45 protein-coding genes, 2 tRNA genes and 2 pseudogenes (1 of these 49 cut by a window edge) are annotated in these 57,671 nt (G+C 67.3%); 17 read left to right on the top strand and 32 right to left on the bottom strand.

Features of this window, described 5'->3' with window-relative positions; genetic code table 11:
* From sufU to G9E11_RS14110, 9 genes are all read right to left on the bottom strand, one after another.
* Positions 1-158: the 5' portion of a Fe-S cluster assembly sulfur transfer protein SufU gene (gene sufU, locus G9E11_RS14150; RefSeq protein ID WP_111904511.1), read on the bottom strand. It extends 292 nt beyond the left edge of the window; only the first 158 of its 450 coding nucleotides appear in the window; its start codon is at positions 156-158; its stop codon lies off the left edge, out of view.
* A 43-nt stretch (positions 159-201) separates the two neighbouring features.
* Positions 202-1,527: a SufS family cysteine desulfurase gene (locus tag G9E11_RS14145; protein ID WP_190606725.1), complete on the bottom strand. Its 1,326-nt coding sequence runs from the start codon at positions 1,525-1,527 to the stop codon at positions 202-204.
* A gap of 517 nt (positions 1,528-2,044) precedes the next feature.
* Entirely contained in the window at positions 2,045-4,810 is a 2,766-nt protein-coding gene (locus tag G9E11_RS14140; protein ID WP_190606723.1) for a LuxR C-terminal-related transcriptional regulator, read from the bottom strand.
* Complete coding sequence (locus G9E11_RS14135) at positions 4,788-7,526, bottom strand: helix-turn-helix transcriptional regulator (RefSeq protein ID WP_190606721.1); 2,739 nt, start codon at positions 7,524-7,526, stop codon at positions 4,788-4,790. The genes G9E11_RS14140 and G9E11_RS14135 overlap by 23 nt, the downstream gene beginning before the upstream one ends.
* 173 nt (positions 7,527-7,699) lie before the next feature.
* Positions 7,700-8,284 (bottom strand): aminoacyl-tRNA hydrolase, encoded by a 585-nt coding sequence (gene pth, locus G9E11_RS14130; protein WP_190606719.1) that lies wholly within the window; start codon positions 8,282-8,284, stop codon positions 7,700-7,702.
* Positions 8,285-8,403: 119 nt separating this feature from the next.
* On the bottom strand, positions 8,404-9,012 hold the full coding sequence (locus G9E11_RS14125; protein ID WP_190606717.1) for a 50S ribosomal protein L25/general stress protein Ctc: 609 nt from the start codon (positions 9,010-9,012) through the stop codon (positions 8,404-8,406).
* 279 nt (positions 9,013-9,291) lie between these two features.
* Entirely contained in the window at positions 9,292-10,272 is a 981-nt protein-coding gene (locus G9E11_RS14120) for a ribose-phosphate diphosphokinase (protein WP_190606714.1), read from the bottom strand.
* A 5-nt stretch (positions 10,273-10,277) separates the two neighbouring features.
* Positions 10,278-11,768, bottom strand: coding sequence for a bifunctional UDP-N-acetylglucosamine diphosphorylase/glucosamine-1-phosphate N-acetyltransferase GlmU (glmU, locus tag G9E11_RS14115; RefSeq protein ID WP_190606712.1), 1,491 nt, complete (start codon positions 11,766-11,768; stop codon positions 10,278-10,280).
* Positions 11,769-11,890: 122 nt separating this feature from the next.
* A tRNA-Gln gene (locus tag G9E11_RS14110) sits at positions 11,891-11,962 on the bottom strand.
* Between the two features lie 244 nt (positions 11,963-12,206).
* Here G9E11_RS14110 and G9E11_RS14105 point away from each other — a divergent pair.
* Positions 12,207-12,806 carry a TetR/AcrR family transcriptional regulator gene (locus tag G9E11_RS14105; RefSeq protein ID WP_111904503.1) on the top strand — a complete coding sequence of 200 codons (600 nt, stop codon included), beginning with the start codon at positions 12,207-12,209 and terminating at the stop codon, positions 12,804-12,806.
* 91 nt (positions 12,807-12,897) lie between these two features.
* Here G9E11_RS14105 and G9E11_RS14100 read toward each other — a convergent pair whose 3' ends face one another.
* From G9E11_RS14100 to G9E11_RS14080, 5 genes are all read right to left on the bottom strand, one after another.
* Entirely contained in the window at positions 12,898-14,745 is a 1,848-nt protein-coding gene (locus tag G9E11_RS14100) for an ABC-F family ATP-binding cassette domain-containing protein (protein WP_190606709.1), read from the bottom strand.
* 35 nt (positions 14,746-14,780) lie between these two features.
* Positions 14,781-15,749 (bottom strand): 4-(cytidine 5'-diphospho)-2-C-methyl-D-erythritol kinase, encoded by a 969-nt coding sequence (locus tag G9E11_RS14095; RefSeq protein WP_190606707.1) that lies wholly within the window; start codon positions 15,747-15,749, stop codon positions 14,781-14,783.
* Complete coding sequence (rsmA, locus tag G9E11_RS14090) at positions 15,749-16,636, bottom strand: 16S rRNA (adenine(1518)-N(6)/adenine(1519)-N(6))-dimethyltransferase RsmA (protein ID WP_190606704.1); 888 nt, start codon at positions 16,634-16,636, stop codon at positions 15,749-15,751. Before rsmA ends, G9E11_RS14095 begins: the two co-directional genes overlap by 1 nt.
* Positions 16,637-16,822: 186 nt before the next feature.
* Positions 16,823-18,025, bottom strand: coding sequence for a resuscitation-promoting factor (locus tag G9E11_RS14085; protein ID WP_194718165.1), 1,203 nt, complete (start codon positions 18,023-18,025; stop codon positions 16,823-16,825).
* A 269-nt stretch (positions 18,026-18,294) separates the two neighbouring features.
* Positions 18,295-19,182: a TatD family hydrolase gene (locus G9E11_RS14080; RefSeq protein ID WP_190606702.1), complete on the bottom strand. Its 888-nt coding sequence runs from the start codon at positions 19,180-19,182 to the stop codon at positions 18,295-18,297.
* A gap of 212 nt (positions 19,183-19,394) precedes the next feature.
* On the opposite strand from G9E11_RS14080, the gene G9E11_RS14075 reads away from it, so the two are divergent.
* The 3 genes from G9E11_RS14075 to G9E11_RS14065 are packed head-to-tail and all read left to right on the top strand — an operon-like array spanning position 19,395 to position 24,516.
* Positions 19,395-20,504 (top strand): AAA family ATPase, encoded by a 1,110-nt coding sequence (locus tag G9E11_RS14075; RefSeq protein WP_190606700.1) that lies wholly within the window; start codon positions 19,395-19,397, stop codon positions 20,502-20,504.
* Positions 20,505-20,518: 14 nt separating this feature from the next.
* The gene (locus tag G9E11_RS14070) at positions 20,519-21,943 is read left to right on the top strand and encodes a DUF58 domain-containing protein (protein ID WP_190606698.1); all 1,425 of its coding nucleotides are present in this window, start codon (positions 20,519-20,521) and stop codon (positions 21,941-21,943) included.
* Positions 21,940-24,516 carry a transglutaminase TgpA family protein gene (locus G9E11_RS14065; protein WP_190606696.1) on the top strand — a complete coding sequence of 859 codons (2,577 nt, stop codon included), beginning with the start codon at positions 21,940-21,942 and terminating at the stop codon, positions 24,514-24,516. Before G9E11_RS14070 ends, G9E11_RS14065 begins: the two co-directional genes overlap by 4 nt.
* Before the next feature lie 275 nt (positions 24,517-24,791).
* Here the strand turns inward: G9E11_RS14065 and G9E11_RS14060 are convergent, their stop codons facing one another.
* Entirely contained in the window at positions 24,792-24,950 is a 159-nt protein-coding gene (locus G9E11_RS14060) for a hypothetical protein (RefSeq protein ID WP_190606694.1), read from the bottom strand.
* Positions 24,951-24,964: 14 nt separating this feature from the next.
* Here G9E11_RS14060 and G9E11_RS14055 point away from each other — a divergent pair, with 14 nt between their 5' ends.
* Positions 24,965-25,270: a hypothetical protein gene (locus tag G9E11_RS14055; protein ID WP_190606692.1), complete on the top strand. Its 306-nt coding sequence runs from the start codon at positions 24,965-24,967 to the stop codon at positions 25,268-25,270.
* Between the two features lie 114 nt (positions 25,271-25,384).
* On the opposite strand, the gene G9E11_RS14050 is transcribed toward G9E11_RS14055, so the two are convergent.
* Positions 25,385-26,884: an NAD-dependent succinate-semialdehyde dehydrogenase gene (locus G9E11_RS14050; protein ID WP_190606690.1), complete on the bottom strand. Its 1,500-nt coding sequence runs from the start codon at positions 26,882-26,884 to the stop codon at positions 25,385-25,387.
* Positions 26,885-27,148: 264 nt separating this feature from the next.
* A complete protein-coding gene (rsmI, locus tag G9E11_RS14045) occupies positions 27,149-27,970 on the bottom strand; it encodes a 16S rRNA (cytidine(1402)-2'-O)-methyltransferase (RefSeq protein ID WP_190607095.1) in 822 nt (273 codons plus the stop codon).
* A 194-nt stretch (positions 27,971-28,164) separates the two neighbouring features.
* On the opposite strand from rsmI, the gene G9E11_RS14040 reads away from it, so the two are divergent.
* Complete coding sequence (locus G9E11_RS14040; RefSeq protein ID WP_190606687.1) at positions 28,165-29,871, top strand: dolichyl-phosphate-mannose--protein mannosyltransferase; 1,707 nt, start codon at positions 28,165-28,167, stop codon at positions 29,869-29,871.
* A 55-nt stretch (positions 29,872-29,926) separates the two neighbouring features.
* Positions 29,927-31,756: an AMP-dependent synthetase/ligase gene (locus G9E11_RS14035; protein WP_190606685.1), complete on the top strand. Its 1,830-nt coding sequence runs from the start codon at positions 29,927-29,929 to the stop codon at positions 31,754-31,756.
* 24 nt (positions 31,757-31,780) lie between these two features.
* On the opposite strand, the gene G9E11_RS14030 is transcribed toward G9E11_RS14035, so the two are convergent.
* Together G9E11_RS14030 and G9E11_RS14025 are read right to left on the bottom strand one after the other, a co-directional pair.
* Positions 31,781-33,016 carry a TIGR01906 family membrane protein gene (locus G9E11_RS14030; RefSeq protein ID WP_190606683.1) on the bottom strand — a complete coding sequence of 412 codons (1,236 nt, stop codon included), beginning with the start codon at positions 33,014-33,016 and terminating at the stop codon, positions 31,781-31,783.
* Positions 33,017-33,171: 155 nt separating this feature from the next.
* Positions 33,172-34,164, bottom strand: coding sequence for a stage II sporulation protein M (locus tag G9E11_RS14025; protein WP_190606681.1), 993 nt, complete (start codon positions 34,162-34,164; stop codon positions 33,172-33,174).
* Between the two features lie 70 nt (positions 34,165-34,234).
* On the opposite strand from G9E11_RS14025, the gene G9E11_RS14020 reads away from it, so the two are divergent.
* Positions 34,235-35,047 carry an RDD family protein gene (locus tag G9E11_RS14020; RefSeq protein ID WP_190606679.1) on the top strand — a complete coding sequence of 271 codons (813 nt, stop codon included), beginning with the start codon at positions 34,235-34,237 and terminating at the stop codon, positions 35,045-35,047.
* 18 nt (positions 35,048-35,065) lie between these two features.
* Here the strand turns inward: G9E11_RS14020 and G9E11_RS14015 are convergent, their stop codons facing one another.
* From G9E11_RS14015 to G9E11_RS14000, 4 genes are all read right to left on the bottom strand, one after another.
* Entirely contained in the window at positions 35,066-36,298 is a 1,233-nt protein-coding gene (locus tag G9E11_RS14015; RefSeq protein WP_190606677.1) for a L,D-transpeptidase, read from the bottom strand.
* A gap of 185 nt (positions 36,299-36,483) precedes the next feature.
* Positions 36,484-37,965, bottom strand: a complete 1,482-nt coding sequence (ahcY, locus tag G9E11_RS14010) for an adenosylhomocysteinase (protein WP_190606674.1) — start codon at positions 37,963-37,965, stop codon at positions 36,484-36,486.
* 52 nt (positions 37,966-38,017) lie between these two features.
* On the bottom strand, positions 38,018-38,257 hold the full coding sequence (locus G9E11_RS14005; protein WP_190606672.1) for a Trm112 family protein: 240 nt from the start codon (positions 38,255-38,257) through the stop codon (positions 38,018-38,020).
* 92 nt (positions 38,258-38,349) lie between these two features.
* On the bottom strand, positions 38,350-38,733 hold the full coding sequence (locus G9E11_RS14000) for a DUF3499 domain-containing protein (protein ID WP_102970687.1): 384 nt from the start codon (positions 38,731-38,733) through the stop codon (positions 38,350-38,352).
* Between the two features lie 122 nt (positions 38,734-38,855).
* Between G9E11_RS14000 and G9E11_RS13995 the strand changes: the two genes are divergently transcribed.
* Positions 38,856-39,368 carry a metallopeptidase family protein gene (locus G9E11_RS13995; RefSeq protein WP_190606670.1) on the top strand — a complete coding sequence of 171 codons (513 nt, stop codon included), beginning with the start codon at positions 38,856-38,858 and terminating at the stop codon, positions 39,366-39,368.
* A 60-nt stretch (positions 39,369-39,428) separates the two neighbouring features.
* On the opposite strand, the gene G9E11_RS13990 is transcribed toward G9E11_RS13995, so the two are convergent.
* From G9E11_RS13990 to G9E11_RS13970, 5 genes and pseudogenes are all read right to left on the bottom strand, one after another.
* Positions 39,429-41,171, bottom strand: a complete 1,743-nt coding sequence (locus G9E11_RS13990; protein WP_190606667.1) for a DUF5719 family protein — start codon at positions 41,169-41,171, stop codon at positions 39,429-39,431.
* A pseudogene (locus G9E11_RS13985) lies at positions 41,164-42,147 on the bottom strand (glycosyltransferase family 2 protein); the annotation flags it as partial. The pseudogene G9E11_RS13985 and the gene G9E11_RS13990, both read right to left, overlap by 8 nt.
* Before the next feature lie 328 nt (positions 42,148-42,475).
* Positions 42,476-43,387, bottom strand: coding sequence for an NUDIX hydrolase (locus G9E11_RS13980; RefSeq protein WP_190606665.1), 912 nt, complete (start codon positions 43,385-43,387; stop codon positions 42,476-42,478).
* Between the two features lie 16 nt (positions 43,388-43,403).
* Positions 43,404-43,937: a RidA family protein gene (locus G9E11_RS13975; protein ID WP_190606664.1), complete on the bottom strand. Its 534-nt coding sequence runs from the start codon at positions 43,935-43,937 to the stop codon at positions 43,404-43,406.
* Between the two features lies 1 nt (position 43,938).
* A complete protein-coding gene (locus G9E11_RS13970) occupies positions 43,939-44,094 on the bottom strand; it encodes a Sp36 family protein (protein WP_003797879.1) in 156 nt (51 codons plus the stop codon).
* A gap of 37 nt (positions 44,095-44,131) precedes the next feature.
* Between G9E11_RS13970 and G9E11_RS13965 the strand changes: the two genes are divergently transcribed.
* The 5 genes from G9E11_RS13965 (at position 44,132) to G9E11_RS13945 (ending at position 51,371) form a co-directional block, all read left to right on the top strand.
* The gene (locus G9E11_RS13965) at positions 44,132-46,477 is read left to right on the top strand and encodes a transglycosylase domain-containing protein (protein WP_190606661.1); all 2,346 of its coding nucleotides are present in this window, start codon (positions 44,132-44,134) and stop codon (positions 46,475-46,477) included.
* A gap of 2 nt (positions 46,478-46,479) precedes the next feature.
* Positions 46,480-47,427 (top strand): metallophosphoesterase, encoded by a 948-nt coding sequence (locus G9E11_RS13960; protein WP_190606658.1) that lies wholly within the window; start codon positions 46,480-46,482, stop codon positions 47,425-47,427.
* 94 nt (positions 47,428-47,521) lie between these two features.
* A complete protein-coding gene (locus G9E11_RS13955; protein WP_190606656.1) occupies positions 47,522-49,339 on the top strand; it encodes an ABC transporter ATP-binding protein in 1,818 nt (605 codons plus the stop codon).
* Positions 49,336-51,210 (top strand): ABC transporter ATP-binding protein, encoded by a 1,875-nt coding sequence (locus G9E11_RS13950; RefSeq protein WP_190606654.1) that lies wholly within the window; start codon positions 49,336-49,338, stop codon positions 51,208-51,210. Before G9E11_RS13955 ends, G9E11_RS13950 begins: the two co-directional genes overlap by 4 nt.
* An 84-nt stretch (positions 51,211-51,294) precedes the next feature.
* Positions 51,295-51,371 (top strand) — tRNA-Pro (locus G9E11_RS13945).
* 142 nt (positions 51,372-51,513) lie between these two features.
* Here G9E11_RS13945 and G9E11_RS13940 read toward each other — a convergent pair.
* Together G9E11_RS13940 and G9E11_RS13935 are read right to left on the bottom strand one after the other, a co-directional pair.
* Positions 51,514-51,867 carry a hypothetical protein gene (locus G9E11_RS13940; protein ID WP_190606652.1) on the bottom strand — a complete coding sequence of 118 codons (354 nt, stop codon included), beginning with the start codon at positions 51,865-51,867 and terminating at the stop codon, positions 51,514-51,516.
* 115 nt (positions 51,868-51,982) lie between these two features.
* On the bottom strand, positions 51,983-52,216 hold the full coding sequence (locus G9E11_RS13935; RefSeq protein WP_111902091.1) for a hypothetical protein: 234 nt from the start codon (positions 52,214-52,216) through the stop codon (positions 51,983-51,985).
* 133 nt (positions 52,217-52,349) lie between these two features.
* Between G9E11_RS13935 and G9E11_RS13930 the strand changes: the two genes are divergently transcribed.
* Together G9E11_RS13930 and G9E11_RS13925 are read left to right on the top strand one after the other, a co-directional pair.
* Positions 52,350-53,612: a helix-turn-helix domain-containing protein gene (locus G9E11_RS13930; RefSeq protein ID WP_190606650.1), complete on the top strand. Its 1,263-nt coding sequence runs from the start codon at positions 52,350-52,352 to the stop codon at positions 53,610-53,612.
* Positions 53,613-53,722: 110 nt separating this feature from the next.
* Positions 53,723-54,691, top strand: coding sequence for an IS481 family transposase (locus tag G9E11_RS13925; protein ID WP_190606648.1), 969 nt, complete (start codon positions 53,723-53,725; stop codon positions 54,689-54,691).
* A gap of 68 nt (positions 54,692-54,759) precedes the next feature.
* Here the strand turns inward: G9E11_RS13925 and G9E11_RS13920 are convergent, their stop codons facing one another.
* The gene (locus G9E11_RS13920) at positions 54,760-55,698 is read right to left on the bottom strand and encodes a phosphoribosylaminoimidazolesuccinocarboxamide synthase (RefSeq protein ID WP_190606646.1); all 939 of its coding nucleotides are present in this window, start codon (positions 55,696-55,698) and stop codon (positions 54,760-54,762) included.
* A gap of 3 nt (positions 55,699-55,701) precedes the next feature.
* Positions 55,702-57,033 carry a phosphoribosylamine--glycine ligase gene (purD, locus tag G9E11_RS13915; protein ID WP_190607092.1) on the bottom strand — a complete coding sequence of 444 codons (1,332 nt, stop codon included), beginning with the start codon at positions 57,031-57,033 and terminating at the stop codon, positions 55,702-55,704.
* 105 nt (positions 57,034-57,138) lie between these two features.
* Between purD and G9E11_RS20785 the strand changes: the two are divergent.
* Positions 57,139-57,671, top strand: a pseudogene (locus tag G9E11_RS20785) (molybdopterin-dependent oxidoreductase); the annotation flags it as partial.

Genomic DNA, 57,671 nt, shown 5'->3' with positions numbered 1-57,671 from the left:
GCCACGCGCAGGGTGACCTCGTCGCCGCACACGGGATTGAGTTGGTGTGACTGGCCGGTGGACGCGCCGTCCGGCGCAGCCGTGGCGGCCAATCCGCTGCCGTGCCGGGCCTTGGAGTGGTCCAGGATGATCTGCTGGTAAAGCTGGTCGAGGCTCATGCTCAGGTACCTGTCGTCGGGGATCGGGGCTAGTCTTTTGGGGCTAGGCCCGGAAGTAGGCGCGGACTCCGGACACTGCGTCCAGGAATTCGTCCACGTCGTCGGTGGTGTTGTACAAGTAGGCGCTGGCCCGGGTGGTGGCCGTCAGGCCCAGCCGCCGGTGCAGCGGCTGCGCGCAATGGTGGCCCACGCGGACCGCGATGCCCCGCGCGTCAAGGAACTGGCCGACGTCGTGCGCGTGGACACCGGCAACGTCAAAGGCCGCCAGGCCGATACGGTCCTGGCCGGCGGCCGGACCCAGCACGCGGACGCCGTCGATGGCTTCCAGGCCTGCCACCATCCGTTGGCCGAGCTCGGACTCCCAGCGGTGCACCCGGTCGATGCCGGTTTCGGTCAGATAGTTGACCGCGGCGGCAAGGGCCACCGCCTGCGAAATTTTCTGGGTGCCGGCTTCGAACCGCTGCGGCGCGGGGAGGTACTCGGCGCGTTCCATGGTCACGGTGGTGATCATGGAACCACCGGTCAGGACCGGCGGCAGCACGTCCAGGAGCTCCTGCTTGCCGTACAGCACGCCGACGCCGGTTGGCCCCAGCATCTTGTGGCCGGAAAAAACGGCGAAGTCGACGTCCAGCTGCTTGACGTCCAGGGCAAGGTGCGGTGCCGACTGGCACGCATCCAGCACCACCAGGGCGCCTGCCCGCCGGGCAAGGGCCACCAGGTCGCTGACCGGGTTGATGGTGCCCAGCACGTTCGAGGCGTGGGTGAACGCCAGCAGTTTGGTTCGCTCGCCCACGATTTCCGCGGCCTCATCCATCCGCAGCACCCCGGCGTCGTCCAGCGGGATGTGGCGCAGCGTGGCACCCGTCCGGTAAGCCAGTTCCTGCCAGGGAATCAGGTTTGCGTGGTGCTCCATTTCGGTGACCACGATTTCATCGCCGGGCCCCAGTGCCAGATCCCGCAGCCGGGAGTCGCCGCGTCCCTGGGCTACCCACAGCGAGGCGTTGGACAGCGCATAGCTGATGACGTTCAGGCCCTCGGTGGCGTTGGAGGTCCAGACGATCTCCTCATAGGCCGCACCAACAAAGTCGGCCACGGTCTGCCGGGCGTCCTCGAACACCTCCGTGGCCTCCACGGCAAGGTGGTGGGCACCGCGGTGCACGGCAGCGTTCCGCTGCTCGTAGAATTCCTGCTCGGCCTCGATCACGCTCAGCGGATTCTGCGAGGTGGCGCCGGAGTCCAGGTAGATGAGCGGGCGGCCGTTGACCGTCTGGTTCAGCACCGGAAAGTCGTTGCGGATCCGCAGGACCTCGGCATTGTCCATCGCAGAAAGGGCACGCGTCAGCGTGGTTGGCGTTGATACTACGGCCAATGGGACTCCTTGGGTGCCTTGAGGTACCTCTCAATTGTCCCACAGCACCATTGGCAGCAGCATGGGCCGCAGCATGGGCTCCAGCATCCGCAGCAGCATGGCAGGAGCGGCCTGCCGGACCCGGCACAGGCTAAGGGCGGCCCCCGTCGCTGCGGGCCGCCCTTTTCATGCCGTCGGATATTGCTTGTTCTGGACTTACTACTTGAAAGGGCCGGCGACGGCTGGGGGGAGAGCCTCGGTCTCAGAAGGCTCTGACGTCGCCGGCCCCGCCTTACCCGGACCCTGGGGCCGGAAATCTGGTGCGAGACCTGGAGAATCTGGTGGCAGCTTCGGAGGGGAGATCAGCCCGGCTTCCGCTGCCACTATTAGTTAATCGCGTACTGGCGCCCGCGGCACCAGTATCAGGTACTCGTTTTTCTGAGTACTTAACTACTGGTTCCCGCAGGTAGCGATGTCCGGCGCGCAAGCGCGCGGAATTTGCCCTCAGGGGGCCAGAAAAAAATCAGCCTGGGGAGCGCTACTTCTTCGGCAGGGCGAGCGCGAGCTCGTCGCGCCGGCGGACTCCGAGTTTGACGTAGCTGCGGTACAGGTGCCCCTCGACGGTCCGAACGGACACCATCAGGTGCTGGGCGATCTCGCGGTCGGAGAGGCCCTGAACCGCCAGCTCCACGATGTCCCGCTCGCGGCGGGTCAGGTGGACGCTGGGGACGGAGGCGACAAACGGGCTTTCCCGGAACCGCTCGCCGAGCTCCTGGTCGCATTTTTCCCGGTGCGCGATTGCCTGGCGGGCGCGGCGCCGCTCCCCCGCGGCATCCAGCAGCGCGCCGGCCCGGGCGTATGCCTCGCGCGCCAGGTTCAGCAGGCCCGCTTCCTCCAGGGCGGCGGCTGTGTCCGTGAGGACGTCGGCGTCCTCCGAGGCCCAGGCCTGGGCCAGCTGCCGCCAGCCGGCTGCCCACCGGCCCTCGACGGTGGCGGCCAGCGCGGCAAGCTCCTCCGTCAGCGACCGCTCGCCAAGATCCGAGCAAAGGATGAGGCACTCCATCCTGGTCCCGGGATGGTCCGTAACGGACTCGGACGCCGCGAGCTCACGGAGCCGGTCCAGGCCGCTGCCCTTCCGGTCGAGGTGTTCAGCCGCGGCGGCCGCGTAGGCCTCCGCGACGGCGTCGCAGCCGGGTCCGCTGGCATGCCTGGCCGAGATGAAGTCCTGTTCGAGCCGCTTCGCCTGGGCGGCATCGCCCAGCCGTGCTGCGGCGTAGAAGGCAAGCGACGAGCCGAATCTGAACTCCTGCAGCGGGTCGTTGACCCGAAGCGCCTCAACCGCAGGAAGGAGGACCTGGTAGGCGCGTTCCAGCTGCCCCTGCCGCAGCAGACCCAGGCCGCGCAGTGCCTGGATCCCGCCGCCGAAGGTCGACGCACCCTCCGTCCGCTCCGCCGGATACCCGGACAGCTCATGTTCAGCCGACTCCCAGTTGCCGGCAGCAAGGGTGCTGATTGCCAGCCGGGTCAGGACAAACTCGTTGAAGAAATACAGGCCGCCGCTGAGCGCGGGCAGGAAAGGGCCGGCGGCCGCCGCGGCGGCGTGGGCCTGGTGTGACTTGCCGGCGGCGACCAGCGTCTGTGCAAAAAGGGCCTGCGCCACGGCGTGCTGCGTCGCCTCGACGCCGGACGCCGTGTCCGGATCCGTGGTCCCCAGAGCCGTGATGACAGCGCTAATGCCTTCGTGATCCCCGGCGGCCGCCATCTCCAGCAGTCCGTGGATCCTGTCCTGCCAGGCATCGTCCGGGGCTATCCCGGCCGCCTCCAGTTGGTGGCGTGATTCAGCCCTGAGCGACGGCACGGACTTGCCCAGCGCCATGTGGGATGACGCCCTGAGCATGAGGACCTGCGGAGCTTCCGGGTCCCCCGCCAGATCGAGCCAGCAGCCGTCAAGGAGTTCGGCAGCCTCGCGGTACTTGCCTTCGTTGAAGTTGGCCCGGGCGGTGATTGAGAGCGCACGGGCCTGCAGCTCCGGTGCCTGCACATGACCGGCCATGAGCCGGGCGCCGGCATTGTTGAACGTCGTCGCAGCCAGCAGCCCGGCGTCCAGCAGGTCCCGGTCGGGCACCTCCATGCCGCATTCCAGCGACCATTCGACCAGCCGCAGCCTGCCTTCCGCACTGGCGGCGGCGGGATCCAGATAGGCATCAAGCTTCTGCCGCAGCTGCAGGCTCCGCGAGACGGACACCTGGCGCCGCGTTGATTCCCCCAGGATGGCATGGGTGAGCCGCAGCTCGGTATGCATCGCGGCCGATTCGCTCACCACCTGGTTGTCCAGCAGGGCACGCACGACGCCGGCACCGCAGACGTCCTCTACCAGGCCCCTGGGTACCGGCTCGGCCAAGGCGATTACCTTGAGCGCATCCTGCTCTTCCGGCGTTCTGCGGAGGAGATCCTTCACCACGAGATCCGAAAGCCTGGGTCCGTCGGCGGGCAACGGTCCGAGCAGCACCCAGATTCCGTTCCGCTGGACCAGGGTTCCGGCGGCTGTTGCGTCACTCAGCAGGCAGCCGAGGAGCTGCGGGTTGCCGCCCGAAGCAGACCACAGCGACTGGACGGTGCTGACGGGAACAGTCCCCTGGAGGGTGTGTTCCACTACCTCCCTGACCTGCTCGCCGTTGAGCGGCCTGAGATCGATGCGTTCGGCGAGGCCGTCGTACCAGAGCTGGTTCAGGGCCTGGGGCAGCCCCGGCCGCGGCCGCCCGGCTGCCAGCACGGTCGCCCAGCCGGCCGAGGTCATGTCCACCACCATGCTGGCAGTGGCGTCATCGAGGTGGTGGGCGTCGTCCACCACCAGGAGTACCGGGGCGTCGGTGCCGCCGTTGGGGTCGCTGATTCCCTTCAGCTCCTGGAAGTGGGCCCAGACGGCCCGTAGCACCGCTACCGGGGAGTCGGCTTCCTCGGGGGCGAGGCCGGAGGTGTACGGTGCCAGCACACCGTAAGGGACCTTGGCCAGCGAGGAGCTGCCGTGGATGCGGAGCACGGTCATCTCTGCGGCCAATTTCTCCCGCACGGCGTCAGTCACGGACGTCTTTCCGACGCCGGGGCCCGCCATCAGGTAGACCGCCTGGCTGGCCCGGCTGCGGATGACGGTGCAGACATGCTCTATCGCCTCACGGCGGCCGGTCAGCTGCCGGAGTTCGGATTCCGGTTTGGCGCCGCGGCCATTGGACGCGACGCCGTGGGACGAAGAGTTGGACGAAGCGCTGTGTGCTGAAGAGCTGCTAAACGAGGCCAGGCAGATCACCCCTGGATGTCACGCCGAGCTTGGTGAAGACCTGGTAGAGGTGGCCCTCCACCGTTCGGACTGATACGCCCATCTCCAGGGCGATGTCCCGGTTGGAGACGCCCCTTCCGGCCAGCCGGGAGATCTGGCGTTCGCGCGCGGTAAGGAGCGGGCTTCCGCTGCTGGGAACGATCGGGAGGCTGGGCACCGTGGCGGTGAGGGTGTCCAGACGGGCCTGGGCAACACGGGCGGAGGCGGAATCGCCGGAGTGGCGGGCAAAGTCGACGGCCAGCGCAACGCACCGGGCCTCGACGGCGTCGAGTTCCAGTTCCGCGCACAGGTGGGCGCCTTCCAACAGGACCTTGGCGTCCTTGGTGCGGGTGCCCACGGCGATGAGGCGTGAGATCTCGGCGAGGGTCCCTTGGCGGTGGCCCGCCACCTCCTCCATCAGGCGGAAGTCCTCATCGGTCCCGTTCACGGTCGCGCCGAGCAGGCTGATGCCCGCCAGCGTGTACCGGCCGGCATCAATATCGCGGTGTGCTGCCTCGAGCAGGCGCTTCACGGCCTCGTTGTCCCCCAGCCAACGTCCGGCCATGTCCGCGCAGAACTCGGTGATGAACACGGTGCCGAAGTTGCAGTGCCCGCGCACTCCGCGGAGCTTGTCGAGGTACTTGTGCGCCTGCCCGGCGTTGCCGATCTGGGCGTAGGCGAAGGCCGTGGCGGCGTAGGCGGCCTGCAGCATGTTCAACACGGGGCGGAGCTCAAGCTGGGCGACGGCGGACAGCAGCGAATCCAGGGCCACCGCACCGCGGCCGGAGAAAACGTAGGCGATGCCGGCGGCCAGTTCCGTGGCAGACGTCCGGTAGGCCAGCCGGCGCTCCTCCTGTCCCTTGGGCGGGCCAACGAGTTCCAGGCACCGCTTCCACTGGCCGGCCTGCAGCAGCACGTTGAACGCCGTCATCGCGAACCGCTCCCGCAGTCCAGTCAGCGGCTCCGCGTCCGAGAGCTGTCCTCCCACGCGACGCATCAGTTGGAGGGCGTCCATTTCCCGGCCCACCGCCGACAAGGCTTGCATCAGGATCAGCGCCGCTTGGATCCTCAGGCCCGGATCCTTGTTGACCGCGGAGTCGGCAGCCTCCTCCAGCTCCCCAACCATGGAGGCGTAGTCGCCAATGAACGATTTGTATTCGAATTCGGCGAGGGTTATGACGTTGGCTGCCGTGCCAAGCGGATCGGGCCAGCTCGACGCCACACCAGTGGCAACGTTCAGCCGCTTGCGGGCAGCTGCCAGCTCATCCGGCACCTTGTCACACAGCTCCGGCAGCCAGACCATGACCCGGATCTTGGCTGCCACCACGCGGGCAAAGGCCTGCTCGTCGAGCGCGTCCAGCTGTACCCGGGAAATGTCCTCCAGCGCGGCCATGGCCTGCAGCGGCAGGTCAAGCAGCAGGTAGGCGGTTGCCTTGTACAGCTGTGCTTCCACCCAGACAGAGTCGGTCTTCTTGATGCCTTCAACGCAGGAGATCGCGAACCGGGGGTCAAACAGCTGCACCGCCGCCTCCGCCGCCGCCACCGCCATGGCAGGGCTGAGTTCGGCCTGGCATTCCCTGGTCCAGGCGGCGAACTCTATCCGCTCCTCCATGCTGAGCGCGGACACCTCGGGCTCGTGGCTGCCCAGCAACAGGGTCCGGAGTTCACGGCGGCGGGAGATGCTCAGCCAGGAGCGCACCACGTCCCCAAGGTACTGCTCCCGCAGGGAGACCCAGCGGTCCCCAGTAACGCCGACCGTGAGCAGCCCTGCGTCCTCCATGTCGGCCACGGTGGCGGTGCCGTAAACTTCGGTCAGCCTTGCCAGAGGGACACGCCGCGCACAGGCAAGCATCTCGATGACCTCGCGGGTTTCCGGCTCTTCCCGGGACCAGCGGGACCGGACGATGTCATCCAGCCCGGTGGCGCCGTCGAGCACCACCTTGTCCCGCAGGGTCCAGACGGAATCCGACAGGACGAGGTTTCCCGACTGCCGCTGCTCGGTGACGAGCGCCTTGAGCAGGAGCGGATTGCCGCCCACGATGGCGTGGTAGGTGCTCACGAGCGAGGCCGAGACCCGGTGGCCCAGCAGCGTCAGCAGCACCTGCCGGGTCTGCAGTTCATTGAGGTTGTCCAGCCGCACTTCGGTCAGCCGCCGGTCGGTGAGCAGCCAGTGGAAGTCCGCCGGAAGGTCGCTGGTGCTGGGGGCGATGGCAATGACGCGGGCAGTGTGCGTCAGCATGATGTTCAGGATGACGCCGGCGCTCATGTCATCGATCGGGCCGGTTGTGTCCAGGGTGATGACGCAATCCCGGCCGGCGGCGTCGGACCGGATCAGGGAGGTGATGCCCTGGAGGATGGCGGTAGGGGAAGCCAGCGCCGACTGCGGAAGCCTGGCCAGGAGGAAGGCGAGGCAGCCGTACGAGGTTTGTGAGCCGGTCAGGGGGCTGCGCAGCTGAAGCGCCCAGGCGTCGGGACCAAGCTCGGCCACGGCGGTGCGCGCGAGCGAGGACTTCCCCACACCGCGGGCACCGGTGATAACAACGCCCAGGGACTCGGGATCTGTCAGGGCAGTGCGGATGGCTTCAAGGTCTGCGCTGCGCGCCGGAACCGACCATCGTTGGAGGTCCGTTCCGCCCGCGACGCCCGCCGGTCCGGCAAGCACGCCCGCCGAAGACCCACGTCCCCAGCTCAGTGGCTCAATTGACATGAACTTTTCCTTACACCCGCCCGGCAGGATAAAGGCCCCATCGCCTCCCCCGCTTAGAAAGTAGACTACCCCGTTACTTTGCGGGGATACAGGGCACTGCGTGCACATTTCGCAGACCTTGATGCGACCTTGAGGGTTTGTGCGGTGCGGAGGAAAAACCGATGCGGAGGCCGCTAGACCTTGGCGGTGTGGAACTGCTGCTGCGCGGCCGTCAGGCCCTCCCTGATCAGGAGCTCGACGGCGTCGGCGGCGTCATCGAGCAGGAAGGGCAGTTCCTTCCTTTCCGCAGTGCCGAAATCCCGGAGCACGTAGTCGGCGGTGTCCATCCGGCCCGGCGGCCGGCCGACTCCCACCCGGACGCGGAGGTAGTCCTTGGTGGCGAGGGCCTTGGAGATGTCGCGGAGACCGTTGTGCCCTCCCTCGCCGCCGCCGATCTTCAGCTTCACAGTATTGAAGGGGATGTCGATCTCGTCATGGACGGCCACCACCCGGGACGGCTCGACGTCGTAAAACCTGGCAAGCGCTGACACCGGGCCGCCGGAGACGTTCATGTACGTGCCAGGCTTCGCCAGCACCACCCGGGGACCGCCGATACCCAGCCGGCCTTCCAGGACGAGGGCCCTGGCCTTGTGCGCCTTGAACTTCCCGCCAATGCGCCCGGCCAGCCCGTCCAGCACCATCTGGCCGACGTTGTGCCGGTTGCCGCTGTACTCGGGTCCGGGGTTGCCGAGGCCTACGATCAGCCAGGTGTCAGTCATGAATCAATCCTAAGGCGGGGGTTTCGCGCACAAGCGGCGCAGGGACGGCAGTGGCCGGGCCCGAAAAGGACCCGGCCACCGGTCCGCGCCCTGTGTGGCGCGGGAAGGTTGTGCTCGAATTACTCGGCGGCAGCGGCTTCGGCCGGAGCCGCTTCTGCGGCGGCTTCCTCGGCTTCGCCCTCTTCAGCCGTTGCAGCGGCCTCGGAGATGTTGACCACCAGGGCCTCGGCATCGGTCAGCAGGACGGCACCCTTGGGGAGCACGAGGTCGGAGGCGTGGATGTGCTCGCCGGCGGCGCGGCCTTCGATGTTGACCTCGACGGACTCGGGCAGGTGGGTTGCCTCGGCCTCGAGGGAAACGACGGTGAGTTCCAGGTTGTGCACGGTGCCCGGAGCGGTTTCGCCCACAGCGTGCACGGCGACGTCAACGGTGACCTTCTCGCCCTGCCGGACGGTCAGGAGGTCGATGTGCTCGATGATCTGCTTGATGGGGTCGCGCTGGATGTCCTTGACCAGGGCCAGGTGACCTTCGCCGTTGAGGTCGAGGGACAGCAGGGCGTTCGCGGTGCGCACAGCCAGGGTGGTGGCCTTGGCGGGGAGTGTGATGTGGATGGGCTCTGCGCCGTGGCCGTAGATCACGGCGGGGATCTGACCGGCCATGCGGGCGCGGCGGGCGAAGCCCTTGCCGAATTCGGTGCGGGCTTCTGCTGCGAGCTTCTGCTCAGACATATGAATCTCCTGGTAGGAATTATTGTTTCAGCAAGGGCGGAGGTCTGGAGTGACCTTCAACGCCGGGCGGCCCGAAGGCGGCCCTACCAGAAGGGTGATTCAGACCCAGTCGATAACGGAGACCAGCAGACCGGTGCTCCGCGCATGCGGATTTCCGGTGCTCTCCCTCGCCAAGGTATCGGGAAAATCTTACCAGTGCCCGGCCCGTTTACTGAAAACGCGCCGGGCACCGCTGGTTGAGCTTGTCGAAACCACCGGCAAGCTCAAGCAATAAACTGCTTAGGCGTTGCCGTCGAACAGGCTGGTGACCGAACCGTCGTCGAACACTTCCCGGATGGCCCGGGCGATGAGCGGCGCGATGGACAGGACGGTGAGCTCCGGGAAGCGCTTGTCGGAGGGGATGGGCAGCGTGTTCGTGACCACCACTTCGCGGGCACCGGACTCGGAGAGGCGCCGGGCGGCGGGGTCGGAGAACACCGCGTGCGTGGCCGCGATGATAACGTCCTTGGCCCCGGCGTTCTTGAGCACCTGCACGGCGCCGGAGATGGTTCCGCCGGTGTCGATCATGTCGTCGATCAGCACGCAGGTGCGGCCCTCGATCTGGCCCACCACGGTCTTGGACACGGCCTGGTTGGGCACGGTCAGGTCGCGGCTCTTGTGGACGAACGCCAGCGGAGCGCCGCCGAGGCGCTCCGCCCACTGCTCGGCCACGCGCACGCGCCCGGTGTCCGGCGAGACCACGGTGATGTTGTCGGCGCTGACGCGCGTGCGGATGTAGTCCGCCAGCAGCGGGATGGCCATGAGGTGGTCCACCGGGCCGTCGAAGAAGCCTTGGATCTGCGAGGTGTGCAGGTCCACGCTCATGATCCGGTCGGCGCCGGCCGTCTTGTACATGTCGGCCACGAGGCGGGCGGAGATCGGCTCGCGGCCACGGCCCTTCTTGTCCTGGCGTGAGTACGGGTAGAACGGCGAAACGACAGTAATCCGCTTGGCGGAGGCACGCTTCAGCGAATCAATCATGATCAGCTGTTCCATGAGCCAGTTGTTCAGCGGCGCAGGGTGCGCCTGGATGACGAAGGCATCGGTTCCGCGGACGCTCTCCCCGGCGCGGACGTAGATCTCGCCGTTGGCGAAGTCGTAGGCGTCCACAGGCAGCAGTTCCGTGCCCAGCTCCTTGGCGATCTCCCGGGCAAGCTCCGGGTGTGCACGCCCTGCGGCGAGCACCAGTTTCTTCTCGCCGTGAGCCGTAATTTCGGTCATGGTTGCTAGCCCTCTTCTGTAGATGCGGGGGAATTTGAGGTCTCATTGCGGCCCTCGCGGGCGGCGGCGGCTTCTGCCAGTTCCGCGGAGAGCGAGCCGGGACGGTTGGCCGCGACCCAGCCCTCGGCGTTGCGCTGTGCTGCCATGGACAGCGCCAGGGCACCGGCGGGCACGTCCTTGCGGATCACGGCTCCGGCGCCGCTGTAGGCACCGTCCCCCACCGTGACCGGAGCGACGAATACTGTGTTGGAGCCGGTGCGCACGCCCGAGCCGATCACCGTGCGGTGCTTCTTCTCGCCGTCGTAGTTCGCGGTGATGTTGCCGCAGCCGATGTTGGTGTCCTCGCCGATCTCGGCGTCACCGGCGTAGCCCAGGTGGGACAGTTTGGAGCCGCGGCCGATCCTGACGTTCTTGGTTTCGTAGAAGGCGCCGATCTTGCCTGTCTCGCCCAGGACCGTTCCGGGGCGCAGGTAAGTGAAGGGGCCAACGCTTGCACCCGGGCCGATCTCCGCGCCTGATCCGTGGGTCCGGGTCACCTTGGCGCCCTCGCCTATGCTGACATCCGTCAGCGTGGAGTCGGGGCCGACGACGGCGTCCCGCGCCACCGTGGTGGCGCCGTGCAGCTGGGTGTTGGGCAGGATCCGGACGTCCTCCGCCAGGGTAACCGTGGAGTCGATCCAGGTGGTGGCGGGGTCAACGACAGTGACACCGGCGCGCATCCAGGCTTCCACGATCCGGCGGTTGTGCTCCGCGCCGAGGGCAGCGAGCTGGACGCGGTCATTGGCGCCTTCCACCTGCCAGCGGTCGGCGGTGACGACGGCGGCCACGCGGCCGCCCGCCTCGCGGGCCAGCCCGAGGACATCGGTCAGGTACTTTTCGCCCTGAGAGTTGTCGGTGGTGACGTGGCCGAGGGCGTCCCGGAGGACAGCGGCGTCAAAGGCGTAGATGCCGGAGTTGATCTCGCGGATCGCACGCTCGGCGTCGGTGGCGTCCTTGTGCTCGCGGATGCCGGTTACCGTGCCGTCTTCGCCGCGGAGAATGCGGCCGTAGCCGGTGGCGTCGTCCAGGATCGCGGTGAGAACGGTGACCGCGTTGCCCTCGCGCTGGTGGGTGGACACGAGTTCGGCAAGCATTTCACCGGTGAGCAGCGGGACATCGCCGTAGGTGACCACGACGGTCCCCGCCACCGGCTCCTTGGCGTCCAGGGCTTCGAGGGCTACTTCGACGGCGCGTCCGGTGCCGGGAACCTCGTCCTGATCCACGATCAGGGCGTCAGGATCGAGTTCGGTGAGGTGGGCGGCGACGCGGTCGCGCTCGTGCCGGACCACGAGGGCCAGGCGTTCGGGGCTGATGCTGCGGGCGGCGAGCAGGGCGTGGCCCACCATGGAGCGGCCGCCGATTTCGTGGAGGATCTTGGGGGTACGGGATTTCATCCGGGTACCGGCACCTGCAGCTAGGACGATAACGGCGGCTGGGCCGGACTTGTCGGGGCTCACGTACGGGCTCTCCTTGCTCGGTTGCGCTGTACTGCATCCGCGGCTGCCTGCGCGGCGGTGTCCGGGCCTGTGCCCGGAACCGGCAACAGGGTTCATCCTACTGGACACCTCTGATGCAGCTGTTCCGCCCATAGGATTCGAACCTATACTCCACGGCTCCAAAGGCCGGGGTGCTGCCATTACACCAGAGCGGACCGTGCCCGGCGCTAGCCTGGGCACGAGAACCAATTCTGCCACGAACGTTGACGCTCGTGCGACTCGGCGCTTCGGGTGCGCCGGCGCCGGCGCGGGCACCGCGCCGGGACCCGCCGCCACCCCTGCCCGCCGCTTGACGTAAGGCATGATTGGACGGTGAGCAACAGCACAGGGACAACTGACGGTCCGGGGAACCTGCCAGCAAGGCCCGACGCAGCCGCGGGGCGCATCCCCCGGTCGCGGATGACAGGACCCCAGCGGCGGTCCCAGCTCATCGAAGTAGGGCGGGCCCTTTTCGCGGTGCGGGGGCTGGACGGCACCACCATCGAGGAGATTGCGGCTGCCGCCGGCGTTTCCAAGCCCGTGATTTACGAGCACTTCGGCTCGAAGGAAGGCCTGTACACGCAGGTCGTCGAGTACGAGTTCCGGATCCTGCTCGCCGCCATCAATGACGCCCTCACCCAGGAAGCCAAGCCGAGGGTCCTCGTGGAGCGCGCCGCCCTGGCCCTCCTCACCTACATCGAGGAACGCACCGACGGCTTCCGCATCCTCATGCGGGACGCTCCCCCGTCCCAGCCCGAAGGCGCCTTCTCCACGCTGCTCTCCCACGTGACCGCGCGTGTTGAACACATCCTGTCAGACGAATTCGCCCGCCGCGGGTTCAGCGCAGCCGACGGCGCCATGTACGCGCAGATGCTCGTGGGCATGGTGGCGATGACGGGCCAGTGGTGGCAGGACGCCCGCCAGCCCGACAAACGGGACGTCGCCGCGCACCTCGTCAACCTCGCCTGGAACGGGCTGACCGGACTCAAGAAGGACCCGGAACTCCGCAGCGAGGCTTAGTCCGGCTCTCCTCCGCGGTGTAGTTCTTGTCCAGATAATGGGACTTCCGAGGCCTTTAGCGCCCGATATCTGCACAAAAACCCGGAACCGGTTATTCGCCGAGGACTTCCAGGGCCTCGAGCCACTCGAGTTCCAGGGCTTCGCGTTCTTCGGCCAGGGTCTTCAGCTTCTTGTTCTGCTCGGCCATGGCGTCGAAGTCGTTGTCGGCCGTGCTCTTGACCATCTGGGCGTGGATCTTCTCTTCCTGCTGCGTCAGCTTGCCCAGCTGGCGGTCGATTCGGTTTTTGGCCTTGCGGGCGTCGCGCTTCTCGGCTTCCGAAGGGCCAGACGGGCCTGCGACGGCCGGTGCCGAGCTGCCGCTGGCGCCCATGACGGGGTTGCCGCCGCCGGTGATGGTGGAGCCAGCCATTGCACCTTCGCGCAGTTCGAGGTACTGGTCCACGCCGCGGGGCAGGGCGCGGATCTTGCCGTCGCCCAGCAATGCCATCTGGTGGTCGGTGACGCGCTCCAGCAGGTAGCGGTCGTGGCTGACTACAACGAGCGTGCCCGGCCAGCCGTCCAGGACGTCTTCGACGGCGGCCAGGGTGTCCGTGTCGAGGTCGTTGGTGGGTTCGTCGAGCATGAGCACGTTGGGCTCGCCCACCAGGAGGCGCAGCAGCTGGAGCCGGCGGCGTTCGCCACCAGAGAGGTCCCTGACCGGGGTCCACTGCTTCTCGTTGGTGAAGCCAAGCTGTTCCACGAGCTGACCGGCGCTGAATTCCTTGCCGCCAACGTTGAAGGACCGCTTTTCGCGCTCGATCACTTCGATGACGCGCAGGTCCTTGACGTCGTCGAGCTCCTTGACCTCCTGGGTCAGTACGGCGGTGACCACCGTCTTGCCGCGCTTGACCTTGCCGGAGGTGGGCTGGATTTCGCCGTTGAGGAGCTTCAGGAGCGTGGTCTTGCCGGCACCGTTGACGCCGACCAGCCCCAGCCGCTCGCCCGGTGCGAGGCGAAGGGTGATGTTGTCGAAGAGCTTCTGTGCTCGGTCCTGCCTATCGGCACTACCCAGGAGGTCCAGGGAAACGTGCTCGAGGTCGAGCACGTCCTTGCCCTGGCGCGCCGTGGCCATCTTGCTCAGCGCCATCGAGTCGCGCGGCGCCGGAACGTCGGCGATCAGGGCATTGGCTGCCTCGATGCGGAACTTGGGCTTTGCAGTGCGGGCGGGGGCGCCGCGTCGCAGCCAGGCGAGTTCCTTCTTGACGAGCTGCTGGCGCTTGCCTTCCACCACAGACGCGGCGCGGTCACGTTCGGCACGGGCCAGGACGTAGGCGGCGTAGCCGCCTTCGAAGGGGTCCATGATCCCGTCGTGGATTTCCCAGGTTTTGTTGCAGACTTCGTCGAGGAACCAGCGGTCGTGGGTAACCACCAGGAACGCGCCCTGGTTGGCCCGCCAGCGGGTCTTCAGGTGGCGGGACAGCCAGGCAACGCCTTCGACGTCGAGGTGGTTGGTGGGCTCGTCGAGCATGATCACGTCGTGGTCTTCGATCAGCAGCTTTGCCAGGGCCACGCGCCGTTTCTGGCCGCCGGAGAGTGCGTGCACATTGGCGTGCCAGTCGACGTCGGACACCAGTCCGCCCATGATCTCGCGGATCTGCGGATTGCGGGCCCATTCGTAGTCCGCCTGGTCGCCGACGATCGCGGCGCCCACCGTCAGGTCGGCGTCGAGGACGTCGCTTTGGTCCAGGTAGCCGATGTTGACGTCCCCGCGCTTGGTGACCCGGCCGGAATCGGGGGTGGACCGCAGCGCCAGCAGCCGCATCAGCGTTGACTTGCCGTCGCCGTTCCTGCCCACCATGCCGATCCGGTCACCCTCTTCGAGTCCAAGGGTGATGCCGTCAAGAACGGTGCGGGTTGCGTACGAGACTGTGAGGTTCTCGCCGCCGAGCAGGTGTGCCACGGGGAACTGCTTTCTGAGGTGTTGGTTGGAAGGTATTAAAGGAGCGTATCGGAGATGATGCGCGCGCCGGGCACGGGGCCGTGGACGGCCAGTGCGTTGAGCCCTTTGTGCTGCAGCTCCCCGGCCAGGTTCTCCGCCGCTTCGGGATTGTGCGCCAGCAGGGCCACGGTGGGCCCGGAGCCGGAAACGATCCCGGCAATGGCCCCGCAGGACTCGCCCAGTCCCAGTGTGTCCCGGAGCCCGGGGGCGAGTTCGATGGACGCGCGCTGGAGGTCGTTGACCAGCACCCGGCTCAGGGCATCGGCGTCGCCGCTGCGCAGGGCCTGCAGGATTTTGGGGTCCACAGCCGTGGGCTCGTCGCCGTCCACGCCCTCGGCCTCGCGGAGCCGGTCCAGCGTCCGGAATACTTCCGGAGTGGACAGCCCGAACTCCGCGGTGACAAGGACCCAGTCCATCTGGGCCTTTGCCAGGGCGGGAGACAGCTCATCGCCCACGCCCAGCCCTACGGCGGTGCCGCCCAGCAGGGCGAAGGGAACATCGGCCCCGAGCTCGGCGGCGAGGTGGGCGAGTTCGTCCCGGGACAGGCCGCTGTTCCACAGCGCGTCACAGGCCAGGAGCGTGGCGGCAGCATCCGCGGAGCCGCCGCCCATGCCGCCGGCCACGGGCACCCGCTTGGTGATTTCAAGATGCACCCCGGTGGAGTGTTCCGACACATCGGCCATGATGGCGGCTGCCTTGTAGGCGAGGTTCCGCTCGTCGAGCGGAATGTCCACCCCGTCGAGGTCCAGCGTGCTGTCCGGGCTGATGCTGACGGTAATGCCATCGGATGTTGTGCTGGTGGCCGCAACTTCCTCGTACAGCGACACAGCAAGGTAGACGCTGGCCACGGAGTGGTAGCCATCCGGCCGCAGCGGCCCGACGTCCAGCGAGACGTTTACTTTGCCCGGAGCCTTGACCCGGACGGTCCTTGCCGCAAAGCGCCCCCGCACGCCCTGGACGGCCATCAGGCGTCCGCGGCCGCGCGGGCTTCGGCGATCCTCGCGAACGCGGCGATGTCGATCACTTCGCCCCGTGCGGTGGGGTCGACCCCGGCCGCAACCAGGCAGCGTTCCGCTTCGGTGGCACTGCCGGCCCACCCGGCCAGGGCTGCACGGAGTGTCTTGCGGCGCTGCGCGAACGCAGCATCAATGACGGCGAAGACCTCCTTGCGGCTGGCGGTGGTGGCCGGGGGCTCGCGCCGGGTGAAGGCCACGAGCCCGGACTGGATCTTGGGGGCGGGCCAGAACACGTTCATGCCGATGACGCCGGCCTTGCGCATGCTGCTGTACCAGGCCGCCTTGACCGAGGGCACGCCGTAGATCTTGGATCCGGGTTCAGCAGCCAGCCGGTCAGCCACTTCGTCCTGGACCATGACGAGTCCGTGGCGGATTGACGGGAAGTGCTGCAGCAGGTGGAGCACCACCGGCACTGCGACGTTGTACGGCAGGTTGGCGACGAGCGCTGCGGGCTCGGCCGGCAGTTCGGTCACCTTCATGGCATCGGCGAGGACCAGGTGGAAGTCACCGGTTGAGTCGGGCCGCCATTGCCGGATGGTCTCCGGCAGCTTCGCGGCCAGGACTGGGTCAATTTCGACGGCGACCACCGCCTTGGCGGCGTCGAGGAGCCCCAGCGTCAGCGACCCCAGCCCGGGTCCGATTTCGAGGACCGTCTCGTCGGGTCCGATGCCGGCGGCGGCCACGATCCTGCGGATGGTGTTGCCGTCGATGACGAAGTTCTGGCCAAGTGTTTTGGTGGGGCGGACGCCGATCTCCCCGGCCAGCCTGCGGATATCGGAGGCACCGAACAGAGGAGCGGGCGCAGTGCCGGAGGCGGAGGGGATCGGGTCAGTCACCTAGGTATCCTATCCCGCAGTTCAGTATTGGGCGGGGCTCGCTGCTGGCCGGGGACGTCATTGCTATGAGGGGACGGCGAAGGCCGGGCCCGGAGGTTCCGGACCCGGCCTTGGCGGGCGCCGCGGCTGTGGTCAGCTGCCGCGGCGGCGAGGGTTTACCTGCGCCAGTGGCTGTTGCCGCCGGCGCTAGCTGCTGGCTGCCCAGCCGCAGCCCCACGGCTGAAGGCCGCGTTCGGCATAGACATGGTTGGCGATGTCAATCTGCTCTGCCTTTGTAGCCTGGCTGGCGTTCGGGGCGTAGGCGCCTCCGCCGGAGCCGATCCAGGTCTGGACGTCGAACTGCAGGCCGCCGTAGTAGCCGTTGCCGCTGTTGGTGGACCAGTTGCCGCCCGATTCACACTGGGCGATCTTGTCCCACATGGCCACGTTCATCATGGCCGGGGCCGCTGCCCCGGTGTTCCCGCTTTCGGCCTCGGTCTCGGCCTCGGCGGCGGCGGGAGCGGGCTTGGGCTCTTCCTTGGTGCCGACCGTGATCTTTTCGGTCACCGGCTCGCGGGTGGTGGTCTTGGAAACCAGCGTCCTGGAAGCCTCACGGCCGTCGACCAGGACGAGCTTATAGGTGAGGGTGGTCTCACCCGGCACACCGGCCTGGGTGACCTTCTCCTTACCCTTGGGGAGGGTGTCGCTGTCCGCGGTGAGCGTCTGGAACGCGACCTTTTCGGTGACGGTGGTGGTCTTGCCAACAACGCGGGACACCTTGATCACCATGTTGTTGACCACCGGGGCGTGTGCCGGCTGAGACGTCCGGTCCGCGGCGGCGAGCCGGATTCCGGCATCCTTGAGGACCTCACCGACGCTGGCGGCTGTGGTGGTGGTTTTCTTGGCCTTGCCGTCGGCGATGATGCTGACGGTCTTCGGCGTCGAGATGGCCACGAACGAACCGTCCACGGCCAGCTGCGCGTTCTTCGGCACGGAGAGCTCCGAGGCGCTGGCAACACCGAGCTGGGTCACAAGTCCCGCCACGTCCTGAGCCGTGGTGCTCACGGTCTTCTCTGCACCGTCCAGGCTGACCTTCACGGCCTTCGCCATGTTCACGTTGATGACGGAGCCGTTCGCAACACGGGAGTCCAACGCCGGAGACACGCGGTCGGCCGGGTGCAGCTCCACATTCGCGCTCTTCACCACCTGCTCGACGGTGCCGCCGAATGTCTGGACGGAGCTGACCTTCCCGTCGACGTTCAGGGTGACTGTCTTATTGCTGCCCACAAAGGCAACGAGCCCCAGCACGAGGGCCGAGAGCACCACCAGTTGCGTGCCGACCTTGATGAAACTGAACTTGCCGTCTGACGTGAAGAAGTTGACCACGATTGCCCGTAACTTTTGAGCCATCCGGGCACGGGGAAAAACGCACAGGGGGACCTGCGGCCGTCACCGGGATGGTGGGCTCCGGACAGGCCGGAGCACGCCGCAGGCATGTGCGTCGCCACACTCACATGGCAGGGCATCCGGAGACGCCCTGCCTGTCACGAAAGTGAGTTGCATCATCCGGAGGCCTTCCCCGACCCCGGCTAATAGTTTTTCACTGTAACCGAAGCGTTATAAACCTCCAAAATACATGCCTACCAGGTATGTATTTTACGGATCTGTAGCGCCATGAATCAGTCCCAGGATCCGTACGCCCGCACAGTGTTTGCGCTCACCTGGCCGCACAGCTCGGCCAGGTCCGTTTCTGTCAATTCCGCCATCGCCCGCACCGTGTACGGCACCATGTAACTCGCGTTGGGACGGCCGCGGTGCGGGTGCGGGGTGAGGAACGGCGAGTCGGTTTCAACCAGCACCAGCTCGGGGTCCGCCACGGCGAGCGCTTCACGGAGGTTGGTGGCGTTCTTGAAGGTCAGTGTCCCTGCGAAGGACATGAACCACCCTTCGTCGTTGCAGATCCGGGCGAGCTCCCCGTCCCCGGAAAAGCAGTGGAAAACCACCCTCTCCGGTGTGCCTTCCTCACGCAGGACCTGGACCACGTCCTGGTGCGCGTCGCGGTCATGGATCTGCAGGGTCCGGTCCAGCCGCTTCGCGATGTCGATGTGCCGGCGGAAGGAGTAACGCTGATGCGCCAGCCCCTCCCCTTCCGTGCGGAAGAAATCCAGGCCGGTTTCGCCAATGGCGCGTACCCGGGGGTGGGCCGCGAGCTCCTCAATCTCCGCCAGGGCGTCCTCAAGTTCACCGCGGACCGCATACCCCGGCGCGTCATTCGGGTGGAGGGCCACGGCCCCCAAAAGGCGCGGATCCAGGTCGACGGCCCGCACGGTGAACCTCGAGGATTCGAGGTCGCAGCCCACCTGCACGGCGCCACAGACACCTACCGCTTCGGCTGCATCGAGGGCAGCCGCGATGTCCACCCGGACATCGCCTGTCGGGAAGTCCAGGTGGGTGTGGTTGTCCATCACGGGAACAGGCAACGGTTCGGGTGCCGGCGGGAACCCGCGCTTGCCGGAACCGTCGCTGCCGGGCGCCTGGTAGGGCCGGGGAGTCAGGGAATGCCGCATTCCTCCAGCCTATCCGCCGCCGAGTTGTGCCTGTTCCCGCGTAGCCCCACCCCGGAACTACGCTTGGCATTCCCGGGAGATTTACGGGGAACTCTCTGTTAGCCACGGCAGTTGTGTTAGTACGCTGGTATTGACGGATGTGAGCGCCCAACGCGGGCAACGGCAGGCCTCCGCCGCTTCGTTCCGCTTCACTCAGGGCTGAAAGGTTGCCGATGGAACCGCACCGACGCATCACAATCGACGAAGCGCTTCCGGGCGGACAGGGCTTCACGGGAAGTACTGCGCGCGGCGTCAATTCCTACAACGGCCACAAGTCTGTCCCCTTGGAAGCTCCCGCTTTCCGCGCAGCGAGCGAACGCATCCTCTCGGCCATCAATACGGTCATCGACGGCAAGGCCGAGGCCGCAAAGCTGGCGCTGACGGTCCTGCTCGCACAGGGCCACCTGCTCCTGGAGGATGTCCCGGGGGTGGGCAAGACGCTGCTGGCCAAGACCCTGGCCCGCACCATCGACTGTTCCGTCAGCCGGATCCAGTTCACCCCCGACCTTCTCCCCTCGGATGTCACCGGCGTCTCCATCTACAACCAGTCCTCGCGCCAGTTCGAGTTCCGCCCGGGTGCCGTGTTCGCGAACATCGTCATCGGCGACGAGATCAACCGGGCCTCCGCCAAGACGCAGTCTGCCCTGCTCGAATGCATGGAGGAGCACCAGGTCACGGTGGACGGACACTCCTACAAGCTCGGCGAGCCGTTCATGGTGGTGGCCACCCAGAACCCCATCGAGATGGAGGGGACGTATCCGCTCCCCGAGGCCCAGCGGGACCGGTTCATGGCCCGGATCTCCATGGGATACCCGGACAAGGACTCCGAGATCGAAATGCTCGAGACCCACCAGGCCACGTCGCCGCTTGCCCGGGTCAAGGCGGTGGTCACGGCAGCGGATGTGGCTGCCATGATCGCCACCGTCCAACAGGTGTTCGTCTCCGAAGCCGTCAAGGAGTACACCGTGGCCGTCGGCAGGGCCACAAGGGACAGCGCCATGCTGCGCCTGGGCGCAAGCCCGCGCTCCCTGCTGCAGCTGCTCCGGGCCGCGAAGGCGACGGCGGCGCTGGACGGCCGGGATTTCGTCCTGCCGGATGACGTCGTGGCCGTAGCCGAGGCGGTGCTGGCCCACCGGATCATCCTGGACCGCAAGGCCGCAAGCTCGGGCGAGTCCCCGCAGGGCGTCATCCGCGGCGTCCTTGCCCGGATCCCCGTGAGCCGGGAGATGACGGAAAAGGCAAACTCCGGGCGGACCGCGCCCGAACTCCGCCCCAGCCGCTAGTCAGGACCATCACCGTGGCACTACTGGACAGCCTCCCCCGACATCTCTTCAGCTCCCGGGGCTGGGGACTCCTGGCGGCCGGCGTCGTCTCGCTGCTCTGTGCCCAGGTCATGGGCCGCCGCGACCTTCTGGCCCTCGGCGTCCTCCTGCTTGTCCTGCCGCTCGTTTCACTGGCCGGCATCAGGGTGGTCAAACCGCGCTTCCGGGTCTACCGGGAGTTCAGCCCTTCCACGGTGGAGACAGACTCCGTCACCACGGTCCGGCTTGCCGTCGCCCGGACCGGGCTGGGCACAGGCCGGGTGATCATGGAGGAGCGGCTGCCACCGCGGTTCGGTGAATCCCCGGCGTTCCGCTTCCCTGCCAGGTCCGCCTCGGGCGGCACCAGCCGCTACGAGTACCACCTGCGGTCCGGAAAGCGGGGACAGTTCACCATCGGCCCCGTCACCGCCGAGTTTACGGATCCGTTCGGGCTCTCACTGCACCGGCATTCGATCGACGACGGCGACACCCTCACCGTGACGCCGGCGGCCGTCGAGCTCCCGTCCAGCGGCCTTGCCGGCGCGCGCGGCAACGACGGCATCACGGCCACCCGGACAAGGGCCAATCCCAGCGATGACGACGTCATGACGCGCGAGTACCGGCACGGCGATCCGATGCGCCGGGTGCACTGGCCGGCCACCGCCCGGCACGGGGCCCTGATGGTCAGGCAGGAGGAATCGGTCACCACCCCCGAGGCCACGGTCATCCTGGACCACCGGTTCGTGGCCCATTCCTCGGGCTACGGCTCGGTGTTCGGCAGCCCGGCCGACGACGGAAGCGACCTCGTCACCAGCGACACCTTTGAGTGGGCCGTTACGGCGGCCATGTCCGTGGGCGCCCACCTGGCCGAACTCAATTACTCCCTGCGGTTCCTGGACGCGGCGGGTGAGCCTGCCTTCCGGCGTTCGTCGTCGGCCCCCGAGCCTGACAACGACCTGTATAGCGGCGCCGCCGGCATGCAGTCCATTGCCGAAAGCCTGGCCGCCATCCAGCTAACCGGACCGCACCACGCGCGCAGGGAACACGACACAGGGCGCCGCGAGCATGCGGGCAGCGCCGATCCTGCCCAGTCCGTCTTTGACGACCGGCTCATGGACAAGCTCGCGGCCCACCGGATGCGCGGCCCGGTCCTGGCGCTGCTCGGGAAGATTGCGCTCGCGGAGGCCCGGGCCCTCGCCCCCGCAGCCGGCTACGCCGCCAACGCGTTTGCGGTGCTGATCACGGACAAACCCGCGGAGTGCCACGAATTGCTCGAGGCCCTGCGTTTGGGCGGCTGGCGCGCTGTTGCCGTCGAGGCGTCCACGTCGCTGCCGGCCGCCTGGACCTATTTCGACGAGGGCGACGCCGCCATGTGGACGGCTGCAGCGGACGTCCGCCGCGGCGCGGAGGTGGGGCGATGACACTGACATCACAACCGCAGGCGGGAACCGGAGTACAGCCGCAGCCCGTTCCGGGCTCCCCCGGCAGCGGAAGGTTCGGGGCCGGCGCTTTTCCTTGGGTCATGGCCGGCGCAGTGGCGGTGTCCGTATGCGGCGCGTCACTGTCCCTCAACGGGGTCCTGAGGGGCTGGGCATGGTTCCTGCCCGTCCTGACCACAGTGGTGGTGGTCTCGCTGACCATGGCCCTGCTCCGCACGTTCCGCGCCCAGCCCTTGCTGGTTGCCACAGGAGGCCTTGCATCCCTGGCCCTCATCCTGACGTTCACCTTCTTCCGGCGCGACAGCATTGCTGGTTTCCTGCCGTCACAGGCAACCTTCGATGCGCTGGGCAGGCACCTTCGCCGGGCGAGCGAAACGGTGCTGGCCGAGAGTTCGCCGGTAGCACCCAATGCCGGCATCGTCCTGGTGGCATGCGCCGCGCTCGGACTCGTTGTCATCCTCGTGGATGCGCTGGCCCTCCCTTTGGGCATGCCGGCTACGAGCGGACTTGGCCTGCTGGCGGTGCTGGTTGTTCCGGCCATGATCAAACCGCAGAGCGTCGGATGGCTGGGATTCGTGACGACGGCGGCCGGCTACCTGGTGATCCTCGCGTGCAGCCAGTGGTTTGCCCCCGATGCCCGGACGCAGGCGGACACGGCCCGCAACCCGGGCCAGGTCAGGCGCGCCGCCCTGACCGGAAGCGTGGCGCTGGTGGTCACGCTGCTGCTGCAGCTTGTGGTTCCCGGCTTCGACCAGGGCACGTTCCCCCAAGGCTCCCGGCTGAACCCCTGGGGTACGGCCACCGGACTGAACCCCATGATCAGCCTCGGCAACAGCCTGCGCACCCCGACGGGCGAGGGCAGGATCACCTACGCCACCAACTCCACGACGCCGCTTTACCTGCGCTCCGTCACGGTGGACCGTTTCGACGGCGAGTCCTGGTCCCCCGACGACCGCAACGCGAACCGCCGGGCAGGCACCGGACGGATGGACGCGGGACACGAGATCCAGGCACCCGAACAGACCCGGCAGGTGACGGTGGTCAACACCGGCGATTTCACCAGCCCTTACCTTCCCGTCCCGTACGCCCCCGAATCCGTGAACGGGCTCACGGGGCGGTGGAGCTGGGATCCTGCCACCCTGAGCATCAAAGGCACCGACACCAACTCCCGGGACCAGCAGTATCTGGTGCAGTCCACGGTGCCAAAGCTGACTACGGAGCTGCTGGATGCGTCCTCCGCTCCCGTCCAGGGCGTGCCGGAGGAGTTCATCCGCCCGCCGTCGAATGTTCCGGACATCGTCCGGACCACCGCCGAGTCCGTTACCGCGGACAGCCGGACCGCCTATGCCAAGGCGATGGCGATCCAGAGATTCCTGCGCGGCCCGGGCTTCACCTATTCCCTGGAGTCGCCCGTCCAGAACGGGTATGACGGCAACGGGCTGTCGGTCCTGGCGGATTTCCTGACCCAGAAGAGCGGCTACTGCATCCACTTCGCCTCCGCCATGGCGGTAATGGCCCGGCTTGAAGGCATCCCGAGCAGGATCGCCGTCGGCTACGCGCCGGGCAGGCAGACCGGCGCCACCGTGTCCGTCGCCGGCCAGGGAGCACTCCCGGAGTACGAAGTCGACGCCCGCGACGCCCATGCCTGGCCCGAGCTGTACTTCCAGGGCCTCGGCTGGGTTCCGTTTGAGCCCACTCCCTCACGGGGCGTGGTGCCGGCCTACGCGCAGGACTCCTCGGCATCCGGCGGAACCAGCACCAACGAACAAAACAATGACGGCCTGGTGCCGAGCAACGGCGCCACAGCACCGTCGTCGGCGCCGGCACCTGCCCCCCTCCCCCTTCCGGGGAGCGGAACCGCCGGTGCCGGGAACCAGCTGGCGCCCGCTCTCTACACCTCCGCCGCGGTTCTGCTGCTGGTCCTCCTGGCCGCCTCACCCCACCTGGTGCGCAGAGGCATCCGGGCACGGCGCCTGAGGGGAACGGGTACCGGCAGGAACGGGCTGGCCGAGCCGCCGCTCGTCTGGTCGGAACTCCAGGACCTGGCCACTGACTACGGCGTCCGTCCTGAGCCCAGCGAGACTCCGAGGACATTCTCGGCCAGGCTGCGCGGCTCCCTGGCCATGCGGCTGGCGGCCGAATCAGACCCCGGCGCCGTACCAGACACCGGCGGCGGACAAGACACCGGCAACGGACCCGGGCACAACACCGGGACATTTCATGCCCAGGCTGTCCACGCCGTTACGGTCCTGACGAAGGCCTACGAACGGCATCAGTACGGCCGGCCCGCGGGCCAGGACGCCACGCGCCACGGGCTTCCGGAGGAAGCCGCCGTCGAACACATCGGCAAAGTGCGGCAGGCGCTGCGCCGTAATGCCGGCATAGTCGGCCGGCTCCACGCCGACTGGCTGCCGCCGTCGGTCCTCTCGCGCTGGGGATCCGTGGCCCGGTGGCCTTTCAGTGTCCTCGGCCGGGCGGCGTCCCGGGTGGGACACGCCGCCTCGGCGCTGTGGCGCAGGACGCGCAGCGGCCTCCGCCGCCTGCGCGGAGGCTAGCCGCCCGCTGAAAGGCTCAACGCCTGCGGGAACGCCAGTGGCGTACGGGCCGCACCCGCAGACGCACCGCCTGCCCGGCCGTTCCCCGCGAACGCGCCGGCCGCCGGCCGTTCCCCGCTCTTCTATGCAAGCTTCGCCCTCCAGGGCACCCAGGCCGGACAGATCATCGCCGCCGCCGTCTTCCTTCCGCTCTCGGCCGTGCTGTCCGCAGAAGACTTCCACGCCTGGGGCTGGCGCATCCCGTTCCTCCTCAGCACGCTGGTGGTGTTCGCCGGCTACATCATCCGCCGCCGGGTCGAGGAGACGCCCGTCTTTGTGGAGGAGAAGGCGCACCGCGACGTTCCCAAAATGCCGGTGGTCCAGGTGCTGCGGGAAAGCGGGCTGAACGTCGTGTGGGCGGTCTGCGTGACGCTGGCCAACGTTGTGGGCGTCACCGTGGCGGTCTTCGGTGCGGCCTACGCCACAGCCGGGTTACGGCATCGGCATGGGCATGGGCACCACGGTCTACCTCTGGAATATCGGACTCCTGATCACATCCTTCCTGCCGAGCCTCTTCGCGGTGGTCGCTCCCCCGGGTTCGGCCAACGTTCCGCTCGCTGTCGGGTCCATCTGCTTCGGCATCACGGTCATCGGAGCCCTTGCGGCCTGGTCCGCCAAGGAGACGCACCGGATTCCGCTCAACGAGCTGGGATCACCCGACGCCACCCCGGTCTCCCGCGAGGAGTACGCGAGCGTCCGGGCCGCAGCCCGCTAAGATCTTCGGCAACTACGCGTCGCAAAAAAACGCACTGGCCCGCAGGATTCCTGCGGGCCAGTGCGTTGTGTCGTTGCGCTCGGTTCATCCGGTGTGGGTCCGGCGCCTGGCTTGTTAGCTGGCGTAGGGGTCGGCGATGCCGATGTACTGGGTGTAGAGGTATTCCTCGATGCCCTCGAGGCCGCCCTCACGGCCCAGGCCGGACTGCTTGACGCCGCCGAAGGGTGCCGCGGCGTTGGAGACGACGCCGGCGTTCAGGCCCAGCATGCCGGTCTCGAGCCGCTCGCCCATCCGAATGCCGCGGTTGAGGTCCTTCGTGAAGACGTAGGCCACCAGCCCGTATTCGGTGTTGTTGGCCAGGCGCACGGCCTCGTCCTCGGAGGAGAACGTGATGATCGGGGCGACCGGGCCAAAGATCTCCTCGGACAGGATCCGGGTTCCCTCGGTGACGCCCTTGAGGATGGTGGGCTGGTAGAAGTAGCCCGGCCCGTCCACGGGGGCGCCCCCCACCACGGTCGTGGCACCGGCGGAGACGGCGTCGGTGACCAGTTCGTGGACCTTGTCCCGGCTCTTCGCGTCGATCAGCGGGCCCACCTTGGACTCGGGCTCGGTGCCGCGGGCGGTGGTCATGTCCTTCATCTTCGCGGCAAATTTCTCCGCGAATTCGTCGGCGACAGATTCGTGCACGATGAAGCGGTTCGCGGCAGTGCAGGCCTCGCCCATGTTCCGCAGCTTCGCCAGCATGGCACCGGCGACGGCGGCATCGACGTCGGCGTCCTCGAACACCACGAACGGGGCGTTGCCGCCCAGCTCCATCGAGGTCCGCAGGACCGTCTCCGAAGCGTCCGACAGCAGGCGGCGGCCCACCTCGGTGGAACCGGTGAAGGAGAGCTTCCGCAGCCGGGAGTCCTTGATCAGCGGACCAGTGGTGGCTCCGGCCGTGGAAGTGGGGATGACGTTCAGGACGCCGGCGGGCAGGCCGGCCTCCTGCATGACGGCGGCGAACAGCTGTGAGGTCAGCGGAGTGAGGTTTGCGGACTTCAGCACCATCGTGCAGCCGGCGGCGACGGCGGGGGCGATCTTGCGGGTGGCCATGGCCAGCGGGAAGTTCCACGGCGTGATCAGCAGGCAGGGGCCCACCGGCTTCTTGGTCACCAGCAGGCGGGACTTGCCGTCGGGGGAGACGGAGTAGCGGCCGAAGGCGCGGACGGCTTCCTCGGAGAACCAGCGGAGGAACTCGGCGCCGTAGGTGACTTCGCCGCGGGCTTCGGCCAGCGGCTTGCCCATTTCCAGGGTCATCAGTAGGGCGAAGTCCTCGGCCCGTTCGGTGACCAGGTCAAAGGCGCGGCGCAGGATCTCTCCGCGCTCCCGCGCCGGGACTTTCGCCCAGGAGTCCTGGGCGGCGGCGGCCGCGTCCAGGGCCGCGGCACCATCTTCGGGGCCGGCGTCGGCGATGCTCAGCAGCACCTTCCCTGTGGCGGGATCCTCGACGTCGAAGGTCTTGCCCGACGCCGCGGGCCGCCACTCGCCGTTGATGAGCAGGCCGGTGGGAACAGACGCGAGCAATTCGCTTTCGCGTTCTGCGGTGGCAGTGGACTGTGTGGTAACAGACACGGTGACTCCCTCGTCAGCAATCGGATTGCCGGTTATGTGCAGCTCCTGCACACGGCTTGGCGCCGCCTGCCGCCCGCTGCATGCTTGGCTGGATTAAAGCCACGGTACTGCTGGCGTCTCCGCAGTGTCTACGCATCGGCGCACTGCCCGTAACGCCATTTGTTGTGCAGCTGCACAGCTGCTCGGACGGAGCTGCCGGGCGGGCGGGAGCGCGTGCAACCGGCTTATAAGCGCCGCTCCGGCGGGCTCACCAGAGCGGGGATGTCACCGCGCCGCGAGGACGGCGGAGTACAGTTCCCGCTTGCTCACGCGGGTTTCTTCGGCGACCGCTGCGACGGCTTCCTTGAGCCGGACACCCTTGGCCACGAGTTCATTGACGGCGGCGACGCCGTCCTCCGGCGAGCCGGGCGAACGCTCCGGCGCACCTGCCACCACCACGGCGATCTCGCCGCGCACCTCGTTGGCCTCCGCCCACTGCAGCATCTCCCGGAGCGAGCCGCGGAGGACCTCCTCGTAGGTCTTGGTGAGTTCGCGGCACACCGCCGCGCGCCGGTCCGGGCCGAAGCGCTCGTGCAGCGCCCGCAGCATGGCCTCAAGCCGGTGCGGCGCCTCGAAGAAAACCATGGTGCGGCGTTCGGCGTCGAGATCCGCCAGCCGGGCGGAGCGTTCGCCGGCCTTCCTCGGCAGGAAACCTTCGAAACAGAACCTGTCGGTGGGCAGGCCTGACAGGGCCAGGGCGGTGAGGACGGCCGATGGCCCGGGGATGGCCGTGACGGTGAGGCCGGCGGCCACCGCGCCTTCGACCAGCCGGAAGCCGGGGTCGGAGACTGCGGGCATGCCGGCGTCGGTGACCATAATGAGGGTTTTTCCGGCGCGGACCTGCTCCAGGAGTTCCGCGGTCTTCGTCGCCTCGTTGTGCTCGTGGTAGCTGATGATCCGCCCGCTCACGGCAACGTCCAGGCTCTGCACCAGGCGGTGCAGCCGCCGGGTGTCCTCGGCAGCCACGATGTCCGCCGTCGCCAGCAGTTCCACGAGCCGGGCGGAAGCGTCGCCCACGTTGCCGATGGGTGTTGCCGCCAGGACGATCCGTCCCGGACCGCCGCTGCGGAGATCCGGCTCCCTTCTGCCCGCGGTCCCGGCATCCGGTTCCGAACTGCCGTCCGCCTCTGAATTGCTGGCGGGGTCGGAACTGCTGTCAGGGGCGGTGCTCGCTTCGTGGTCCACGGATCCAGCCTACTGCCGTCCGGCGTTCTTCAAGCCGCAAACGGTAGCATGGGCTCGTGACGCAGACCTCCGTGCGGCCTGACGGGGCCGAACCACCGATTACCCCGGCTTCCGCACCCGCCACCGAAGACCGTGGCCCGCTCGGGAAGCGCTGGATCAGCCGCCCCTCGGAGGCATTCACGGCAGACGCACTCACCCGGCGCCTGATTGGCGGCATCCGCACCTGGCGGGACTACCCGCCGTCGCTGCGGCTTTGGTTCTGGCTGGTTCCGGCCCTGACCGCCGCCGTGGGCGGCGTCCTGAGGTTCGTCCGGCTCGATAGCCCCCGCAGCCTCGTGTTTGACGAGACGTACTACGTCAAGGACGGCTACTCGCTGCTGGTGAGCGGCTACGAGCGGAGCTGGCCGGACAAGGCCAACGACGCGTTCGTGGCCGGCAACCCCAACGTGCTGCTGAACACGCCCGAATACGTGGTGCACCCGCCCGTGGGCAAGTGGATGATCGCGGCAGGCATGTGGCTCTTCGGGGCCGACAACCCCTTCGGCTGGCGGTTCGCTGCGGCGCTGACCGGCACCCTGTCCGTGGCCCTCCTTGCGCTGATAGCCCAGAAGCTTTACGGCTCCCTGGTTCTTGGCGGCGCAGCCGGGCTGCTGCTCGCCGTCGACGGGCACCACCTGGTCATGTCACGCACGTCGTTGCTGGACATCTTCCTGATGTTCTGGGTCCTGGCGGCGTTCGGTGCGCTGTTGCTGGACCGCGACGACGGCCGGCGGCGGCTGGCGGCACGGCTCGCCAGGCAGGCGGCAGCCTCCCCCACCGGCAGGCCATCCACGCTCCAGCTGCTGTCCGGCCCCTGGCTGGGCGTCCGCTGGTGGCGGATCGCGGCCGGCATCTGCCTGGGCCTGGCAGTAGGCACCAAGTGGTCGGCGCTGTTCTTCGTGGCCGGTTTCGGGCTCCTGACGGTGTTCTGGGACCTGAGCGCCCGACGGACCGCCGGCGTCCGCGGCTGGATCAGCGCCGGAATCATCAGGGACGGGCTCCTGGCCTTCGTCAGCATCGTGCCCGTAGCCGCCGTGACGTACGCCGCCAGCTGGACCGGATGGTTCAGGTCCACGGATGCCTACTACCGGCGGTGGGCGGAGACGAACCCCAGCGCGGAATGGGGCTGGCTGCCGGACTCCCTGCGGTCCCTGGCGCACTACCACCTCGAGGCCTACAAGTTCCACCAGGGGCTCAGCTCGGAGCACCCCTATGAGGCGAGCGCCTGGAGCTGGCTGGTGATGGGCAGGCCCACCTCGTTCTTCTACGAGTCCCCCAAGCAGGGCACCCCCGGCTGCGATTTCGCCAACTGCACTTCGGCCATCCTGTCCGTCGGCAACCCGCTGATCTGGTGGAGCGCCGCCATAGCACTCGTCATCCTGCTGTTCTGGTGGGCGGGCAGGCGCGACTGGCGGGCCGGTGCCGTGCTGGCCGCCGTCGGCTCCGGCTACCTGCCGTGGTTCATGTACCCGGAACGCACCATGTTCTTCTTCTACGCGGTGTCCTTCGAGCCGTTCCTGGTCCTGGCGCTCGTGTACTGCCTGGGCCTGGTACTGGGGAAAACCACCGATCCGCCGTGGCGACGGCGTTCGGGGCTGTACGGCGTCGCTCTTTTCCTTGTGGCCGCGGTCCTGATCTCCTCCTTCTTCTACCCCGTCTGGACCGCCGAAATGATCACGTACCAGGACTGGCGGCTCAGAATGTGGATGCCTTCCTGGATCTAAGGCACGATTGCTGGTAGAGCCCGGACGTGATCATTTGCGGAATGGAGACCCGTCTGTGAGGGAAGCAAGCACGGAACTGATGGTTGCACTGGAGGACAGCAGCAACGTCACCGACCTGCTCCTGGACTGCTACCGGCACAACCCTTCGCACGCTGCCTACGCCCGCCGTGACGCCAGCGGCTGGCAGAACATCACCGCCGGGCGCTTTCTTGACCAGGTCACAGCCCTGGCAAAAGGCCTCATTGCCGGCGGCCTGGCCCCCGGGGACACCGTCGCAGTCCTTTCTGCCACCCGCTACGAGTGGACGCTGGTGGATTTCGCCATCTGGTTTGCCGGCGGCGTGACCGTGCCCATCTACGAAACCTCCTCGGCGAGCCAGGTGGAGTGGATCCTGTCCGACTCCGGCGCGGGGCGGGTCTTCGTCGAAGACCGCCAGAAGGCGGCGCTGCTGGACCAGGTCCTGTCCGCCTCCAGCGTCCTGGCCGGGCGGCTGGTGCCCATAGTCCGGATGGATAACGACGGCGAAGCCCCCAACCTTGCCAGCCTCGCCGCCGCAGGGGCCGGGGTGACGGACGCCGAACTGGAGCGGCACCGGTCGGCGGCCGCACTGCGGGACGTGGCGTCCCTCGTCTATACCTCCGGCACCACCGGCAGGCCCAAGGGCTGCGGGATCACGCACGGTAACTTCGCCCTTGTCGCAAGGAACATCGTGGCCCTCCTCCCGGAACTGCTGCAGCGGGAGGATGCCAGGACACTGATGTTCCTGCCGTTGGCCCACGTGCTGGCCCGGGCCGTCCAGGTGGTGTGCCTCACCGCCGGAGTGACTCTCGGCCACGCCTCCGGAGCCGCCCAGCTGCTGGAGGACCTGGAAACCTTCAAACCGACCTTCCTGCTGGCTGTCCCCCGAGTCTTCGAGAAGGTCCACGCCGAAGCAGAGCAAAAGGCGAGGGATGCCGGGAAGTCACGGCTCTTCAGTGCCGCCGCAGGGGTGGCGGTCCGCTACTCGGAGGCACTGGATGCCGCCCGGCGCGGGAAGGGCAGCGGGCCGGGCGCCATGCTGCGGGCGCAGCACGCACTGTTCGACCGCCTCGTGTATGCGCGGCTGCGCCAGGTCTTCGGCGGGAACATGGAGTACGCCGTTTCCGGCGCGAGCCCGCTGAACGCCCGCGATACGCACTTCTTCAGGGGCGCGGGGATAGCCGTGCTTGAAGGCTACGGCCTGACGGAAACCACCGCACCGTGCACCCTGAATACTGCCGGCCTCACCCGGGTGGGCACGGTAGGAATCCCGGCGCCCGGCACCACCATCCGAATCGCCGAGGACGGTGAGGTTTTGGTCAGGGGCATCGGCGTGTTCAAGGGCTACCACGCCAACGAGGCGGCCAACGCCGAGGCCTTCACGGACGGTTTCTTCCGCACCGGGGACGTGGGCTCCCTGGACGCCGACGGGTTCCTCACCATCACGGGCCGCAAAAAGGACCTGCTGGTCACGGCCGCCGGCAAGAACGTGGCGCCGGGGCCGCTCGAGGAGAAGATCCGCGAACACCAGCTCGTGGGCCACGCCGTGGTTGTGGGTGACGGGAAGCCGTTCATTTCTGCCCTGGTCAGCTTCGACCCCGAGGGCCTCGAGCACTGGTGCACGGCGCGCGGCCGTCCGCTGCTCAGCCCCGCGGAAGCCTGCACGGACGCTGCGGTGCGCAGTGCCATCCAGGAAGCAGTGGACCAGGCCAACAGCCTCGTGTCCAAGGCCGAATCCATCCGTAAGTTCCGTGTCCTGGACGCAGCCTTCACTGTGGAGTCCGGGCACCTGACACCGTCCCTCAAACTCAAGAGGGCCGCCGTCGTCAAAGACTATGAAGCGGAAATCGAAGAGCTGTACGGCTGAGCGGTCGTCCCTGCCGAAAGGCCGCTACAGGTTCACGGGACGGACGTTGCCTGTGCGTGGAGCCTCATCGGTGCCGGCGTCGTCCTTCACGTCGCTGCCCTCTGCATCGCCGTCAACGTCCTTGCCCTTGCGGCCTTTCCTGGCCGGGGCCAGCCCGCGACGCCTGCGGGTGGGCCAGGTCAGGATCAGCGTCACCACCGCTGTGATGAGGACAAGCGCGGCGATGACCAGGCCCGCGTCGATCCAGAACTGCCCGGGGAAGAGCCGGATCAGCGTGTCCTCAAGCGCAAACGTCCAGGAGCCGGCGGCGAAGAAGATGCGGTGGAACTCGGTGAAGAACTGCTGCCAGCCGAGGGCGGCGAGGGTGCCCAGGCCAATGATGAGCACCAGCGTCACAATGGAGCCGGCGAACAGCCCCCGGCGCACTCCGCCGGGCGTGCGCCGCCGCAGGTAGATGATGGCGATGATGCTGATCAGGATCAGCAGCGCCCCGGCTCCGAACGCGGACAGGAAGACGAGCTTTACGTCGGCCATGTGGCTGACCTCGCCGTCCTTGAACAGCTTTTCGCCGCTGCGGTTAACCAGCTCGCCCAGGTAGCGCGGACCGGACCAGTTGCTCAGGTAGTCCACGGCGTAGGAGCCGTAGGTCATGCGGTCGTCCGCGTTGAAGCCGTAGCCGTCCCCGGGGAAACCGGGCCGGTGGTATTCCACCCAGAGGAATAGCGGGCTGGTCACGGCCCGCACGGCCAGGACCAGGAGGATAACGGGATAGAAAATGGCCAGCAAGACCTGGAGGAACCGCGGCAGGACCGGTTTGGCCCTGGCTGCCTGCTCTCGCTCGGCATTGCGGCGCTCCACTTCCTCCTGCGGAGGGCGTACCTGCAGTGCGGATGTGGGGAGCGGTTCGCTGTAGTGCGTGCCCATGGAGGAGGAACCGGCCGGAGACGGCTGGCGGAACTCCGTCTTCCGGTCTGTCGCAGCGTCCTGGCCTGCCGCAGCGTCCCCGCCCGCCTCCGTCCGGTTTGACCCGGCACCCTCGGCGGCGGCCGCCTCCGCCGCCTTGCGGTCGGCACGGCTTTCCGGCTGGGCCGCGGCAGGACCGGCGGCGCCCTCCTCCTCGGCGGCGCGTGCTGCAGGCGCGGGCTTCATCCAGTCAAACGCCGGCTCGTCGGTGTCCTCCGCGGGATCCAGCGCGGGGCTCGCCGCCGGATTTTGCCGCGGATCAAGGCGTCCGGACGGGGTCGGAGTATTGTCTTTCACTGCAGCTTCACTTCCGTAGGCGTCCACGCTCCGAGGCCACCGGGAATGCCGGGGCCGGGCAGCGCTTTGTATCTCCCCAAGAGCCTACCGTCAGCCGCTCTGGCACCGCGATGTGCCACCCCGCCACGGCAGGAATAATCAGCCGGCGGTAGTAATCAGGCTGCAAGTTCTGTGTAGCCGGCGTCCTGGCTGCCCAGGTCGCCGCGCGCCCCGGCGCGGTAGGCCCGTCCCCCGCAGACCAGCACATACCACCAGTATGCCGCCAGCACCGCCGCGCCGATACTGATCTTTGCCCACACCGGCAAAGTGCTGGGCGTAACGAAACCCTCCACAAGGCCTGAGACAAACAGCACCAGAACCAGGCCAAGCGCCACCGTGATCATGGACCGGCCCTCCGCTGCGACGGCGCGGGACCGGGTCCGGGTGCCCGGCGACACCATCGCCCAAAAGATTCTCAGCCCTGCCGCGCAGGCCACGAACACTGCCGTCAGTTCCATGAGCCCGTGCGGCAGGATGTAACTGAAGAACACGTCCGTTTTTCCCACCGCGGCGAACATCCCGGCGGCCATCCCCACCCCCTGGGCGTTGGCGAACAGGATCATGGGCACCCAGAAACCGGTGATGCCCAGGGCCACGGCTTGGGCGCTGATCCACGCGTTGTTGGTCCAGACGGCTCCGGCAAAGGACGCCGCCGGATTCTCCGAGTAGTAGTCAATAAAGTCCTGCTCCACGTACCGCTGGACCTCCCTTTCCGTGGCAACGGCACGCAGGGCCTCGGGCGAAGTGCCAATCCACAGAGCGAAGGCGCAGCCAACCAGGCAGAATGCGGCGCCACAGGCCACGGTCAGCCAGCGAATTCGGTACAGCGCGGCCGGGAGGGCCAGCACGAAGAACTGCGCCAGATCCTCCATGAAGTTCGACCGTGCCCCGGTGAAACGGGTGCGCGCCTGCGCCAAAGAGGCAGAGAGGGAGGCGGACAGGCCGCTTTCCGGCCCGGTGGAACGCAGCAGGGAAAGATGGGCGGAGGACACCTGGTACAGGCGCAGCAGTTCATCGGCGTCGGCACCGCTCAGGCGCCGCTGGTGCGCAAGGTGATGCAGCCGCGACCACGTGTCAGAGTTGACGGCGGAGAAGGCATCCATGTCCACGCTCCTACCCTAGTCTGTGGCGAACTAGACTTTGAGCGACCGGTGGCCGGAACGACGTAGGGGGCAGGAATTGAGTCCACTCATCACAGGCGAGGCAGTCGTCCTTGAACTCCGTCCGGCGTCCTTCGCTGCCCGCGCCCTCGGCCTGTTGCTTGACGTCGTGGTGCATTCCGCCCTGCTGATAGCAATACTCATGGCAATGGGCGCCGCCCGCGATGAACTGGACGAGGCGGCGGCCGGGGCATTCACCCTGGTCAGTGTGGTGCTGTGCTTCGTCATTCTCCCCGCAACGGTGGAGACCCTGACCCGGGGCCTGTCGCTCGGGAAACTGGCGGCCGGGCTGAGGATAGTGCGTGACGACGGCGGGGCCATCCGTTTCCGCCACGCGGTCATCAGGGCGCTGATCGGCTTCCTGGAGATCTACCTGACCTTCGGCGGTGTTGCCATCGCAGTCGCCCTCTTCGACGGCAGGTCCCGCCGGCTGGGCGACATTGTGGCGGGCACCTACTCGCTGCGGCGCCGGGTACCGGTGGAACCCTCAATCGTCCCCGTCACTCCGCGGCACCTGGCCGCCTGGGCTGAAGCCGCGGACATCGGCCGGATTCCGGACGCCTTGGGACGGCGTGCCGCGCAATTCATGCGCCAGGCTCCGCGGATGTCGCCGCTGTCGCGCAGCGGCATGGCCGCAGCCCTCGCCACCGAAATGTCCGGGTATGTGGCACCGTCACCGCCGCCGGGGACCACTCCCGACGACTACCTGGCGGCGGTCCTGGCCGAACGACGCATCCGCGAACTCCGCCGTTTGGGCGCGGCACGCACGGAAAGCAACAGGATCGGGGAACGGCTGCACCGGCTGCCGTTCACGGCGTCACGGGACAGCTAGCGTTTGGCGTACCGGGGCCTAGCGTTTGGCGTACTGGGCCCAGGGAATGTTCCAGTCGCCGTAGCCCTCGAGCGGCTCCACCGGCGCGGCGCCAGTGTTCAGGACCTGGACGACGTCGCCGGACTTCATGTTGTTGAAGAACCAGGCAGCGTCCACGGGCAGCAGCCCGACACAGCCGTGGGAAACGTTGGATACGCCCACGTAGCCCCATGCCGATTCGAGCGCCTGATGGACATAGACGCCGGAGGACGTGAGCCTGTTGGCGTACTCCACGGTCAGCGGCGGGTAGTACCCCTTGTCGCCGGGCTTCAGGCCGATGCTCCCGGCGTTGAACTTGGAATTCCGTTCCTGCTCCATGATCACGGCGTAGCCGGACGGAGAAAGCCAGTCGGAACCGCCCAGGGTGACGGGTGCGGTCCTGACCAGCTTGCCGTCGAAGTAGACCTTCATGGTTTTGGTGTTGTCGTCCACCACTGCCAGGCGCTGCTGGCCCACCTTGAACTGCACCTTGGCGTCGAAGTTGCCGATCATGCCGTTGCCGAACTCCACGCCGAACAGGTTCATGTCCACGGTGACCTGGCTGTTGGATGCCCAGAACTTCTCTGGGCGGATGCGCACCTTCTGATCCGAGTACCAGTGCCAGGCGACGGGCTGCTTGGATGAGACGGTGATCTTGACGGCCTTTTCAACCGCCGCCTTGTTGGTGACGGGTTCGCTGAACACGATGTCGATGGGCTGCCCTGCGCCGACCGTGGAGCCGTTCTCCGGGTATACGGCGGCGTCCGCCTCATTGGCGGGCTCCACGGTGGTGAAGGTCTGGGCCTTCTTGGTTTCCCGGCCCGCCTCATCCACGATCGTGTAGCTGTAGTTATAGGGCGTGTTGAAGAGCAGCGGGTCCACGGCTGTCCATGTGCTGCCGTCGGCGCTGACGGTGCCCTTGACGGACTCTCCCCCGGCGGTGGGCACCAGCACAACGTCCTGGACGCGGCCGTTGACCGCCTTGACGGAGGGCGCCACCGCGGGATTTACGCCTTTGGCGCCATCGAGCGGTGTCACACCCAGTTCCACGGCCTTGACCACGGGGGTGGCCAGGCCCGGCTCGTTGCGCACGGGGTTGGAGGCCTCGGATTGGGGCGCGGGGTTGGCCCAGCCAGGAGCGGTGGCGACGCCGATTCCGCCGGCGGCAACCGCAGCGCAAATAGCGACGACGGCGATGATCTTGCCGGTTTTGCGGTTGTTCTTTTCCGTCATGACTGGTTTCTCCGTGTCCCACCGGGCTGCCGATCGGCATCCGTCCGTGTGCCCAGCGGCAACGCTGACCAGTCGATTTTATCGCACGGCGGCGCTGCCCCTGGCGCGGAGGCCCACGGCGCGCCGGGTAGCCATGACGCGCAGCGGCGGCCACGGCGCACTCGGTGCGCCGTGGCGGGCCACTTTTAGTAGCGGTAGTGCTCCGGCTTGAATGGGCCGGCCACGTCCACGTCGAGGTACTCGGCCTGGTCCTTGGACAGTTCGGTGAGCTCAACACCCAGGGCACCGAGGTGCAGCCGCGCCACCTTCTCGTCCAGGATCTTGGGCAGCACGTAGACCTGGTTTTCGTATTCCCGCTCGCCTTCGGGCTGGTCCTTCTTGGTGAACAGCTCGATCTGGGCGATGGTCTGGTTGGCGAAGGAGTTACTCATGACGAACGACGGGTGGCCGGTGGCGTTGCCCAGGTTCAGCAGGCGCCCTTCGGACAGGACGATGATGGACCGGGTGGCGTCCGCCGCGTCGCCGCCGAACACCCATTCGTGGACCTGGGGCTTGATCTCGATTTTCCGGATGCCGGGGATACGGGCGAGGCCCGCCATGTCGATTTCGTTGTCGAAGTGCCCGATGTTGCCCACGATGGCCTTGTTCTTCATGCCGGCCATGTGCTCGGCCATGATGACGTCCTTGTTGCCTGTGGTGGTGATGAAGATGTCGCCCTGGTCCAGCACGCTCTCCAGCTTGGCCACCTGATAGCCGTCCATGGCGGCCTGCAGTGCGCAGATGGGATCGATTTCGGTAACGATCACGCGCGCGCCCTGACCGCGGAGCGCCTCGGCGGCACCCTTGCCGACGTCGCCGTAACCACAGACGACGGCGACCTTGCCGCCCATGAGGACATCGGTGGCCCGGTTGAGGCCGTCCGGCAGGGAGTGGCGGATGCCGTACTTGTTGTCGAACTTGCTCTTCGTCACGGAGTCGTTGACGTTGATGGCCGGGAAGAGCAGCTTGCCCTGTTCGGCCAGCTGGTAGAGGCGGTGCACGCCCGTGGTGGTTTCCTCGCTGACGCCGTGGATGCCGGCGGCGAGCCGGGTCCACTTCTTCGGGTCCTCAGCCAGCGTCCGGCGCAGGACGTCAAGGACGATCCCGTATTCTTCGGGGTCGTTGGCGGCGGCGGCCGGAACGGCGCCGGCCGCCTCAAACTCCACGCCGCGGTGCAGCAGCAGCGTGGCGTCGCCGCCGTCGTCGAGAATCATGTTCGGGCCCAGCTCAGGGTTCGTGTCAGCACCGGGCCAGGTGAGGATCTGCTCCGCGGTCCACCAGTATTCCTCCAGCGTTTCGCCCTTCCAGGCAAACACGGGAACGCCCTGCGGGTCCTCCACGGTGCCGGTACCCACGACGACGGCGGCCGCGGCCTCATCCTGGGTGGAAAAGATGTTGCAGGAGGCCCAGCGGACCTCGGCGCCGAGTGCCGTGAGGGTCTCGATGAGCACTGCGGTCTGCACGGTCATGTGCAGCGACCCTGCGATCCGGGCGCCCTTGAGGGGCTGGGTGGGTCCGAATTCCCGGCGCAGCGACATGAGCCCCGGCATCTCGTGCTCGGCGAGGCGGATCTGGTGGCGCCCGGCCTCGGCCAGGGAGATGTCGGCAACCTTGTAATCGAACGTCATGGGAATCCTTTGCTGTATCCGGCGTCTAGCCTTCTGCGGTGCTGGCTGGGTGTTAGGCGGTGGGGGCGGCCGCTGCCGGGCCGGCGTCGTGCTGGTCTGACCGGGCGGCCGTGGCTGCGGCGCGGAGCTCCGGGGGAAGCAGCAGCGGAATGCCGTCTTCGATGGCGTACCGCAGCCGTTCGCCGCTCTCCGCCGCCGCCGTTGAGACGAGTTCCTCGCCCTCCTGGGTCAGAGCCGATCCGGTGACCGGGCAACGCAGAACGGACAACAGTTCAGGACTGATCTTTGGCATGGTGGATGCTCCCTGCTGGGCACAAGCGCTGTGGCTGACGGATTTCAGCTTCCAGCCTACCGCCAGTTCGGTATGAGGACGGTCGGTGCAGCCTAGGACGGTTCGCGCAGGACGCGCAGGTGGCCGCGGCGAGTGCCTTCGGTTGCGGCGGGCGCTTCCAGCGCCGAGTGGGCGGCGCGCTGCCCCGGGGCCGGGGACGCAGGGCGGGACGCAGCCTCACGGACGGCGTCCGCCAGGGCGAGGAGGTCGTCCGGACCGGGCTGCGGCGGCTGCGAGGGCATGGCGAGGCGGAGTACTTCCCAGCCGCGCGGGACGGTGAGCGAATTGGCGTGCTGCTCGCAAAGGTCGTAGCAGTGCGGCTCCGCATAGGTTGCCAGCGGGCCGAGGACGGCCGTGGAGTCCGCGTAGACGTACGTCAAAGTTGCCACCGCAGACTGGCGGCAGGCTGACCTGGAACACTGACGTATTGCACCCACGAAAACACAGAATACTCCGCCTCAGGGAGATTTCCCGACATTGACGAACGGCCCGTGCCACGGCAGCGCCGCTCCGGTCCGGTTATGTCGCACAAATCATTCGGCGGGTCTAAAGTCTGTATATGCAGTCATCGCACCATTCTTCGGGTTTCACGGTCCGGTTGGCTGACCCGGAAACGCCCCGGGACGCCGACGGGGCTCCCGCTGGCCGGAGCTTCACCCAACGCCGGCGCAACCGGCACGGCCGCGGCCTCCGGGGCGAACTGCTGCTGCCCACGCTCCCCGGCTACCGGAGCCGCTCGGACCGGTTTGATGAACTCGTCATGGACTCCGCCCAGCGGCTTCATGACATCTGGGGCAAGCCGCTCGACGGCGTCCGGTTCGCCGTCGAGGAGATCCCGCCCAACCTGGAACAGCTGCTGGCCGACGGCTCGCCCGCTCCCCTGGGCTGCTATACCCCCGCCACCGAGGATGAGGGCCCCACCATCACGCTGTACCGCCGCGTGGTTGAGCAGGCCTGTCCCGTCAAGGAGGAACTCCAGGACCTGGTGCATGATGTGGTGGTGGAGCACACCGCCGAAATGCTGGGCGTCGCCCCGGAAACATTGGATCCGGTCTACCGCCGCCGCTACTAGGCCTGGCACCATCAGTTCCCACCCACGGCCGGCTCCAGCCCCCGGCGGCGAAATCCGCGGCTAGTAGCCCAGCGTCACCGGCACTTTTTCCTGTCCTTCTGCACCGGGGGCGATGGCCACGGTGGAGACATCGTTCCGGCCTTCCCGTTCCAGCAGCACCGTGCCGTAGGCGGCTCCGCCCGAGGCGGACACCAGATAGCCGACGACGGCGGAGTCCCCGATCCGGTCGGCTGCCTTAAGGGTGGTGGTGGTCCCGGCGGCGATGTCCGCGGTAGCTGCCGTACGGAATTTCCCGTCGGCTGTAATCGGGGTATAGGAAATGGTGGCCCTGCCATCCAGGGCTCCGAAGACCAGCAGCCGCTCCCCGCCCTGGGGAAGAGGGACCACGTGCTGGCTGCCCAGCTGGGCCGTGGCGGGCGACCACGCGAAGTCCAGGCTTTGGCTGGCCTTGAGCCCCCGGCTCACCCGGGCGGCGGCCACTATGCTGACGTCCGACGCTGCCGCAACGGTGTACTGGCCGGCCGGAACGCCGGACAGGGGAACCTCGGTAACGGTGCCTGCCTTGGCCGTGACAACGCCTCCTCCCGGAAGGGCCTGCTGGCCGGCGCGGCCAAAAAGCTTCACCTCCACCACGGCGTCCGACGGGCCGGGAACAGTGATCTGCAGCGACGGGCCGGCGTCGTCAAAACCGGATCCGCCGGTCAGTGACTTCACGTCCCCGGCGTCCTGGATGTCGATGCCCGTCATCACCTGGGACGGACCCGCGGAGGTCCCCGGTGCGATGAAATCCACGCCGCCGGAGGTCAGCCCGCGCAGCACGCTCTGCTGGATGAAGGCGCTGACCGGCCCGCCCGTACTCCGGACGTGCACACTCAGCCGTTCTTCCCCGGGGGCGAGACCAGCCAGGATGATGGAGCGCGTCGACTTCGGCCCCACCAGCAGGCCGCGGCTGCCGGAGGCCTTGATCTGGCCGGTCTTCCCGTAAAGCTCGAGGTTCACCGTTGCAGGGGTGGTGGAGGCATTGGTGAGGTTGAGGACGCTGCTGCGGCCCACCGCGGTGTTGGCGCCGCCGAGCCAGAGGTCGTTCGAGGGCGTCTGGCAGGCGGCTGCCGCCGAGCCCTGCAGGTCACCGTCGGTTGCCGTGTAGGCCATGAGCGCTCCCGCCGCCGGCTGCCGGTTGGCCAGGGCGTCCGCGGACAGCACGCTGACGTCGTCCACGGTTTCCCCTTCGACAACCCCGGCGAGTACTCCGGAGGAGCCTGGTGGTGCCGTCGCCGAGCCGGGCGCCTTGGCGATCCGCCTCAGCTCGGACCCCTTCAGGGCGGAGAGCGCGCTGCCGGGAAGGCTGCCGCCCGCCGCGCTGACCACCGCTGCGGATACGGTGCTCTTGGCTGTGGCGGATACGGGGCTGAACTGGGGGTCGGTCCCGACCGGCGTTCCTTCGAGGAGCCGCGCCGGAGCCGGGCAGACGTCCTGCACGCTTCCGGCCGGCACCGCCGCTTCCGCAGCCTCCAGCGGCCTGGCGGCCGACGGCTGCGGCGCCAGGGCTGTTGCCGCAACAAGGCCTCCGCCGGCGGCGAGGATGGCCACACCGGAGAGCACTCCGGCCACGATGCCGCGGCGGCCGGCGATGCGGCTGGCCCCGCTGGACCGGGTTCCTGCAGCGCGGGTTCCCGAAGCGCTGGTTCCGGAAGCGTTACGTCCCGGAGCGCGGGTCCCCGGAGCGGTGCCTCCAGTAGCCCGGGCTACCGGCCCGCTGCCCGGCTTCGCCGGCGTCCCGCCGTCGTTCTCTTCCTCATGCATTCTGGTATTCCTTACGCAGGGAGCCTTCGTCCCTGGACAGGCCGGTGTTGGGGCGCCGTGCCGGCATCGGGAGCGCCAGCAGGACCGTCAGGCCGATGACGGCGGCCTGGAGGATGCCGGACCAGAGCGCCCAGGGGCTTTCATACCGGACTGTCACCTGGCCGGCCTGCGGCGGAAGCGTGAAGGCCTGGGACCAGCCGGAGGTGGTGGAGGTCAGTTTCCGGCCGTCAAGCCAGGCGGTCCAGCCGGGATCTGCCCGCTCGGCGAGGACCAGCAGCCGGCCCTCAGGGCCCTTGGGCACCGAGGCCTGGGCTTCGGTCAGGTCCGAGCGGACCAGCCCGATCGTGGCGCCCTTGCCGTCCACAATGCGCACACGGTGGGCGACGTCGGCGGGCTGCAGGACGGCGTCGTTCAGCGGTGTCACGCGCCAGAGCCAGCCCGAGTCCGTGGGACCCACGGCTGTCAGTCCGGGAACCGCGTCCATTCGGCTGGCGGTCAACTGTGCCGCCGTGTCAGCGGCGCCAAGGACGACGAATCCGACGCCGAGACGCTCCAGTTCGGGCCGCGGGTCGACACCGCGGGCAGCCACCAGGGTGGCCACGCTGGCGCGCAGGGCCGCGGTAACCTCGTCGTCGTCGCGGACCGACTCCTGCCCGGGGTTGCCCAGGATGTCCCGGGCGGCCGCGATGGTTGAGAGGCTGTCCAGCGTGGTGCCGCCTCCGTGCATAAGGGAGGCGCTGTACGTTCCGTCCTCGCCGGTGCTGATCAGCAGCGTCCGGGTCTGCTCCGGTCCCTCGCCGCGGTCCACAGCGGTGGCGGGCAGCATCCGCGGGTCCGTGGGACCCACGAGCCTGGGCGCCCCGAGGTCCGCAGTGTCAGCGTGCACCGCGGCGCCGGCCGGCTGCACAACATTCTGCACCGCCCAGGCCGCCAGCCCGGCCAGCGGTCCGGCGAGCAGGAGCACCAGCGCCAGCACTCGGCTGGAAAACCCCCGCACAAGCCCTCCAGCAAATTCTGGAAGAATCAGCAGCATAGGACGCGTGTTGCAACGACCACTGGAATCCGCCGGGGAAAAGGCGACGGGATCTGAGGAAGCGTTGGTGAGTTAATCGCGAGCGGGGCTGCGGGCCTTCGGGTAGGAGCGCATCGCGGCCGATCGCGGCATGGAGGTCGCTCAGCGACCGTAATGGCGCCTATCGGCTGTGTCTAAGCGACGGGGAAGGGCCGCCGCCCCGCGGACCCAACCACCGACGACGGTGAAGGGGCCGCCGCCCCGCGGACGGAACCACGGAGAGGGCGGGAGCTTAGCGCTCGCGCTGGGGTTCGCCCGCTACTGTCTTTGCTGCCTCTACTTCGAGCATGAGTGTCCCGTTTTCGTCGACCAGCTTGGGCTGGTAGACGTGCGGGGTGCGCTTGTAGCTGAGGTAGGCGATGCAGCCGTTGGCTTTGGCCATCTTCTCCAGCATGATCTCGGAGCCGGGAACCATGAGCTGGCCGAGGGTGAGGCCAACGGTGTTCTCCTGGCCCACCTCATCACCCAGCACTGTCGTATCGCGCTCCGCGATCGCCTTGGTGGCGCACACCCACCGGCCCCAGACGCCCTTGCTCTCCAGGATGGAGGGCTGCTGGTTCATCGGGACGGTGGCGGCGAAGTACCGGGTGTTGAAGCGCCGGTGCGCGAAGTCCGGGCTCAGCCAGTTCACGAGCGGCTTGAGCAGGTCGGTGCGCAGGGACAGGCCCCGCTTGGCCAGCTCCGCGGTGAACGATTTTTCCTGCGACGCAACCGCTTCGCGGGCCTTCATCCACTCCACCGTGGACGTTGCCTCCACGGTGGAGGACAGGTCCGGGCCTGCCAGCAGCACGCCGGTCTCCTCGAACAGTTCGCGGACTGCACCCACCACGTGGCGGCGGGCCAGTCCGACGTCGTCCGTTCCCATCTGCTCGGCCCAATGCTGGGGCGAGGGCCCCAGCCAGCCGACGGCGTCGTCGTCGGAGGCGTCCAAGGAGCCGCCCGGGAAGGCGACGACGCCCAGCGGGGACGAGCCGGGACGGTAACCCAGCCAGGTTTCCAGGCCGGTGGGCGAATCCCGGAGGAGTACCACGGAGGACGCGAAACGGGGTTTGCGCGGAGTCCGTTCGCCGTGTTCGAGCCAGCTTTGTGCCGCCCCTTCAAGATCGGGAGGAAGAACAAAGAGCCGGCGTGCTAAGTGGGGCAAAGGAACCTACTGCTCCTTAGCTGAATTCGGCGATCAGTTCGACTTCCACGGGAGAGTCGAGCGGCAGGACTGATACGCCGACGGCGGAACGGGCGTGCTGGCCCGCGTCACCGAAGACCCGGCCCAGGAGTTCGGAGGCGCCGTTGATTACGCCGGGCTGGCCGGTGAAGGACGGGTCGGAGGAGACGAAGCCCACAACCTTGACGATGCGCGTGATGCGGTCGAGGTCGCCGATGACGCTCTTCACGGCGGCCAGGGCGTTCACGGCACAGACGGCGGCGTATGCCTTGGCGTCTTCCGGAGACACAGTAGGTTCGTCCGAGGCGCCCTCGGTGCCGGCGGACACCTTGCCCGTAGCTTCGAGTTTGCCGTTAATAAACGGCAACTGTCCCGAGGTGTAAACGTGGCTACCAGAGACGACCGCCGGCACGTAGGCGGCGACGGGGGCGGCAACTTCCGGGAGGGTCAGTCCGAGCTCGGAAAGACGCTGTTCGACGGCGGACGACGGCGTCAGATCAGCGCTGGAAGCGGTTTCCTGGGGGGTGGTCATGCTACTGCTTCTCCCTCTTGAGGTAGGCGACAAGTCCGTTGCCGTCGGGTCCGGGGACTACCTGGACAAGCTCCCAGCCGTCGTCTCCCCACTGGTCCAGAATCTGCTTCGTGGCGTGGATGATGAGCGGAATCGTGGCGTACTCCCATTTGGTCATGAAATAAAGCCTAATCGTTGCCGGTAAACTGGAGAACATGGCGACTCGTAAGAACCCCATATTCGACACGGCCACCACCCTCGGAAAGATTTTTGGCTTCCTTGGCGTGAGCGCTATTTGTGGCGTCCTCGTGGCCGGCCTGCTGGTTCCCGCAGCCGCCGTCTCAGGCAGCACGGCCAGCGGCTCGATCGAATTCTTTGACACCCTGCCCGCTGAGCTCCAGGTGGACCCGCCGAGCCAGTCCACCAAGGTCCTGGCCGCGGACGGGAGCGTGATCGCCAACCTGTACGCGGAAAACCGAACCCGTGTTCCGCTGGACCAGATCTCCCCGTACATGAAGGACGCGGTGATCTCCATTGAGGACAGCCGGTTCTACGAGCACGGCGGGGTGGACACCACCGGCATCCTCCGCGCCCTGGTCAGCACGGCGCGGGGCAACAAACAGGGTGCCTCCACCATCACGCAGCAGTACGTCAACAACGTCCTCAACGCCAACCTTGAAGCCGAAGGCAACTCCGACGAGATCAAGCTCAATGGCGTTAACAAGGGCGTCGGCGACAAGCTCCGCGAAATGAAGCTCGCGATCGCCCTGGAGAAGAAATTCACCAAGGAGCAGATCCTTGAGGGCTACCTGAACATCGTCTTCTTCAACCGTGACGCGTACGGTATTGAGGCCGCCTCCAAGTTCTTCTTCAGCACCACCGCAAAGAACCTCACGCTCCCCCAGGCCGCACTGCTTGCCGGCCTGGTGAACAGCCCTTCCGCCTTTGACCCGATCACCAATCCGGCCAACGCGAAGAAGCGCAGGGACCTGGTGCTGAGTGCAATGCTCACGCACAACAAGATCACAAAGGCCCAGTACACCGCCGCTGTTGCCACCCCTGTCGCGCCTAAGGTGACCCCGGCACGTCAGGGCTGCGCCTACTCGCCCACTGCCCCGTACTTCTGCGACTACGTCCTGCACCTCCTGCTGAACAACCCGGCCTATGGAGCGGACGCCACCGAACGCGAGAAGAAGGTGTTCCGCGGCGGACTGACCATCAAGACCACACTGGACCTGAAGGCGCAGAAGGCCGCGCAGGACCAGGTCAACGCTGCTGCCGGCTCGAACCCGGACAAATGGGGCGCCGCGCTGGTTTCCCTTGAGCCGGGAACGGGCAAGATCGTCAACATGGCCCAAAACACCTCGTGGTTTGCGGGCAAGGGCAAGTTCGACTCCCAGATCAACTTCAGCGTCGACCAGTACGACGAGCAGGGCAACGACCTGAACGGCCTGGGCGGTGCACAGCCCGGCTCCACCATGAAGCCGTTCACGTTTGCCGAGTGGCTGAACGAGGGCAAGTCAATGAACACCATTGTCAACGCCTCCCAGCGCCGCTACCCGCAGGATTTCCCGTGGACGAATACCTGCGACACCCCTACCGTGGGCTGGTACGACAGCACCAACGGCACGGAGGACCTCCAGAACGCCGAAGATGGCTACTACCGGCCCATGAGTGTGCTGGACGGCCTGAAGAACTCCATCAACACGGCGACGTTCGCCTCGGCCTCGCAGGTTGACCTGTGCGGCATCCAGAAGGTTGTGGACGCTGTCGGACTGCACGAAGGCCTGCCGACCCGGGACAAGGAAACCAACGCGGTGGTGGATCCGAACCCGAAGATCACCATGACCACCATCGGCAACCTGCTGGGCTCCCGGCAGACGGCCCCGCTGACCATGGCCGCGGCCTTTGCCACGTTCGCCAACGACGGCAAGTACTGCGCGCCGATCGCCATCACGTCGGTGACCGACCAGACCGGCGCACAGCTGCCCGCCCAGGCCCCTGCCTGCCGGGACGCCCTCAAGCCCGAGGTGGCGCGCGGCGTGAACTATGCCCTGCAGCAGGTCCTGAACGAGGGATCCGGCTCGCTGATCGAGCCCCGGATCTCCACGCGGACCAGCTTCCCGATCGCCGCCAAGACGGGTACGTCCAACAACAACGGCTCCACCTGGGTTGTCGGCCACACCATGGGCCTCGCGACGGCGGCGTGGTTCGGAGATCCACTCGGTAGCCAGCAGCGCGCCGGCCAGAACGTGACCATCAACGGCAAGTTCTACACCGGCATCGACGGCTACATGATCGCCGGCCCGATGTTCTCGAACTACATGTCCCAAATTGCTCCGGGCTACGGCACGGAGCCCTTCCCGGAACCGCCGTCGAACCTGCTCTACGGCACGCCGCAGTTCGAGCCCACGGTCCCCAACTTTCCGAACATCCCGCCCCAGGGCGGAAACACGGGCGGAAACACGGACACCGGCAACAGCGGTGGAAACACCGGGGGCACGGGCAACAACGACAACAAGAGCAATGGAAACGGCAACAGCACCAAGGGGAACGGCTGACCGTGACTGACCTTTCACAGGTGGCGAGCCGCGTCCGCAGCATCGGGCGCGGCTTTGCCGTCACCGCAGGCGCCGGAACCGCGGCCGCCCTGGCCGCCACAGCATACGGGCTCTGGGAAAAGAACCAGTTCGTCCTCCGCGAGGAGACCGTCCCGATCCTTCCGGCGGGCAGAGAACCCTTCCGGATCCTGCACCTGAGCGACATCCACTTCGTTCCGGGCCAGAAGGCCAAGGCGGAGTGGCTGCAGTCGCTGGCGGCGCTCAGGCCGGACCTGGTGGTCAACACGGGTGACAATCTCAGCCACCCCAAGGCCGTGGATCCGCTGCTCAACGCGCTGGCACCGCTCATGGACTTCCCGGGCGTTTTTGTTCCAGGCTCCAATGACTATTACGCGCCGAAGCTGAAAAACCCGGCCCGCTACCTGTTGGGCCCCTCCAAGGCAGCACCCGACCGGGAGGAACTTGACTGGCCCCGTCTGCGGTCCGGCTTCGGAATGGGCGGCTGGATCGACCTGACCAACCGGCAACAGTCCATCGTCCTCAACGGCATGCGGTTCGATTTCTCGGGCGTGGATGATCCGCACCTCAACCGTGAACGGTACGCCGGCTGGCCCCGCGGCACCCGGGGCCAGAACGCCAAGGACCACCTTCGCGTCGCCGTCATCCATGCCCCCTACCAGCGGGTCCTGGACCACTTCACCGAGGACGGCGCGGACCTTCTCCTGGCCGGCCACACGCATGGCGGCCAGCTGTGCATCCCGGGGTACGGCGCCGTCGTCGCGAACTGCGACATCCCCACCTGGCGGGCCAAGGGCCTCAACGACTGGAGCAGCAACGGGCGTACGACGCCGGTCAACGTCTCGGGCGGAATCGGCACCTCGCGCTTTGCGCCGGTCCGCATCGCCTGCAAGCCCGAGGCCGTCCTGCTGACGCTCACCCCCCGCGCCTGACGGGCTACCTGTGAAGGGTGCCACCCATGGCATAGGGTAGTTGCTACGGGAAACTACACCAGAGCCTTCACACAGTTGAGTTCAAGAAGCGGGCATGGCCAAGCAGAGTTCATTTTTTCGATCCGTCAGCCGTCTCTATCCGCACGTGAAGCCGGTCCTGCCGCGCCTGTTCCTGGGCCTGCTCTCGGCGCTCCTGGCCAGTGTGGTTGCCCTTGCCATCCCGCAGGTGCTGCGCGGGCTCATCAACGATTCACTCGGGCCCGGTGCCACCGTGGAAGCGGTGTGGGGCTCGGCTGGCCTCATTTTGGCCCTGGGCGTTGCCGAAGCCGTGCTGGTTGCCCTCCGCCGCACGTTCGTGATCAACCCGGCCACCACCGTGGAGACCAGGATGAGGGTCTCGCTCTACGGCCACCTGCAGGACCTTCCCGTCTCCTTCCATGACCGCTGGGGTTCGGGCCAGCTGCTTTCCCGCGCCATGACGGACCTCAACTTCATCCGGCGCTGGATGGCATTCGGGGCCATCATGCTGGTGGTTACCACCCTGACGGTGGTGATCGGCGTCATCGTCATGTTCACCATGAGCTGGCAGCTTGCCCTGATCTTCCTGGCCGCAGCAGGACCCGTGATGGTCTACGGTTTCCGGTTCCGGACCCGCTTCAGCAAGGTTGCCCGGCGCAGCCAGGACCAGGCCGGCGATCTCGCCACCACGGTTGAAGAGTCCGTCCACGGCATCCGCGTCCTGAAGGCCTTCGGCCGCAGCCGCGAAGCGCTGGAAACCTTCAACGGCCAGGCCGAGGAACTGCGCCAGACGGAGATTGCCAAAGCCCGGCACCAGGCCGTCTTCAGCATGGTGGTGACGCTCCTGCCCGAGTTGGCGCTGGGCGCGGGCCTGGTCACCGGAATCATGCTCGCAGCCAGCGGCCAGCTCAGCATCGGCTCCCTCGTGGCCTTCTTCGCCACCGCCGCCGTTATCGCCGCGCCCGTCGAGTTCTCCGGCATGCTGCTGGCCATGGCCCTGACGGCGAAAACCGCGCTGGACCGGCACTTCGAGGTCATGGATTCCCAAAACACCATCACCGGCCCGGCCGACCCCCGCCGCCCGGCCGACGTCAAAGGCGCGCTGAGCTTCAACAACGTAACGTTCGCCTTCGACGACGCCCCGGACAAACCGGTGCTGGAGGACGTCCGGCTGGACATCTGTCCCGGCGAAACGATGGCGTTGGTGGGCATCACCGGCAGCGGCAAGAGTGCCCTGTTGCAGCTGGTGCCACGGCTCTACGACGTCACGGCGGGTTCCATAGAGCTCGACGGCGTGGACCTGCGGGAGTTCAGCGTCGAGGAACTCCGCACCCTGGTGGCTGTGGCCTTCGAGGACACCACCCTGTTCTCCAGCTCGGTGCGCGACAACGTGCTGCTCGGCGTCGTGTCCGAAGACACCGACACCCGAGAAAAAATCCTTGCCGAGGCCCTGGACACGGCACAGGCACACTTCGCTTACTCGCTGCCCGAGGGACTGGACACCCTCATCGGCGAGGAGGGCCTCAGCCTGTCCGGCGGCCAGCGCCAGCGCCTCGCCCTGGCCCGGGCCATCGCAGCCGCGCCCGCCGTCCTGGTCCTGGACGATCCCCTCTCCGCCCTGGACGTGAACACGGAGGAGCTCGTGGAAAACCGGCTGCGGGAGGTGCTGGCCGGCACCACGACACTGATCGTCGCCCACCGACCGTCCACCGTGGCGCTCGCCGACCGGGTGGCGCTGCTGGAGGACGGCCACATCGCCGCCGTCGGAACACATGCCGAACTGCTGGCCGGCAACGGCCACTACCGTCACGTGATCGCGAGCCTGGAAACGGAGCCCCGCGACCTGGACTCCGAGCTGTCGGCCCTCGACGACGCCGAGGAAGTCAGCCGGTGAGCAACACAGCCTTCGGTACCGCCAATGAGGACAACGCCAACCTGAGCAAGAGCGACAGCAAGGCAGTGCGACGCCGGTCGCTCGCCCTGCTGGGGTCGCTCATCCGGCCCGTGCGGCTGCGGTTCTGGCTCACCATCGCCACGGTGGTCCTGTCACAGGCGGCCAGGGTGGCCGGACCGGCGCTGATCGCCTTCGGCATCGACCACGCGTTGCCCGCCCTCCGCGCGGGCAACAGCCTTCCGCTGGTGCTGGCCGGCGTCGCCTACCTCATCGCGGCGCTGGCGGCGGCCGGGCTCACCGCCCTGTACGTAACGTCGACGGCGGCACTCAGCCAAGCCATGCTGCTGGACCTGCGGCTGTGGGTGTTCCGCCATACCCAGCGGCTCAGCCTTGAATTCCACGAGAAGTACACCTCGGGACGGATCATCGCCCGGCAGACCTCGGACCTGGAGGCGCTGCGCGAACTTCTGGACTCGGGAGTCAGCTCGCTCGCCTCGGGACTGCTGTTCATGCTGTTCACCGCCGTGACTGTCTTTGCCCTCGACTGGCGCAGCGGACTGGTGGTGCTGGCCGCGGCCGTCCCCATGTTCTTTCTGGCGCGCTGGTACCAGAAGCACTCACAGATGGCGTTCCGGCAGTCCCGGGTGGTCTCGGCCCGGCTCATCGTGCACTTCATCGAGACCATGACCGGCATCCGCGCGGTTAAGGCCTTCCGCAAGGAACGCGAAAACGCCGGCCGCTACGGCGAACTTGCCGAGGACTACCGGCGGGCGACCGTCCGCTCCATCAACCTGAACGGCGTCTTCCAGCCCGGACTGGTGCTGATCGGCAACGTCTGTGTTGCCGCAGTGCTGCTGTTCGGCGGCTTCCGGGTGCTGACCGGTGACCTGGCCGTGGGCGTACTGCTGGCCCTGATGCTCTCGACAAAGCGCTTCTTCCAGCCCGTGGACCAGATGGCCATGTTCTACAACTCGTTCCAAAGCGCTCAGGCCGCGCTGGAGAAGGTCTCGGGCCTGCTCGAGGAGGTGCCCACGGTGCGCCCGCCGCGGAACGCGGTGGAACTCCGCGACGCCCGCGGCGCCGTCGAATTCCGGAACGTTGAGTTCCGCTACGGCACCGGGCCACTCATCATCCCCACACTGAACCTCGCCATTCCGGCCGGCCAGACCGTGGCGCTGGTGGGGCAGACCGGGGCGGGCAAGTCCACACTGGCCAAGCTGATTGCCCGCTTTTATGACGTGTCCGCCGGTTCCGTGATGCTCGACGGCGTGGACGTCCGGCAACTGGCCACCGCGGACCTGCGGCGGAACATTGTGATGGTGACGCAAGAGGCCTTCCTGTTCAGCGGCTCGGTGGCGGACAACATCGCCCTGGGCCGGCCGGAGGCACCGCGCGAGGAGATCGAGGCGGCCGCGAAGGCCGTGGGTGCGCACGAGTTCATCATGGAGCTCCCCGAGGGATACGACACCGACGTCAACAAGCGCGGCGGCCGGGTCTCCGCGGGCCAGCGCCAATTGATCAGCTTCGCGCGCGCGTTCCTTGCCCGGCCGGCGGTCCTGATCCTGGACGAGGCGACATCCTCGCTGGACATCCCGTCCGAGCGGCTCGTGCAGAGCGGCCTGGCCGGGCTCCTGCGCGGAACGGACGGCACCGGCCCGGCAGCCGACAGTCCGGCCGCCGACGGAACGTCCCGCCGAACCGCCCGCACGGCGCTGATCATCGCGCATCGGCTGTCGACCGTGGAGACGGCGGACAGGGTGCTCGTGGTCCATGACGGACAGGTGGTGGAAGACGGAACCCCGGACGAACTGATCGGTGGCAACGGCCGCTTCGCCCGCCTGCACAGCGCCTGGAAGGACTCGCTGGTCTGAGCCACCGCGGTCCGTCCGGACCCCGATTTCGCATGTTGGCCCAGTATCGGATATTCTTGTTCAGTTGCTTTCACAGCAACGGATCGGGATGTAGCGCAGCTTGGTAGCGCGCTTCGTTCGGGACGAAGAGGTCGCAGGTTCAAATCCTGTCATCCCGACCACAAGGCAAGAGGGTCTCCCCCAGGGGAGGCCCTCTTTCTGTTTCTTCACGCACGGCTCACGCGGACCCAACTGGGTAGCAGCAGAGGGGGTTCCCAGCGCTGGGAACGCCCACAACTGCTACTTAGTTGGGTCCGTGCGGGCTTAGTTTCCGCCCAGGTTCTGGTTGTGGATGTTCTGCGTCGCCTGCCCGTCGCCCAGCAGGGGGATCCTCGGCCGGCGGGACCCGTCGTCCGCCAGGTAGTCGCCCCGGGTGTCGTAGCTTTGGACCCGGTTCAGGTAGCGGTGGCGCAGACGCAGGCCGACGGCGAAAAGCACCAATGACTCCAGCAGCGCCGCAATGCCGATCATCCCCCAAACGAAAGTCCCGGCATCGGCCGTTCCCCTGAACACCTCCACCACGGCTGCTCCGGCAGCGGCTGCCACAATCAGTGACGTGCCGGCGATGGTCCAGAGGAAGAAGGCCCGCTGCAGGCCCCCGGCTACTTTCCGTGTCATGGTCCCCACTACTTAAAGACGGCTGCTGTTCCTGGCAAGAAAAACATTTTGAAAGAAAACGGCCCCGGAACATGATGTGCGCATGTTCCGGGACCGTTTCCCTCATGGAAGCTGTTTACATGGGATCGGGCCAGTTGCCAATGGTGGTCTTCGACACCATGGGATCAGGCCAATTGCCGATAGTGGTCGTGTTCACGTCCTTGACGCGCATCGGATCCGGCCAGTTGCCAATGGCAACCGAGGTGCCCGCGTTGTCCGCGATCGAGCCTGCAGACAGAACGGCGGGAGCCGCAGCAGAAAATGCGAGGGCCCCCGCCAAAACGGCGGCGGCTGCTATCTTCTTCAACATGTGAGAGTTCCTCAATACGAGTCGGATTCGTTACCAAGTCAGCACAGTCCTTGTTGACATACATTGTAAAATGTTGTCCACAGAGGGTGTCAAGCATTCTGTACAAAGGCTGTCCGGAATAGGAGGAACCCCAGTGGGTAACGGATTCGGGGAGAAGCTCCGCGCTGAGCGGCTGGAGCGCGGACTGACCCAGGCCGAGCTGGGCAGGGATCTGTACTCCCCCAGCTACATTTCCCTGCTGGAAACCGGCCGGCGGGAACCCACAGCCGACGTCATCGAAGAGCTCGCCCGCAGGCTGGAGCTCGCGCCCAAGGCGCTCGAAGCGTGGAGCCAGCCCATCTCAGTCAGCGATGCCGAATACGTGCTGGCCGGCCTCTATGCCCGGCAGGCCTGGGACCTGCGCGACTACGGCCTCGCGGCCGAACACGCCGCCAACGCCGCCCGGATCGCCCTCGACGGCAAGAACACCAGCGCCTGGTGGAACATGACCTACATGCAGGCTGAGTGCCTCATGAAGCAGGGCCAGCTCAAGGAATGCCAGAAGATCATGGAGCACCTGTCCGAGCATCCCATGGCCACCGAGTCGGCCGGCCTGGGTGTCCGGGCGCGCCAGATGCTTGCCGCCCTGTGCCACGGGCAGGGCCAGCTGGGCGCCGCCGTCGAACACGCCGAGAAGGCGGTGGAGCTGTGCGCGCAGCTGCCCAAGGGCTCAACACTGATCATCGGGGCGCTCCGCGCGCTGATCGGGGCACTGGCCGAGAGTGGCCGGCTCGACGAGGCGTGGAAGTACTGCGAGGACATGAATGAGCAGATGGACGAGCATTCAATGTCCCAGCTCGCGGGCGAGGTGGCATGGGTGATCGGCAATGTCGCGTTCATGCGGCACGACTACCCGGAGGGCATCAAGCACCACGAGCGGGCGGCGAAGCTGCTCTCCCCCGCCAACGACATTGAGCTGTGGGCCCGCTTCAACAAGGCGTCAGCTGCCGTCCGCCTCTCCTCCGGAATCGTTGAGCCAGAGACCCTGTCCGCCATTGAACGCGCCGAACTCGCGCTGTCCATCGTCGGCGGGAACAAGACGGACCAGCTGGAAGTCGCGTTCATCCGCGCCCGCTGGCTGTACCTCACCGGCGATATCGTGGCCGCCGTCCAGAAACTCCGCGACATCCACGCCGAACGCAAGGACCTGGCCAAGCATACGGCTGGCGAGGTTTCGCTGCTTCTCGGCAAATCGCTGAAGGCTGCGGGCGAAGGAGATGAGGCGCTGGTGCACCTGGAGGAGGCGCAGAAGGAATTCAGTGCCGCCGGCGCGCAGGACCGGGTCCAGCAGGCCCTCGATGCCGTGCTGGAGATCAGGCTCGCCCAGCGCCGTGCAGCGGCGGCCGAAGCCAGCTAGCTGTATTGACCACGGACGTTAGTGACGCTCGGCGTGGTTCGGTGACATGAAGAAGACCTCCGGGTGGAGTGGGGCTTGTCTAGAGTCCAATTCCACGTACGGAGGTCTTCATGTCCCACCCTAACGCTCTTCTGACGCCTCGTGGCCGGCTGCAGCTCGCGCAGTGTGTCGTTGACCAGTGTTGGAGTCTGCGCCGGGCCGCCGAACGGTTCCAGGTTTCGGTTCCGACCGCTGCGCGCTGGGCCAAGCGCTACCGCGAGCATGGGCCGGAAGCAATGGAGGACCGCTCCAGCCGCCCGCACTCTTCGCCCCGGCGGACTGCAACGCGTACCGAGCGGCGGATCAACGCCCTGCGTGTGAACCGCCGGTGGGGCCCTGCCAGGATCGGTTATCTGCTGGGCATCCACCCCTCCACCGTCCACCGTGTGCTGTCCCGCTACCGGCTGGCGAAACTGACCTGGCTCGATCGCGGCACCGGAAGAGTGATCCGCCGCTACGAACACGACAAGCCCGGGGACCTGATCCACGTCGACATCAAAAAGCTCGGCCGTATCCCCAACGGCGGCGGGCACCGGGTCCTGGGCAGGACCGCTGGATGGAAGAACAAGACCGGCACCACGGCCAATCGGCGCCCTGGATACCACTACGTCCACAACGCCGTCGATGACCACTCACGCCTTGCTTACACCGAGATCCTTACCGACGAGACAAAGGAAACAGCGGCGGGCTTCTGGAAGCGGGCCAATGCCTGGTTCAACGCCCACGGAATCACCGTCCAGCGCGTCCTGACCGATAACGGAAACTGCTACCGGTCCCACGCTTTCGCCGAAGCCCTGGGCCCGGACATCAAGCACAAACGCACCCGCCCCTACCGGCCACAAACCAACGGCAAGGTCGAACGGTTTAACCGCACCATGCTCGAAGAATGGGCCTACAGTCGTCCCTACCGCTCAGAGGCCGAGCGTGTTGCCGCTTTCCCCGACTGGCTCCACACCTATAATCACCATCGAGCCCACACTGCCCTCAAAGGTCAGACACCGGCCAGCCGCGTCACCAACCTCTCAGGTCAATACAGCTAGCAGGCACAGCGCAAAAGCATCAGGCGCCCCTGGAACAGTCCCGGGGCGCCTGACGCTTCTTGAAAGCGCTAGCTGAACGTGCGGCCGGTCAGCTTCTCGTAGGCCTCGATGTAGCGGGCCCGGGTGCGGTCCACGATGTCCGCGGGCAGCGCCGGCGGCGGCGTGTCGGAGGCCTTGTCCCAGCCGGATTCGGCGGATGTCAGCCAGTCCCGGACGAACTGCTTGTCGAAGGAGGGCTGCGCCTTGCCGGGCTCGTACGTGGCGGCGTCCCAGAACCGGGACGAGTCCGGCGTCAGGACCTCGTCGCCCAGAGTGATGGCCCCGTTCACGACGTCGTAGCCGAACTCCACCTTGGTGTCGGCCAGGATGATGCCCCGCTCACGGGCGATCCCCTCTGCCTTGGTGTAGATGCTCAGCGTCAGTTCGCTCAGGCGTGCGGCAATGTCGTCGCCCACGATGGACGCGACGGCGTCGTAGGAGATGTTTTCGTCGTGCTCCCCCACCTCGGCCTTGGCCGACGGGGTAAAGATGGCGTGCTCCAGCCGGGAGCCGTCCACCAGGCCTTCCGGCAGCGGGATCTCGCAGACGGTGCCGGACTGCCGGTACTCCACGAGGCCGGAGCCGGTGAGGTAGCCGCGGGCGATGCATTCCACCGGGAACATTTCCAGCTTCTTGCAGATCATGGCGCGGCCCTCGACCGCTGCGGGCACGCCGTCCTCCACCGTGGACGCCAGGACGTGGTGTTCCACATCCAACTGGTCGAACCACCAGAGGCTCAGCTGGGTCAGGATGCGTCCCTTGTCCGGGATTTCGCTGCTGAGCACGTGGTCATAGGCGCTGATGCGGTCAGTGGCGACCACCAGCACGCATTCCTGCCCGAACTGCTCGTTGATGGAGTCACTGGCGGGGACGTACAGGTCGCGGACCTTGCCCGAGTAGACGTGCTTCCAGCCGGGCAGCTCCGCGTGGGCGGTGTCCAGGCCGCGGGTGTTGTCCTGTTCAGCCACCGGTTACACCTTATCTTCCGAAGCGGAGCCGGCCTGGGCAGCCGACGGGGCGGCGACGGCGGACGACACCTTGATTTCGCCGCGTGCGGCCTTGCCTGCGATGTCCGTGCGGAACTGGGCACCTTCCAGCTGAACCAGCTCCACGCCGTCGTACGCCCTTTCCCGTGCCTCCACGAGGTCGGATCCGAGCGCCACCACGGCCAGCACGCGGCCGCCGGCGGAGATCACCTTGCCCTCGTCGTCGAGCTTGGTTCCGGCGTGGATCACGTGGACACCGTCCAGCTCATCAACCTTCTTAAGGCCGCGGATGCGGTCACCCGTCCGCGGCGTATCGGGGTAGTTTTCAGAGGCGACGACGACGGCGACTGCCGTGTCCTTGGACCAGCGCAGCTCTTCTGCCTGGTCCAGTTCGCCCTTGGCGGCTGACAGGAGCAGGGAACCGAGGGGCGTCTTGAGCCGTGCGAGCACGGCCTGGGTTTCGGGGTCGCCGAAGCGGACGTTGAATTCGATGACGCGCGTGCCGCGCTTTGTCAGCGCCAGGCCGACGAACAGCACGCCCACGAACGGGGTGCCGCGCCGGGCCATCTCGTCCACTGTGGGCTGGGCGATGCGGTCGATGACCTCCTGGACAAGGCCGTCAGGAGCCCAGTCGAGCGGGGTGTACGCGCCCATACCGCCGGTGTTGGGGCCTTCATCGTTGTCGTAGATGCGCTTGAAGTCCTGCGCCGGCGACAGCGCGACGGTGTTGCGGCCATCGCACAGGACGAACACGGAGACCTCGGGGCCGTCCAGGAACTCCTCGATGACCACGGTTCCGCCGGCGTCGAAGCAGCTCTGGGCGTGGGCCAGGGCGTCGTCCCGGTCGTTGGTGACCACCACGCCCTTGCCTGCGGCGAGACCGTCGTCCTTGACGACGTAGGGTGCGCCGAAGGTGTCCAGCGCCGCGGCTGCCTCGTCAGCGTTGGCAGCCACGAGCGCCATAGCCGTCGGAACGCCGGCTTCGGCCATGACCTGCTTCGCGTAGGCCTTGGAGGCCTCGAGTTGGGCGGCGTCCTTGCTGGGCCCGAACACCGGGATTCCGGCGTCGCGCACGGCGTCTGACACACCGGCCGCAAGGGGAGCTTCGGGGCCAACGACCACAAGGTCGACGTCGAGCCGGGTGGCCAGCGCCGCCACCGCGTCCGGATCGTTCCCGTTGATGGCGTGCGTGGGGACGAGCTTGCTGATGCCGGCGTTGCCGGGAGCCGCGTGGACTTCGGAAACGTTGGGGTCGGCAAGGAGGGAGCGGACAATGGCGTGTTCGCGGCCGCCGGGGCCGATGACGAGTACCTTCACAGTCTCCAAGGGTACTTTGTGCACCGTGCTGGCTCCTAAGCTGTGACTGGCACCCAGTTGAGGCCGGCGGACAATCCGGGCAGCCCGCCGCTACGAACCAATGTCATGAAGAAGCTCATGAGGTGGTTCAGTGGACCGGCCGCGTTGGCGGCCCTGGCAGGGGTGGCTGCCGCCGCCGTCGTACTTTCCGTTGCGGAACTGGCGGGGGCGTTCTTTACCGCCCGCGCCACTCCCCTGTTTGCCCTGGGTTCGACGTTCATCGACTTCACGCCGCCATGGCTGAAGGACTTCGCGATTGCGACGTTCGGCACCAACGACAAGGCCGCGCTCTTCGCCGGGATGGCCCTGACAATTTTCGTGCTGGCGTGCGTGCTGGGCGTGGTGGCCTACCGGAGATGGGCGCTGGGCGCGGCCGGCGTGCTGTTGATGGGCGCGGTGATCGTGGCCAGCGTGGTGACCCGCGCGGGCGTCAGGCCGTTGGACGCCGTGCCCTCGCTCCTTGGAACCGCGGCCGGGCTGATCGTGCTGCGGCAGCTGGTGTCGCGGCTGTGGCGGCTGCAGGCATTTCCGGTTTCTCCAGCCGATGTGGCAGCCAAGGAGCCGGAGCGCCCGGCCACCTCCCGGCGGGCCTTCTTCGC

It is taken from the genome of Arthrobacter ipis, from assembly GCF_014694315.1.
Taxonomy (GTDB): domain Bacteria; phylum Actinomycetota; class Actinomycetes; order Actinomycetales; family Micrococcaceae; genus Arthrobacter; species Arthrobacter ipis.
Note: the sequence above shows the minus strand (reverse complement) of the source record. Positions and strands in the feature narration are given on the sequence as shown.

Excerpts from the sequence above, each read along its gene's own strand:
- G9E11_RS14135 (WP_190606721.1), bottom strand. The coding sequence starts at position 7,526 with ATGTCAATTGAGCCACTGAGCTGGGGACGTGGGTCTTCGGCGGGCGTG.
- pth (WP_190606719.1), bottom strand. The coding sequence starts at position 8,284 with ATGACTGACACCTGGCTGATCGTAGGCCTCGGCAACCCCGGACCCGAG.
- G9E11_RS14125 (WP_190606717.1), bottom strand. The coding sequence starts at position 9,012 with ATGTCTGAGCAGAAGCTCGCAGCAGAAGCCCGCACCGAATTCGGCAAG.
- G9E11_RS14120 (WP_190606714.1), bottom strand. The coding sequence starts at position 10,272 with ATGACCGAAATTACGGCTCACGGCGAGAAGAAACTGGTGCTCGCCGCA.
- G9E11_RS14105 (WP_111904503.1), top strand. The coding sequence starts at position 12,207 with ATGACAGGACCCCAGCGGCGGTCCCAGCTCATCGAAGTAGGGCGGGCC.
- G9E11_RS14095 (WP_190606707.1), bottom strand. The coding sequence starts at position 15,749 with ATGGCCGTCCAGGGCGTGCGGGGGCGCTTTGCGGCAAGGACCGTCCGG.
- G9E11_RS14085 (WP_194718165.1), bottom strand. The coding sequence starts at position 18,025 with ATGGCTCAAAAGTTACGGGCAATCGTGGTCAACTTCTTCACGTCAGAC.
- G9E11_RS14080 (WP_190606702.1), bottom strand. The coding sequence starts at position 19,182 with ATGCGGCATTCCCTGACTCCCCGGCCCTACCAGGCGCCCGGCAGCGAC.
- G9E11_RS14075 (WP_190606700.1), top strand. The coding sequence starts at position 19,395 with ATGGAACCGCACCGACGCATCACAATCGACGAAGCGCTTCCGGGCGGA.
- G9E11_RS14065 (WP_190606696.1), top strand. The coding sequence starts at position 21,940 with ATGACACTGACATCACAACCGCAGGCGGGAACCGGAGTACAGCCGCAG.
- G9E11_RS14015 (WP_190606677.1), bottom strand. The coding sequence starts at position 36,298 with ATGACGGAAAAGAACAACCGCAAAACCGGCAAGATCATCGCCGTCGTC.
- ahcY (WP_190606674.1), bottom strand. The coding sequence starts at position 37,965 with ATGACGTTCGATTACAAGGTTGCCGACATCTCCCTGGCCGAGGCCGGG.
- G9E11_RS14005 (WP_190606672.1), bottom strand. The coding sequence starts at position 38,257 with ATGCCAAAGATCAGTCCTGAACTGTTGTCCGTTCTGCGTTGCCCGGTC.
- G9E11_RS13995 (WP_190606670.1), top strand. The coding sequence starts at position 38,856 with ATGCAGTCATCGCACCATTCTTCGGGTTTCACGGTCCGGTTGGCTGAC.
- G9E11_RS13990 (WP_190606667.1), bottom strand. The coding sequence starts at position 41,171 with ATGCATGAGGAAGAGAACGACGGCGGGACGCCGGCGAAGCCGGGCAGC.
- G9E11_RS13975 (WP_190606664.1), bottom strand. The coding sequence starts at position 43,937 with ATGACCACCCCCCAGGAAACCGCTTCCAGCGCTGATCTGACGCCGTCG.
- G9E11_RS13970 (WP_003797879.1), bottom strand. The coding sequence starts at position 44,094 with ATGACCAAATGGGAGTACGCCACGATTCCGCTCATCATCCACGCCACG.
- G9E11_RS13965 (WP_190606661.1), top strand. The coding sequence starts at position 44,132 with ATGGCGACTCGTAAGAACCCCATATTCGACACGGCCACCACCCTCGGA.
- G9E11_RS13955 (WP_190606656.1), top strand. The coding sequence starts at position 47,522 with ATGGCCAAGCAGAGTTCATTTTTTCGATCCGTCAGCCGTCTCTATCCG.
- G9E11_RS13940 (WP_190606652.1), bottom strand. The coding sequence starts at position 51,867 with ATGACACGGAAAGTAGCCGGGGGCCTGCAGCGGGCCTTCTTCCTCTGG.
- G9E11_RS13935 (WP_111902091.1), bottom strand. The coding sequence starts at position 52,216 with ATGTTGAAGAAGATAGCAGCCGCCGCCGTTTTGGCGGGGGCCCTCGCA.
- G9E11_RS13925 (WP_190606648.1), top strand. The coding sequence starts at position 53,723 with ATGTCCCACCCTAACGCTCTTCTGACGCCTCGTGGCCGGCTGCAGCTC.